A 55,373-nucleotide genomic window follows, 5' to 3' on the forward strand; every position below is an offset into this window, starting at 1 on the left:
TGCCCCTGGGAGACCCGGTACGCGCCGGCGGGCCGTGACGGCCGCCCTGGGCGGGCCTACGGCCGCCGGCACCGGTTCCCGGGGGGCTTCCGGCCGGACAGCGCGTATCGCCCCGCCGCGCGGGTGGCGCGACGGGGCGATACCTACCTCGGGGCTCAGCCCACCTTCGGGGTGAAGCCCTTCGCCGCCTCCGAGACCTCCGGCTGGCGGACCGTGCGCATACCGCCGGGGATCGTCTTGTCCGGCTGCAGGATGACCGACTCGCGGGAGGACGGGGCCTTCGGGTCGCTGAAGTCGTGCTTGCCGAAGCCCGCGTCGTAGCTGTTGAGCGTCAGCAGCGCCTTGTCGATGCCCTCACGGGTGAGGTCCTTGGAGGCGCAGGCCTTCTTCAGGGCCTCGCCGAAGACGCTGGCCGCCGTCCAGCCGGCCACGATGCCGTTGTCGAGGCTGTCGCTCGGGTACGCGGCCTTGTAGTCGGCGACGAGCTTCTTCGCCGCCGGGGTGTCCGCCCCGATGGGCAGGGCCGGGGAGGCGAACCAGTACATCTTCTCCAGCGCGGGACCGGCCTGGGTGCCGAGCAACTGCGGGGCGAAGGCCGAGTTGTTGCCGATGATCGGCACCAGCAGCTTGGTCGCCGCCGCGACGCCGACCAGCGAGGCGGCCTGGCGCGGGCCGGCGCTGATGACGATGCCCTTGACCCCGGCCTGCTTGAGCGCCGCGACCTGCGCCGACATGTCGTTGTCGGTGGGCTTGATCTTCTGCTCGACGACCGTGAGCCCCGCCTTCTCGGCCGCGTACTTCGAGCCGGCCAGCGCGTTCTCGCCGTAGTCGCCCTCGAAGTAGACGTGGCCGAGCTTGTCGCCCGACTTCAGCCCCTTCTCCTTGACCAGGAAGTCGACGGCGTTGATCGTCTCGACGTCGTACGTGGAGCCGAGGACACGGATGTACGGGGAGCCGAGCAGCGAGGCCGACCATGCCTGCGGCAGCACGAGCCCCTTGTCCTGGCCGTCGACGCGCTGTTTGACGGCGGCGACGAACGGGGAGCCGATGAACTGGGTGTAGCCGACCACCTTCGGTTCCAGCTCGGTGTAGGCCGACAGCGCCTTCTGCGGGTCGTAGCCGTGGTCACGGACCGTCAGCTCCAGCTGCCGGCCGCAGATGCCGCCGGCCGCGTTGACCTGCTTCACGTACAGCTGCTGGGCCTGCGTGACGCTCTTGCCGAGCGTGGCGTACACGCCGGTCATGTCGGTGAGCGCGCCGAGCGCGATGGTCTTGTCTGTGACGCCCTTGCCGGCCTTCACCCCGCCCGCGCCGGTGCCGTTGTCGTCGCCGCTCTTGGCCTTGGAGCTGCAGCCGGCGGCGGTCAGGGCGACGAGGGTGGCGAGCGCGGCGGCCGTGGTTCTGGTCGCCTGTCGTCGGTGGATCATCGTTCCTCCCCAGAGGAGTGCGAGGGTTTGGCGGTTCGCTTGGGTTTCCGGGCGGCCAGCCGGACCAGGCCACCGGGCAGGAAGAGCACCACCGCGACGACGGCGGCGCCGTAGAGATAGCGGGCAGCCTCCCCCGGTGCGATCCCGCCCGTCCCGGGGGCGGAGACCAGGGGAAGCGCGTCGCTGTACCGGTTGAGGAGCTGCGGGAGCAGGGAGACGAAGACGCCTCCGATCACCGCACCGGCGACCGAACCGAGACCGCCGATGACGATCATGGCCAGGTACTCGAGGGAGAGCATCATGCCGAAGTACTCCGGCACGGTCCGCTGGAAGACCAGCGCGAGCAGGACGCCGGCGAGGCCCGCGTACATGGACGACAGGACGAAGACGGCTGCCCGGTAGCGGGCCACGGGGATGCCCATGACCCCGGCGGCGATCCGGTGGTCCCGGATGGCGTTCATGGCGCGCCCGGGACGGCCGCGAAGGACTCCGCGGGCGAACAGGGCTCCCGCGAGGAGGAGCACGAGGCCGAGGTACCAGAGCTTCTCGGCCGAGCCGAAGGGCACCTGGGCGACGAGGAGCTCGCTGTCGTCGAAAGTGATCCCGAAGAGGCTGAGCGGGGGCACCGCGCGTCCGTTGAAGCCGCCGGTGAGATCGTGGGCGTTGAAGAGGACGTGCTGGCCGATGAAGATCAGCGCGAGGGTGGCGATACCGAGGTACGCGCCCCTCAGCCGGCCCGCGATGGGGCTGAACACGCCGCCCGCGAGACCCGCGAGGGCGACGGCCAGGACGGCGGCGAGCCAGCCCGGCAGTCCGAACCCGGTGAGGTCGTCCTTCCCGTCGCCGGCGAAGGCGCAGTAGCCGTAGGCGCCGACGGCGAGGAAGAAGGCGTGGCCCATGGAGAGCTGGCCGGTCGCGCCGGTCAGCAGGTTGATCCCGATGGCTCCGATCGCGGCGGCCATGGCGAAGAGCCCGGCCTGGAGCCAGAAGCGGTCCAGGTAGAACGGGAAGGCGGCGAGGACGAGGCCGGCGACGGCCCATCCGTAGACGCGGGGTCGGGCGAGCGTGGCGACTCCACGGCGGGGAAGCGCGTCAGACACGGGCCAACTCCTTCGTGCCGAAGAGTCCGGCGGGGCGGATCAGCAGCACGGCGACCATCACGAGGTACGGGGCGAGGTCGCCGATGCCCCGGCCGAGGAAGGTCAGATCGCCCTGGTAGCCGGTGGCGAGGGACTCGGTGACGCCGACCAGGAGTCCGCCGACGAGGGCGCCGGTGGTGGAGTCGAGGCCGCCGAGGATCGCGGCGGGGAAGGCCTTCATCGCGGCGAACGAGGTGGTGCGCTCCAGGCCGGGGGTCGGGAAGACGGTGAGGAAGAGGGCGGCGACGGCGGCGAGTCCGCCGGCCACCGCCCAGGCACCGAGCGAGACCCGGCCGAGCCGGATGCCCATCAGGGCCGCGGTCTCCTGGTTCTCGGCGGCGGCCCGCATGGCGACGCCCCAGGAGGTGTAGCGGAACGCGAGGAGGAAGGCGGTGATGAGGAGGGCCGCGGCGAGGAAGGCCGCGATCCGGGTCTGGGCGATCGTGACCGGTCCGAAGGTGACGACGGCGTCGCCCCAGGGATCGCCGAGCGAGAGTATGTCCGTGCCGATGCGGCGGGTCAGCTCGGTGGCCAGCAGGATGTCGACGCCGATGGTCACGATGGCGAGGACGCTGTGGTCGGAGCCGCGGTAGCGGCGCATGACGAGGAACTCGACGGCCGCGCCGACCAGGGCCGCGCCGCCGATGCCGACGAGCAGCGCCGGCCAGAAGCCGATGTCGTCATGGAGCACGGCGGTGAAGTAGCCGCCGGCCAGCAGCAGTGAGGCGTGGGCGAAGTTGACGACCTCGGTGGCGCGGAAGATCACCACGAAGCCGAGGGCTATGAGGGCGTAGATGGAGCCCAACGAGACGCCGTTGAGCAGGAGTTCGGCGAAGGTGGTCACTCGGCGGTCTCCTCTCCGAGATAGGCGCGGACGACCGCCGGGTCGTTCTGTACGTCGCCGGGGGCGCCGTCGGCGATGCGACGGCCGAAGTCGAGGACGGTGACGGCGTCGGCGAGCCGCATCACCACTCCCATGTCGTGCTCGACGAGGACGATGGAGATCCCGAGGCTGTCGCGGACGCCGGCGATGACGGCGGCGGTACGGCGGCGCTCGTCGGCGGTCATGCCGGCGACGGGCTCGTCGAGGAGCAGCAGCTTGGGCTCCATGCAGAGGGCGCGCGCCAGTTCGGCCAGCTTCTGCTGCCCGTACGGGAGCGATCCGGCGGGCTGGGCGAGTTGCTTCTCCAGACCGACGAAGGCGGCGATCTCGCGGACCCTCGCACGGTGGCGGGCGTCCTCGCGGGCGGCGGATGGCAGCCGGAGCCCGGCGGCGACGAAGCCGGTCCGGGTGAGCCGGTGGCGCCCGAGCATCAGGCTGTCCTCGACGGTGGCGCGGGGCGGCAGCGCGAGGTTCTGGAAGATGCGGGCGACGCCGAGGTCGGCGATCTTGTGCGGCGGCAGCGCGGTGAGCTCGTGCTCGCCGAAGCGGACGCTGCCCGACGTCGCCTTGTAGACCCCGGAGAGGACGTTGAAGCAGGTGGACTTGCCGGCGCCGTTGGGGCCGATGACGGCGTGGACGGTGCCGGGCCGGACGGTGAAGCCGACGGAGTCGAGGGCGGTGAGCCCGGCGAAGCGGACGGTCAGGTCACGGACTTCGAGGGCGGGTACGGACACGGCGGTGGCCCGGTCCGTCTCGGCGGCCGCCTCGCCGGGAGGCGGGAGCTGGCTCATCGGTTCTCCCCACGGGACGGCATCGGGCGAAAGGCGTCGGCGCGCGGTGTGCGGCCGGCCGCGGGCGGGGCGGCGGTCGTCGTCATCGGCCGCCCTCCCAGCGGGCCAGGACCGGGTGCGTGGTCGCGGCGCCCGCCGCGTCGGCGGCGGCGTCCTCGTCCACGACGCCCAGGTAGCGGCGGCGGACCTCGTCGGAGGCGGCGAGTTCGGCGGCCGGGCCGGAGAGGGTGACCTCGCCGACCTCCAGGACGTACGCCCGGGAGGCGAGCCGCAGCGCGAGCGCCGCGTTCTGCTCGACGAGCAGCACGGCCGTGCCCTGGGCGTTGATCTCGCGGATGGTGTCGGCGATCCGGGCGGCCATCAGCGGCGCGAGGCCGAGCGAGGGCTCGTCCAGGAGCAGCAGCTTCGGCGAGGCCATCAGGGCGCGACCGACGGCCAGCATCTGCTGTTCGCCGCCGCTGAGCAGCCCGGCGCGCTGGTGGGCGCGCTCGGCAAGGACGGGGAAGAGTTCGTGGACCCGTTTCAGGGCCGCCCCCCTGGCGGCGCGGTCTCCCGGCGCGCCGAGGGCTCCCGCCCGCAGGTTGTCCTCGACGGTCATCCGGGCGAAGACCTGACGGCCTTCCGGCACCTGGGAGACCCCTGCGGCCACGATCCGGTCGGGTGCGAGCCCGCCGATCGCCCGGCCGCCCAGGCTGACGGTGCCGGAGGTGACGGCTCCGCCGTGGAACGGCAGTGTGCGCGAGATGGCCCGCAGCAGCGTGGACTTGCCCGCGCCGTTGCCGCCGAGGACGGTGACGACGCTGCCCTCCGGCACGGCGAGTGACACCTGCCGCAGGGCGCGAACCGGTCCGTATCCCGCCGACAGGTCCGCCACCTCGAGGGCGAGTGCGGTACCTCCCATGGTTCCCCTTCCGTGGGCCCGTTCAGTGGCGCTCACCCCAACACCGCGTGGGGCCGTGCGTCCACGTGCGGCGGCCGAAACGCTGCCGGTGACCAGCGGGCGCGGCGGTGGGTTGTGCACGCGCACAACACCGCGTGTCAGGGGCCTGTCGGGAAGGGGTGCGGGGTGGCATCCTCCGGGCATGGGACGGCGCAGACCGCGGACCGGCGATGACTGGAAGCTGCTGGCGGAGGCGTGTACGGCGCTTCTGGAGCGGCTGCCCGAGCTGGTGGACGAGCATCTGAGGGAGTTGCATGCGTACGAGCCGGCGTACGGCCGGATCGTGCCGTACGACCAGCACTGGCAGGAGGCCCACGAGGCGATGCGGATCGGGATCGAGATGATCTCGGCGCCCCGGGACTCGCCGCGGCGGGATCTGGAACACGCGGACGAGATGGGGCGGCGGCGGGCCGAGCAGGGGATGCCCGTGGAGCTGGTGGTGCATGCGTACCGGCATGCCGGGCATCTGGTCTGGGACGCGCTGATCGAGGACGCGTCGGCGTTCCCGCCGAGACTGGCCGCGCTGACGCAGTCGGCGACGATCGTGTGGTCGGCGGTGGACGCGCAGGCGGACACGGCGTCGGAGGCGTACCGGTCGACGGAGCTGGAGCTGCGGCGCCGTACGGACGAGCAGCTCCAGGCCCTCCTGGACGCCCTGCTTCAGGGGCAGCGCTCGCCGGAGGTGACCTCACGCGCGGCGGCGGGCCTGGACCTGCCGGAGCACGGGCGGTACGCGGTGGTGGTGCTGCGCCACGACCGCCGGGAGGTGCCGGAGCCGTTCCACCGGCGGGTGCAGGGGGCCGGAGTGCGGTTCCTGTGGCGGATGGGGGCCGACTGCGAGTTCGGGGTGGTGTCGCTGGCGGAGGGCACGGGCCTGGACGCGCTGTCGGAGCTCCTGGAGGGCCGTTGCCCGGGTCCCGGCGGGATCAGCCCGGTGGTCACGGGTCTGTCGGAGCTGGGTCGTGCGCGGCGCCTCGCGGAGCTGGCGCTGCGGACGTGCCCGCCCGATACCCACCAGGTCGTGCGGCTGGACCGCCGGATGGGCGGGGCGTTGGTGGTGGGCCAGCCGGAGCTGGCCGGGCTGCTGGTCACAGACGTGCTGGGCGGGCTGCTGGAGCTGGATCCGGCGGACCGGGCGGTCCTGCTGGAGACCCTGGACGTCTGGCTGGACTGCGAGGGGTCGGCGGGGCGGGCGGCGGGGCGTCTGTACTGCCACCGCAACACGGTCTTCAACCGCCTCCGCCGCTTGGAGCAGCTGACGTCGAGGTCCTTGTCCCGACCGCGGGACCTCACGGAGATGACCTTGGCCCTGGACGCGTTCCGCCTGACGGCGGCGGGGTGAGGGGCGGGGTGGATTCCCCCACCCCGCCCGCGTCGGCGTTACGCCAGGAAGTCGCGCGCGATGTTCGCCGCGACCTGCTCCAGGAGCGGGCCCGCGTTCGCGATGCACTTCGCCGTGTCCGGCTCGAGGTCCGTGAGCGGGTAGGCGCGGCGGATGCCGGCCGTGCCCAGGGTCGCGGGGGCGAGGGCCAGGCGGCCGCAGACCGCGACGACCTCCTTGCCCGCCGCCCGGGCGGCCGCGGCGACGCCGGCCGGGGCCTTGCCGTGCAGGGTCTGCTCGTCGAGCGAGCCCTCGCCCGTGATGACGAGCGTGGCCCGCTCCAGGGCCGGGGCGAAGCCCAGGACGTCGAGCATGAGCTCGATGCCGGGGCGGAAGCTCGCGTCGAGGCCGACGAGAGCGCCGTATCCGATACCGCCGGCACCACCCGCGCCGGGCGCGACCGCGCACTCCGCCGCCTTGGGGCCGATGGCCTTCTCCAGGACGGTCACGAAGTGCGCGAGCGCCGCGTCCAGCGTCTCGACGTCCTCGGGGGACGCGCCCTTCTGCGGGCCGTACACGGCCGGGGCGCCCTTCGGGCCGGTCAGCGGGTTGTCGACGTCACTGGCCAGGATCAGGTCCACCGAGGCGAAGCGCGGGTCGAGACCGGACAGGTCGGCGGAGGCGAGCGACGCCAGCGCGGCTCCTCCCGGGCCCACCGGCTCGCCCTGCGCGTCCAGGAACACCGCGCCGAGCGCGGCGAGCATCCCCGCCCCGCCGTCCGTCGTCGCGCTGCCGCCGACGCCGAAGACGATCGTCGTCGCGCCCGCGTCCAGCGCGGCGCGCAGCAGCTCGCCGGAGCCGTACGTCGTCGACGTGAGGGCCGCGAAGACGCCCGTCGGAAGCAGCTGGAGGCCCGAGGCCTCCGCCATCTCCACGACGGCCGTGGTGCCGCGCAGCGCGAACGCCGCCGTCACGGGGTCGCCGACGGGCCCGGTGACCCGTACCTCACGGCGTTCGAAACCGGCCGCCACGGCGGCCGCGACCGTACCGTCGCCGCCGTCCGCAACCGGCAGGGTCTCCACTTCCAGCTCCGGGACGACCCGTCGCAGACCTGCTGTGACCCGCTCCGCGACCTGTACGGCCGTGAGCGAGCCCTTGAACTTGTCGGCCGCGACGAGTACGCGTGCGACCTCAGTTACTGCTCCGTCCGTCACCTTGCATCCCTTGCTTTCGAACGTGCAGTCGCGCCGAGCCGACCCTATCCGCACCCGCCGACACCATGCCACCCCCTGATAAGACGATATTCCGCACTATAAGGGGGCTATCCGAACGCCCGGACGCGTCGGCGCGCGCCGGGACGGGTGATTCGGTACACCGGACGTATGGCGCTCACGCACGACGAACTCGCCGATCGCATCCTCGGCGGCTGGACGGGACGGATCGCCGGGAACATGCTCGGCAAGCCGGTCGAGCGGGGCGATCACTGGACTCCCGAGCACATCGACCGGTACCTGCGGCTCACCGACGCGCTCCCGCTCGCCGACTACCTGCCGCCGCCGCCCGCGGACGCCCTGGCGGCGGGGTTCGAGCTGCGGCCCGAGTGGCCGCAGTGCGTGCGCGGGCGGATCGACGGGAGCTGCCGGGACGACGACGTCGACTACTCGGTGCTCGGTCTGCACCTCCTGGAGACCCATGGCTTCGCCTTCACCACGGAACAGGTCGGCGAGCTCTGGCTGCTGCGCCTGCCCTATCTGCAGACGTTCACCGCCGAGCGGACGGCGTACCGCAATCTCGCCAACGGTCTGAAGCCGCCGCTCACCGCGACGTACGACAATCCGCACCAGGAGTGGATCGGTGCGCTGATCAGGGCGGACGTCTACGGCTGGACCTCCCCAGGCGATCCGCGCCGGGCCGCGTCGCTGGCCCGGCGGGACGCGGTGCTGTCGCACACGGGCAACGGGGTGTACGGCGCGATGTGGGCGGCGGCGCTGATCTCCGCCGCGTTCACGGCGCCGGACGTGCGCACAGCTCTGGAGACGGCGCTGGAGCGGATCCCGGCGAGCAGCCGCCTGGCGCGGACGGTGCGGCACACGATCGCCCTGTACGAGTCGAAGGTGGAGTGGTCCGACACCCTCTCCGTGCTCGCCGAGGAGACGGCCGGCCTGGGCTGGATCCACACCGTTCCCAACGCGGCGGTGCTGACGGCCGGACTGCTGTACGGCGGCGGCGACTTCACCACGACGATCGCCCTGACGGTCCGCGGCGGCCTGGACACGGACTCGAACGGAGCGACGGCGGGCTCGGTGGCCGGGGTGATGTGCGGTGCGGCGGCGATCCCTCCGCAATGGTCGGAGCCCTTGCGGGACCGGGTGCGCAGCGCGGTGTTCGGCTTCGACGGGGTGCGGATCGGCGAGTTGGCGGAGCGGACGCTGCGGCTGGCTACGCTGACGGTATGACGACGACCGATTACGCCGCGTACATCGCCACCCTGCCGCGTGTCCTCGCCGGCGCCGCCGCTCTCTTCCGGGACGCGGCGGGCCGCGTCCTGATCGTCGAGCCGAACTACCGCGAGGGGTGGGCGCTGCCCGGCGGGACGATCGAGTCCGACGCGGGCGAGACGCCCCGTCAGGCGGCACGCCGCGAGACGGCCGAGGAGATCGGCCTGGACGTGGAGCTGGGACCGCTGCTCGCGGTCGACTGGGTGCACGGCGCGGAGCGGCCGCCCATCGTGGCGTACGTGTACGACGGCGGGGTGCTGTCGGACGAGCGGTTCGCCGAGATCCGGCTCGAGGAGGAGGAGCTGCTGTCCTGGAAGCTGATCACCCGCGACGAGGTCACCGCCCACCTCCCGGGAAGCCTGGCTCTGCGCGTCCTCGTCGCCCTGGACGTCCTCGCGACCGGCCGGGGCCCGGCGGAGCTGGAGAACGGTCGGGCACCGCGCTGAACGAGGCCGCGGGGTTCGGCGTCGAGTGCGAGGGGCGGCCCTGGCCTCGGCCTGCACGGCACACCCGTTAATCCGTTCGCGGGAGCCACGCGGACCTGCCTACGCTCCCGGTATGACCATGGTCGCGATCCTCAGCGGGGCAGGCATCTCCACGGACTCCGGCATCCCGGACTACCGGGGGCCCAACGGCGTGTGGACGCGTGACCCGGAGGCCGAGAAGCTCGCCACGTACGACCACTACATGGCCGATCCGGAGATCCGGCGCCGGGCGTGGCGGATGCGTCTCGACGGGCCGGTGCTGCGCGCCGAGCCGAACGCGGCGCACCGGGCCGTCGCCGCGTTCGAGCGGACCGGGAACGCGCTCCGGGTGATCACGCAGAACGTCGACGGGCTGCACCAGATCGCCGGGGTGCCGGACCGCAAGGTCCTCGAACTCCACGGTTCGGCCCGGTCGGTGGTCTGCACCGGCTGCCATGCCCGCTCGTCGATGGCCGAGGCACTGGAGCGGGTGAAGGCCGGCGAGGACGACCCGAAGTGCCTGAGCTGCGGCGGAATCCTGAAGTCGGCGACCGTGATGTTCGGCCAGCGGCTCGACCCGGTGGTGCTGGGCGAGGCGATGTCGATCGCGAAGGCCACCGAGGTGTTCGTCGCGGTCGGTACGAGCCTCCAGGTCCAGCCGGCGGCCTCCCTCGCGGGCATCGCCGCCGAGCACGGAGCCCGGCTGATCATCGTGAACGCCGAGCCCACTCCGTACGACGAGATCGCCGACGAGATCGTCCGGGAGCCGATCGGAACCTCGCTGCCGGCACTGCTGACACGCCTCGGGGCCTGAGGGCGGAGGCCGGGTCAGCCGTCGGAGCGGCGCAGCCCGGCCACCGCCCATTTCGCCCGTGCGGACAGCGGACCGAGCGCCTTGACCGACGGCTTGGCGATCCTGTCCAGCAGCACTGCCGCATGCGCCATCGTCGCCTTCGCGAGGTTCGTGTCGCCCGCCTCGACGGCGGCGAGCGTCAGCTCCAGGTGCTGTTCCGTGATGAGCCGGCCCACGCCCCGGCGGTGCCATTCGGTGGCGTCGGCGCCGACCGCGGCCCTGGCCCGCTCCAGTGCCCGCCCCGCCGCCGCGAGGTCGCCCTTGCGGCGCTCCAGGCGGGCGAGGACGTAGGCCTCCGTGGCCCGCCCCCGGACCGTGTCCTGGAGCGAGAGGAGGTCGAACTGGGCGCGCGCCGCCTGTGCGTGGTCGCCGAGGCGCTCCAGCGCACGGCTCAGCTCCCGGAGCCGGTCCGCGTCCGGGCCCGTGTCGTCCAGCATCCGGATCAGGGCGACCCGGGCGTGCTCGGTACGCCCCTGGCGGTGGGCCAGTTCGATCCAGGTGAACTCGCTGTCCTCGGCCACCCCGGCGCGGGCCCACTCCACGCCTCCGGCGCTGTCGGTGACCTCCCCGTGGGTGGCCGCCCGCAGGAGCGGGACGTCCTCGGCCCGGCCGTACGCCGCCACCAGGAGCGCGGCCAGTCGCCGTTCCCGGTACCAGTCGGTCCGTTCGGCGTTCTCGTGCTCCAGCAGGAACCGCAACAGCGGCAGGTCGCCGTCCCGTCGGTCGTACCACGCCGCTCGTACCGTCGCCGCGCGCAGCACCGCATCATCGGCGACCTCCCGGCGCGCGTCGACGTCGCCGGAGCGCAGCCGTTCCAGCGCCTCCCGGCCCGGGGCGAGGACGATCTCACGCAGGGGCTGCCGGTACGACTCGTGCAGCCGGTACGCGCACAGCTCGTCGGAGTTGAGCAGGAGGTGATCCGGCTCGGTGCGCCGGCCGGCCGACTCCGACAGGGCGACGAGCTCGACCAGCGGCCGCTCCGGCAGCCCGAGCCCGCTGATCAACGCCGCTCGCTGGGCGTCCAGTTCGGGAGCGAACTCCTCCCGCGCCTCTTCGTCCGCCGCCCCTGTCTCGGCGAGGAGCTCCTCCTCGCCGAGCTCGGAGGAGATGTTCTCGCACCACCAGGGCAGCCGGATCCGCATCTCGAGCGCCTCGCCGACGCTGTCGGCGAGCAGCACGGCGCTCCCCTCGGAGGATGCGTGGAGCACGGCCGTTCCGCCGCTCAGGAAGTACGTGCCGCCCGTGTCGTCACCGGCGATCGGCTCCAACGACGCGCCGGACGCCAGGTGCACCGGCTCGACGTGGTACGCCCGGCCCACATCGAAGTTGAACGGGAACGCGGCCAGTTCGGCCAGATCGGGGCGGCTGCGCAAGAGCTCCAGAACGCGGTCGGTCATACGGCCGAACCCTAGCGGGGCTCGCCATCACACCCGGTCCGGGTTCAGAACAGCGCGCCCGGCTCGGCGGAGCCCGACTCGAAGGCCAGGAGCCGCCGCTTGCGGCCGAGCCCGCCGCCGTACCCGGTCAGGGAGCCGCTCGCCCCGATCACCCGGTGGCAGGGCACGACGATGCTCACGGGGTTCTTGCCGTTGGCGAGGCCGACCGCGCGTGAGGCGCCGGGGCTGCCGAGGGCCTCCGCCAGTTCGCCGTAGGTGCGCGTCTCGCCGTACGGGATCTGCGTGAGCTGCTCCCACACCCGCCGCTGGAACGGAGTTCCGATCAGCTTCAACGGCAGGTCGAACTCGGTCAGTTCACCGGCGAAGTAGGCGTCGAGCTGGCGGATCGCCTCGCCGAAGGGGCGCTGGTCGGGCTCGCCGAAGGTCTCCTCGGCGGGGCGGTGGCGCTGGTCGGTCATGTGGATGCGGCTGAGGACGCCGTCGACGGCGACCAGGGTCAGCGCGTCGTAGGGGCTGTCGATGACGGTGTGCTGGACGGTGGGCATGGCGCGCGGCTCCTCAGGCGGGGAGGTGGTTGATCGGATGGCTCTCGGTGGCCCAGAGGTACTGGACGGCGTACGCCCGCCAGGGCCGCCACCGCGCGGCGCGGGCGGTCAGCGCGGCCGGGGTGGCGGGCAGCCCGAGGCCCTCGGCGGCGCGGCGGACGCCGAGGTCGCCGGGGAGGAAGGCGTCGGGGTCGCCGAGCGCCCGCATCGCGATGACCTCGGTGGTCCAGGGGCCGAAGCCGGGCAGCGCGAGCAGCCGCGTGCGGGCCTCGCCCCAGTCGGTGGCCGGGCCGAGGCTCAGGGAGCCGTCGGCGAGGGCCTCGACGAGGGTGAGGAGGGTGGTGCGGCGGCTGCGGGGCAGCGCGAGGGACTCGGGGTCGAGCCCGGCGAGCGCCTCGGGGGTCGGGAAGAGGTGGGTGAGGCCGCCCTCGGGGTCCTCGACGGGAACGCCGTGGGCGGTGACGAGCCGGGCCGCGTGGGTGCGGGCGGCGGCCGTGGAGACCTGCTGACCGAGCACGGCCCGTACGGCGAACTCGGCGGCGTCCACGGTCCGTGGCACGCGCCGGCCCGGCTCCCGCTCGACCAGCGGGGCCAGCAGCGGGTCCGTGCACAACTGCTCGTCGACGGCGACCGGGTCGGCGTCGAGGTCGAGCAGCCAGCGGCAACGGCTGATGGCGAGGGTGAGGTCGCGTGGGTCGGTGAGGAAGAGCCGGCAGGCGATGTGGTCGGGCCGGGGCGCGAGGGCGACGATGCCGTGGCCGTGCGGCAGCGTCAGGGTCCGCCGGTACGCGCCGTCCCGCCACTCCTCCACGCCGGGGACGGCGGTCGCCGCGAGATGGCCGAAGAGGTTGGAGGGGTTGAGGGGCGCGCGGTACGGCAGCCGAAGCGCGATCACGCCCGGGGTGCGCGGGGCGTCCGCGGCGCCCCGCGACCGCGCGGCGCGGGCACGCAGCTCCCCGGGCGCGAGCGCGAAGACCTCGCGGACGGTGTCGTTGAAGGTACGGATGGAGGAGAAGCCCGCGGCGAAGGCGATCTCGGCCATGGGCATCGGGGTCGTCTCGATGAGCAGCCGGGCGGTCTGGGCGCGCTGGGCGCGGGCCAGTGCGAGCGGTCCCGCGCCCAGCTCGGCGAGGAGCTGCCGCTCGATCTGGCGGGTGGACCAGCCGAGCCGGGCCGCGAGCCCCGGCACGCCCTCGCGGTCCACGACACCGTCCTGGATGAGCCGCATGGCCCGGGCGACGGCGTCGGCCCGCACGTTCCATTCGGGCGAACCGGGGCTGGTGTCGGGGCGGCAGCGCTTGCAGGCCCGGAAGCCGGCGCGCTGGCAGGAGGCCGCGCTCGGGTGGAAGACCATGTTCTCGGCCTTGGGCGGCACGACCGGGCAGCTGGGCCTGCAGTAGATCCGCGTGGTCAGGACGGCGGTGAAGAACACGCCGTCGAAGCGGGCGTCCTTCGACCGGACGGCCCGTACGCAGCGCTCGGTGTCGGTGTGCATGACTCCAGGATCGGGGATCCCCGGGCGGGCGGCTGGCGAGAAAACGACATGGACGTTCCCGCGCGCGGATCGGCCCCGACGGCCCCATCACGCCCCGCCTCGCCTCGATATCCCGCCCCGGCAGGAGCAGCATGGAAGGGAAACCGAGGAAGTGGACGGGTGACAGACGAACCAGTGACGACAGCCGAACCTCCGAGAAGCACCCCATGACCGGACGTCTTGGCCGCCGACCCAAGGGGCTGGGGCTGCGCAGCGTCGCCGGGCAGGTGTTCGCCCTGCAGGCGGTCATCGTCGTGCTGCTGGTGACCGCCGGGGCGCTGGCCCTGCTCTTCCAGGCCCGGTACGACACGGAGCGTGACGCGCGCAACCGTTCGCTCGCAGCGGCGGAGGCCTTCGCGCACGCGCCGGGGCTGGTGGACTCCTTGAAGGCGCCCGATCCCACCGTCCTGCTCCAGGCGCGGGCCGAGGCCGCCCGCATGGCCTCGGGGCTCGACTTCCTCGCCGTGATGACACCCGACGGTATCCGCTACACGGACTCCCGGCCCGAGCTGATCGGGCAGCGCGCCACCGGCGACATCGCACGGGCCAGGGCCGGTGAGTCGTTCACGGAGGTCTTCACCGGGGAGCCGACGGACGCCGTCCGGGCCATCGTCCCGGTACGGACCGAGGGCGGCGCCATCGTCGGCCTGGTGGGCGCGGGCGTCGAGATCCAGAACGTCGGCAACGTGGTCGAGGACCAGCTGCCGCTGCTGTTCGGCACGGCCGCGGGGGCGCTGCTGCTGGCGGTGGGCGGCGCCGCGCTGGTGAGCCGGCGGCTGCGCCGGCAGACCCATGGTCTGGGCCCGCTGGAGATGACCCGGATCAACGAGCACCACGAGGCCGTCCTGCACGCGGTGCGCGAGGGTGTGATGATCATCGACGCGGACCGCCGGCTGCTGCTCGCCAACGACGAGGCGCGCCGCCTGCTCGACCTGGCGCCCGACGCGGAGCGACGGCACGTCACCGAGCTGGGACTGGACCCCCGTACCGCCGCACTGCTCTCCTCCGGGCGGGTCGTGACCGACGAGGTGCATCTGGCGGGCGACCGGCTGCTGGCCGTCAACGTACGCCCCACGGAGCCGTACCGGGGCCGGCCGACCGGGACCGTGATGACCCTGCGGGACTCGACCGAGCTCTCCACGGTCTCGGGCCGGGCCGAGGTGGCCCGGGGCCGGCTGCAGCTGCTGTACGAGGCCGGGGTGCGGATCGGGACGACGCTGGACGTCGTGCGGACCGCGGAGGAGCTGACGGAGGTCGCGGTGCCGCGCTTCGCGGACTTCGTCACCGTGGAGCTGCTGGAGCCGGTGCTGCGCGGCGAGGAGCCGTCGGGGGCGTTCACCGAGATGCGTCGTACGGCGTTGAACGGCACCCAGACGGAGCATCCGTTCCAGCCGGTGGGCGACGTGATCAGGTTCGTCGTGCCGACGACGCCGATGGCGCGGGCGCTCGACGGCGGTCACGCGGTGCTGGTGGGGGACCTGATGACGGCCGACGGCTGGCAGGCCCAGGACCCCGAGGGGGCGACGGACGCCCTCGCGTTCGGGCTGCACTCGCTCGTCGCCGTGCCGCTGCTGGCCCGGGGTGTCGTCCTGGGGATGGCCAACTTCTGGCGGGCCGAGAGCGCCGACGCCTTCGGGGAGGAGGACCTGACGTTCGCGGAGGAGCTGACCGCGCGGGCCGCGGTCTCGATCGACAACGCCCGCCGGTTCACCCGTGAGCACGCGATGGCGGTGGCGCTGCAGCGCAGTCTGCTCCCCCGCGTCCTGCCCGAGCTGTCGGCGGTCGACGTGGCCTACCGCTACCTGCCGGCGAAGGCCGGGGTCGGCGGCGACTGGTTCGACGTGATCCCGCTGCCGGGTGCCCGGGTGGCGCTGGTCGTCGGCGATGTCGTCGGGCACGGTCTCCATGCCGCGGCGTCGATGGGCCGGCTGCGTACGGCGGTGCACAACTTCTCCACCCTCGACCTGCCGCCCGACGAGCTCCTGGGCCACCTCGACGAGTTGATCGACCGGATCGACCGGCCCGACACCGGAGGGGAGTACGGGGACGAGGCCGGTGCGGGCGACGCCGACGACAAGGAGGACGGGGGCAACGAGCGGATGACCGGTGCCACCTGCCTGTACGTCGTCTACGACCCCGCGAGCGGGCGCTGCACCATGGCCAGGGCCGGGCACCCCGGGCCCGCGCTGGTCCATCGCGACGGCCGGGTGGAGTTCCCCGAGGTGCCGGCCGGCCTGCCGCTCGGGGTGGGCGGGATGCCCTTCGAGGTGACCGAGCTGCAGCTGCCGGAAGGGAGCCGGCTGGTGCTGTTCACGGACGGTCTCCTGGAGGATCGTGACCGGGACTTCGACACGGGGCTCGGGCTGATGTGCGACGCGCTGGCCACGACGGGGCGCAGCCCGGAGCAGGCCTGCGCCGATGTCCTGGCCGCGCTGCTCGTACCCGCTCCGGACGACGACATCGTGCTGCTGGTCGCCGACACCCGGCGCCTGGAGGCCGACAGGATCGCGGAGTGGGACGTGCCCGCCGACCCGGCCGAGGTCTCCCGGATCCGCAACGCGGGCGCCGCGCAGCTGGCCGCCTGGGAGCTGGACTCCCTCTCGTTCACCGCCGAACTCATCCTCAGCGAGCTCGTCACCAACGCCATCCGGTACGGGGCCGAGCCCATCCGGGTCCGGCTGCTCCGGGACCGTCGGCTGATCTGCGAGATCTCCGACGGCAGCAGCACCGCCCCGCATCTGCGCTACGCGGCCACCACCGACGAGGGCGGCCGTGGTCTGTTCCTCGTCGCCCAGTTCGCCGAGCGGTGGGGCACCCGCTACACCCAGCGCGGCAAGGTCATCTGGGCCGAACTTCCCCTGACCACGCGTGACTCGGAGCTTCCGGGACTCCCGGTGCCGGACCTCGACGCGCTGGAGGACCTGGCCTGGTGAGGGGTGGCCCCGCCGTCACCGCAGGGGCGTACGGGCCAGGAGTACGGCCACGTCGTCCGGCGGCGCGCAGGGCAGCAGTCGCTCGAGGATGTCGTCGCACAGCTGGCTGAGCGGCTGCTCGATGTGCAGCAGCGCCTGGGCGAGCTGGTCCATGCCCTGGTCGAGGTCCCGGTCCCTGGCCTCGATGAGTCCGTCGGTGTACAGCACCAGCAGGCTGCCCGGCGGGAGCCGCAGCTCCTCGGTCCGGAAGTCCTGGGCTCCGGTGCCGAGCGGGGTGCCGGGAGGGCCCTCCAGAAAGGTGATCGTCCCGTCCGCCGTGGCCACGGCCGGTGGGGGGTGGCCGGCCCGGGCGATGACGACCCCTCCGGTGGCCGGGTCGTGGACGGCGTAGACACAGGTCGCCATCTCGTCCTCGCCCAGGTCGGCGACGGCCGCGTCGAGTGAGCGCAGCAGCCGGGCGGGCGGTACCCCGTGCCGGGCGAGGGTGCGTACGGCGGTACGGAGCTGGCCCATCACGGCCGCGGCGTGGATGCCGTGCCCCATGACGTCGCCGATGACGAGAGCCGTCCGGCCCTCGGGCAGGGCGATGACGTCGTACCAGTCGCCGCCCACGTCGTGGTCGCTCGCCGGGAGGTAGCGGCCGGTGAGTTCCAGGCCGTCGACCTTGGGCAGGGCGCTGTTGGTGAGGCTGCGTTGCAGGGTGAGGGCGGCCTCGCGCTGGGTGGTGTACATCCGGGCGTTGTCGATGTTCAGGGCCGCGCGGGCGACGAGTTCGTCGACGAGGACGCAGTCCTGCTCGTCGAAGGGTTCGCGCTCCTTGAGGCGGGTCATGCTGACGGCGCCGAGCACCTTGCCGCGGGCGACGAGGGGGACGATGCGCGCGGATCCGATGTTGGTCTGGAAGTAGGCCTTCAGGGGGTCGGTGCGCGGGTCGGGGAAGAGCGCCGGGAGGTCGGAGTGGTAGAGGTTCATCGGCCGGGCGTCGGTGATGACCTGCTCGTACACGGTGCCGAGCGGGATCTGGAAGGTCTGTCCCGGGACGAGCAGGGCGGTGGGCGCGGTCGGGTCGGGAAAGACGGCCGCGAGGCGGCGCAGCAGGCCATGGCTGGAGGCGCCCGCCTCGTCGGGTTCGATGACGCTCTCCAGCAGCTGCACATCGGCCGAGTCGGCGAGCTGCGGCACCAGGACCTGGACGATCTCCTCGGCGGTCTGGCTCAGGTCGAGGGTGGTACCGATCCGGGTGCCCGCCTCCGCGAGGAGGGCGAAGCGGCGCCGGGCCCGTTCGGCCTCGACGAGCGCCCGCTGGCCCTCGGTGATGTCGATGAGGGAGGCGATCAGGCCGAGCCGTCGGCCCGAGCCGTCGAGGAGCGGGGCGTAGGAGCAGGACCAGGTCCTGTCGTGGTCGGGGTCGGCCGAGGTCCGTCCGGTGCGTCGGACGTCGACGACGGCCTCGCCGCGTTCGAGGACCTGCCGCATGGTGGCTTCCAGGGCGACGGCGTTGACGCCGGGCACCACCTCGGTCAGCCGCTTGCCCAGGTGCTCCTCGGCGGAGGCTCCGTTCATCCGCGCGAGGGCGTCGTTGACCCGGAGGAACCGCAGGTCGGGGCCGAGGGTGGCGAGGCCGATGGGCGACTGGGTGAAGAGGCTCTGGAGGGCCGCGAGCGAGTCCCGCATCCGCAGGACCTCGGAGGTCTCGACCGCGATGAGCATCGCGCCGGGCCGTCCCTGGGGGTCGACCTCGGGGACGATCCACATCTCCATGGTGATCTGGTGACCGTCGCGGTGGCGTACGGGCAGGGTGCCGACGACGGTCTCTCCGGCCTGGACACGGAGGGTCAGCTGATCGGCGAGTTCCCGGTTGGCGTCGGGGACCAGAATGGGTGACGCGGGGCGGCCGAGGACGTCCTCGGGGCGGTGGCCGAGCAGGTCCTGGGCGGCCAGCGACCACTCCACGACACACCCGTCCGCGTCCTCCCTCCACAGAGCGATCGGCAGCAGCTCGCGCAGTACACCCGCGTATCCGATGGCCGCCGGTGGCCGTTCCGGCGTCTCGCTCGGCGACTGAAAAGTGTCCAACGCTTCGACCTAACCCCGGGGGGTGCCTTCCTTCCCATTCACCCTATCCGAGCCGTCGGAACGGGGCGCTGTGGCACCGCTCCGTTCCGTGTGGGTTCCACTCCTACCGACCCGCCGGTAACTTGGCGCGCGCCCACTCCCCGACCGTCATGGCAGGTACGAGATGCAGAGCGTGTTACGTGTGGTCCGAGGCGTCCTCCTGGTGGGCGCGTTGCTGGTGCCGACCATGCCGGGTGCCGCGGCGCAGGCCGGTCCTCTTCCGCCCGTACGGGCCGCGGCGGACCGGGCGGACGCCGCCGTCGACTGGACCCCGCCGCTGTCCACCCGCGGGCGCCATGTGGTCGATGCCCACGGCAACCGATTCCGGCTCCGGTCCGGCAACTGGGACGGCGCCCAAGGGTCCTGGAACGGCTCGGGCGACATCGCCGACCCGGGCAGCCATCATGCCGGGCAGCCCTCCCACGGCATCCCTCTCGGCCTCGACCGCACCCCGCTGCCCACCCTCCTCGCCGACTTCCGCGCCCTGGGGCTGAACAGCATCCGGCTCCCCTTCTCCAACGAGATGCGCGCGACGGCCCCCGTGCCGGACGGCGCCGTGGCGGCCAATCCGGCCCTGCGCGGCAAGACCCCGCTGCAGGTCTTCGACACCGTCGTCGCCGCCCTCACCGCCGACGGCTTCGCCGTCATCCTCAACAACCACACCGTGACGACACGTTGGTGCTGCGCGGTGGACGGCAACGAACGCTGGAACAGCAGCGGGCAGTCCACCGCCCGGTGGGCCGACGACTGGGTCTTCATGGCGAAGCGCTACCGCGCCAACCCGCGCGTGGTCGGCGCCGACCTGTACAACGAGGTCCGCCGCGACATCTGGGACGACCCCAACTGGGGCCTGGGCGACAACCACGACTGGCACGCGGCCGCGCAGGAGGCCGGCGACCGCATCCTGGCCGAGGCCAACCCGGATCTGCTCATCGTCGTCGAGGGCATCAACTGGCAGGGCATTCCGGTGGACGGCCTCCCGCACGGCCGCCCCACCCTCACCCCGGTCCGCACCCTCTCGCACACCCTGGTGGTGTCGGGCAAGCTCGTCTATTCGGCCCACTTCTACGGCTACACCGGCCCGAACCACAGCGGCGCCACGGGCATCGGCGAGACCAGCGACCTCCGCTACCAGGACCTCGGCCGCGAGCAGCTCCGTCAGGTCGTCCACGACCAGGCGCTCTACGTCTCCGCCGAGACGGGGAAGCACTTCACCGCCCCGGTCTGGATCAGCGAGTTCGGCATCGGCGCCGACGAGACGAACAGCCGCCCGCGTGACTGGTTCCGCAACCTGACCGAGCTGCTCACCGACGCCGACGTGGACTACGCGTACTGGCCGCTCGTCGGCTGGAGCGGTGGCGGCGGCGGGGACAGCTGGGCGCTGCTGCGGTACGACTCCGAGGGCCGGCGGACCGGGGTCCTGGACGCGGGTGACTGGCGCACCCCGTCGTGGACCGGGCTGTCCGGCACGCCCGGCCGCACCGGAGCCGTACCCGCCACGCCCGCCTGGTACCAGCTGACGACCGACCATCGCGACCACAACGCCTCGCTGCGCGTGCGGGCGGGCGGGGACTGGGACAGCGGCGCCCGCAAGGCCGTCTGTCCCGACGGCTCCCGGCTGGCCGGGCTCAGCCACACCGGGGGCCGCGGGCTGTGCGCGAGCTCGGCGCTGCGGGCCGGCACCGGCGGCCACACGGTCGTCCGCGACGAGTCGCACGTCCCGGCGGGCGGCGACTGGGCCACCGGATACACCAAGTTCCAGTGCCCGGCGGGGCTGTTCCTCATCGGCTACAGCCTGCGCGGCGAACGGGTCTCGGCCGCCCTGTGCGCCCCGGCCCGTACGGCGCTCCCGGTGAGCGGCGGCCGGACGGTGTGGTTCGACCGGGGTGACAACCGCCCGGCGGGCACGCCCGGCGGGGAGTACGCGAGCGGCCACTACAAGGGCCAGTGCCTGCCCGGCGAGTACGCGGCGGGCATCGCCTTCACCACCCGGTTCGGTGCCCGGACCTCCCCGGCCGCCCTGCTGTGCCGCCCCGCTCCCCCGGAGGCGTGACGGTCAGACCGACGACATGGCGCGGGGCGTCTCCAGCACGGCGGCGATGCCCTGCGCCAGGTACGGGATGCGGTGCGCGGAGACGCCCGCGATGTTGATGCGGCCCGTGGTCGTGCCGTAGATGCCGAACCGCTCGCGCAGCAGGGCCATCCGGTCGGGCGTGAGCGGCAGCATCGAGAACATGCCCTTCTGCCGCGCGAGCGACGTCGCCTGCTCGTCCTGGCCGAGCGCCCCGAGATGGGCGACGAGGTCGGCGCGGTTGGCCGTGATGCGGTGACGCATTCCGTCGAGTTCCGCCAGCCACGCGGCCCGCAGCCGCTCGTCCTCCAGGACGGTGGCGACGACGGCCGCGCCGTGCTCGGGCGGCATCGAGTACAGGGTGCGCGCGGCGTTCTGCAGCGCCGTCTCGACGTGCCTCAGCGCCTTGCCCGACGAGCCCACGACCATGGCGCACCCGGTGCGGTCGCTGTACAGGCCGAAGTTCTTGGAGCAGCTGACGGCGATCAGCACCTCGGGCAGCCGCTCGGCCAGCATCCGGGTGGCCCGCAGGTCGGCGGCGAGGCCGTCGCCGAGCCCGTGGTACGCGAGGTCGACGAACGGGATCCAGCCGTTGGTCGCGGCGAGTGCGGCCAGCTCCTCCCACGTGTCGAAGGAGGGGTCGACTCCGGTGGGGTTGTGGCAGCAGCCCTGGAGCAGGACGACGTCGTCCCGGCGGGCGGCGCTCAGGTCGTCGAGCACGGCCGCGGTGTCCGGCAGACCCGTGGAGTCGAGCCGGCCGTACGTCCGGACCCGGAGACCGGCGCCTTCCAGGATGGGGCGGTGGTTGACGTACGCGGGGTCGCTGATCCACACCGTGGTGCCGGGGCGCGTCCGGCTCACGAGATCGGCGAGCAGACGCAGGGCTCCGGTGCCCGCGACGGTCTGGACGGCCGTGGCCCGTGCGGTCAGGGCGTCGGTGCCGAGGACCATGGAGAGCATGGCGCGGTTGAACGCGGTGTTGCCGGAGAGCCCGCGGTACTCCTTGGAGGCGGAGCGTTCCGCCAGGCGTATCTCGGCCTCCCTGACCGCCGCCATGACGGGGGTGACCCCGGTGTGGTCGCGGTAGACGCCGAGCACGAGGTTCAGGCGCTCGGGGCGCGGATCGGCGGCGAACTCGGCGGCGAGGTCCCACAGCGGGTCCACGGGCGGGGCGGACAGAAGCTCAAGCATGGGCGGAGACCTTGGATCGGGGGCGCCGGTTGGCGAGCGCGACGCCGAGGGTGATGAGGGGCACGCCGACCAGGACGGAGAGGGTCGGCGACTCGTCGAGGAGAGGGACGGCCAGCAGCACGACGGCGACCGGGCTGAGGCTGCCGACGACCGAGCTGCGCTCCGGTCCCAGCCGGCGGATGGCGAACGCGTACAGCAGTCCGGCGCACAGGCCGACGCCCAGACCCTGGACGACGAGGAACAGCGCGATGTCGCCGCCGGCCGCGTGGGCGATTCCGGTGGGCAGGACCCCGGTCAGGGCCAGGAGCGCGATGACGGCGAAGGAGGGCAGGCAGAGCAGTCCGATGGACCCGACGGGGTCGAGGTCCACTTCGCGCAGCCCCACGGTGTAGAGGGCCCACAGCCCGCTGGCGACCAGCAGCGTGCCGACGCCGAGCAGGGCGTCCGCGTCCAGCGCCGCCGTGTGCCGCCACACCAGCGCCACGACGCCGGCCACGATCATCGCGAGACCGGCCGTCTGGGTACCGCGCGGGACGCTCTTCCCGCCCGCGACCATGAGGGCGGAGACGAACAGCGGGACCATCCCGGGGACGATCGCCCCGACGAACGCGGCCGAGGTGAGCGAACCGCCGTACATGGCGGCGAGGAAGAACGGGACCCCCGCACCACAGATGATCTTGAGGGCGGGGCCGGGCCGCACCGCGGCCAGCCGGCGCCTGCGCCGCCACAGGGCGGGCGCGAGGACCACGAGGGGCACGCCGAAGCGCAGCAGGGCCGCGTCGGCGGGCAGCAGCGTGGAGGCGCTCAGCGCACGGGCGCTGAGGGCGAACGCGGCCCAGATGGCCACGGTGAGCAGCAGGGCCACGAGGCCCACGGCCTGTGGCGAGAGCGACCCGGTCCGGCCGACGCCGCGCGTCTCCACGGGCGGTGCTGCCGCCGTTCGTATCCCACCCACCGAAGAGTCCTCCTGCTCGCACCACTGCTCCGGGCAACGGTAGAGCTTTCAGCGGGGCAGCCGATTGCCAGTTCTGCCCTCCAGCCCTAGCGTGGGGGCAGAATCTGCCAAGGAATGACGAAGGAGCGGCTTTGGACGCGGTGGACCTGCAGATCATCCACGAGTTGCAGCAGGACGGCCGGCTGTCCAACCAGGATCTCGCCGACCGGATCAGGCTGTCGCCCTCGCCGTGTCTGCGCCGGGTGCGCCGCCTGGAGGAGGCGGGCCTGATCCGCGGCTACACGGCCATGGTGGACCAGGTCGCGTTCGGCCTGCCGATCACCGTCTTCGTACGGATCCGGCTGGAACGCCACACCGCCGAGGCCGTCAACGTGTTCGAGGAGCACGTCGGCCTCATCGAGCACATCCAGGACTGCTATCTGATGGCCGGCAGCAGCGACTACCTGCTCAGGGTCGTGATCGAGAGCCTGGAGGCGTACGAGGCGCTGGTGCGCAACCGGATCCACGCCATCCCCGGTATCGCGTCCATCGAGTCCAGCTTCGCCTTCGGCAGCGTGAAGCAGTCCAGGATCTACCCGCGCCCGACGGCTCCGGGCGGCAGCGGCCGGGGCTGAATGCCAGGCGGCCTCCCGGGCCGCCGCCGTCGGCCGGCGGCCGGGGCGACCACCCCGGCGCCGGCCGGCCGCGTCAGAGGCCGAACTCCTGCGGGGAGACGCCGAGCGTCGCGCATGCGTCCCGGAGGACCTGCTCCTCGGCCGGGGCGATGTAGCCGTCCGCGCCGGCGACGACGAAGCCGGTCTGCACGACCGCCTTGGCCTCCACGGGCTTCTTCGCCGCCTTGGCGATCTCCTGCAGGGCCTCCGTCCTGCCCTGCTGGAAGTTGTACGTCAACTGGTCGACGTGCTTGTTGAACCGCTGCCGCAGCTGGTCCGGCGGGAAGTTCCGCAGGACGTCGTTCTGCAGGATGAGCGACTCCACGTGCTGCCGCTCCACCGGATCGACCGACCCGTCGGCGGCCGCGACCAGCGCGCACATGGCCATGCTCGCGTCCCGGTACGCGCCGCTCTTGAGCTCCGTCTTGAGGGAGGCGAGCTGGGTCTTGAGCACGCCGACGAGCTGGGCCTTCGATCCTCCGCGCGACCCCGTACCCGACCCCGCGCCCGGCTGCCCGTGACCGCCGGCGCTCCGTGCTCCCTGCGCCTGCTGCTGGAGCCCCTTGGCCTGGTCCTTGATCCGGTCCCACATCGCCATCCGTGCCACCTCGGCTAGCCGTCCGTCCACGCCGCGCGTGTGCCGCGCGTCCCCCTGGAAACGGCTGCCTGCCCTTCCGAGTTCCCCCGCCGGGGCTACGAGGCGCGGACCGCCAGGGCGAAGGCCCGGTACGCCTCCTCGTCGAAGAGGACGAACCTGACCTCCTCGACGGACGTCTCCGTGCTCCGCACGGTCTCGATCGCGATGCGGGCGCCGTCGTCCATGGGCCAGCCGTAGATCCCGGTGGAGATGGCGGGGAAGGCGACGGTACGGGCGCCCAGCTCGTCGGCCACCCGGAGAGACTCGCGGTAGCAGGAGGCCAGGGACTCCGACCGGTCCTCGTCCCGGGACCAGACCGGGCCGACGGTGTGGATCACCCAGCGCGCGTCGAGGCGCCCCGCCGTCGTGGCGACCGCCTTGCCGGTGGGAAGGCCCTTGCCGTAGTGGCCGGCCTTGAGCGCGCGGCACTCCGCCAGGATCTCGGGACCGCCCCTGCGGTGGATCGCACCGTCGACGCCGCCCCCGCCGAGCAGGGAGGAGTTCGCGGCGTTGACGACGGCGTCGACGTGCTGGTCCGTGATGTCGCCGGAGACGAGGACGAGGGACGGCTCTGTGCTCATGGAGCCATCATCGCGCCGTCCTCGCGCCGACGCCTCGGGAATTCGGACGGCGCGGACGGCCGCCGGGCGCCTCGGACACCGCGGAGGCCGTACGGACACCGGCCCTCGTACGGTCGTCAGTTCCGTGTCGCGCGCAGCCGGCGCCAGACCGCCTTGGCCGCGTTGTGACCGGACATGCCGTGTACACCCGGGCCCGGCGGGGTCGCGGCGGAGCAGAGGAAGACCGCCGGGTGCGGGGTGTCGTACGGACGCGCCGACAGCCTGGGGCGCAGCAGCAGTTGGAGTCCGCGGGCCGCGCCGCAGGCGATGTCCCCGCCCACGTAGTTGGCGTTGCGGGCGGCGAGTTCGGGCGGTCCGGCGGTGGCACGGGCCAGGACCAGGTCGCGGAAGCCGGGGGCGAAGCGTTCGATCTGACGCTCCACGGCATCGGTGAGGTCGCCCCGCCAGCCGTTCGGCACATGGCCGTACACCCAGAACGACTGCTTGCCCTCGGGGGCGCGGCCGGGGTCGACGAGGCTGGGCTGGGCGGTGATGAGGAAGGGCGTGCGGGGGGCCATGCCGGAGGACGCCTGGTTCAGGGCGGTGCCGATCTCGCCGCTGGTGGGCCCGATCTGGACGGTGCCCGCCCGGCGCGGTGCCTCCGCCGTCCACGGCACGGCGCCGTCCAGCGCGTAGTCCACCTTGAAGACGCTCGCGCCGTACCGGTAGTGGTCGTAGTAGCCGCCGAATCCGGCGATCCGTGCCAGGGCGGTGGGCGAGGTGTCGAAGACGTACGCGCGGGCCGGCGGCAGGTCGTCGAGCCGCTTGACCTCGTAGTCGGTGTGGACGGCGCCGCCCAGGTCCTTCAGATACGCGGTGAGGGCGTCCGAGATGGACTGGGAGCCGCCGCGCGGCATCGGCCAGCCGCCCTCGTGCGCGGCCAGCGCGAAGACGAGGCCGACCGCGGTGGTGGCGAACCCGCCCAGCGGGGCGATGACATGACCGACGAGCCCGGCGAACAGGGCACGCGCCTTCTCGTCCTTGAACCGGCGCAGGAGCCAGGTCGAGGGCCGCATTCCGTCGAGGCCGAACCGGGCGAGCGTGAGCGGGTCCCGGGGCAGCGCCGTGAGCGGCAGGGACATGAAGTCCCGTGCCAGGGTGTCCCACTTGCCGAGGTAGGGGGCGACGAGCCGGCGGTACGTCCCGGCGTCACGCGGCCCGAAGGAGGCCGCGGTCTCGGCGACGGACCGGGAGAGCACGGCGGCGGTGCCGTCGTCCCAGGGATGGGCCATGGGGAGTCGGGGGTGCAGCCACTCGAGGCCGTACCGGTCCAGCGGCATCGTCTTGAAGACGGGTGAGCCGAATCCCAGCGGGTGCACGGCCGCACAGGGGTCGTGCAGGAACCCGGGGAGGGTCAACTCCTCGGTCCTGGCACCCCCGCCCACGGTCGATCCGGCCTCGAACACGGCGACGGAGAAGCCCCGTCGGGCCAGCTCCACCGCGGCGGTCAGTCCGTTGGGTCCCGCCCCCACGACGACGGCATCGAGCATCGACGGCACCTTCGGACTCCTTCGTCAGCCGATGGCCAGGGCTCTCAGGATATTCCCGGGCCCCTTCGGACCTCACCGCCCCCGGAGCAGCGTCCGGATCCGGTCCGCGGTCGCCTGGTCCCGTGCCGCGGTGAACGGCAGCGCGTTGCCACCGGTGATGCGGAACGGTTCGCCGGCGATGGTCGTGTGGGCGCCGCCCGCCTCCGTCACCAGGAGCAGTCCGGCGGCGTGGTCCCAGGCATACTCCCAACTGAAGGCGGTTGCGTCGAGGACGCCCCGGGCCACGTCCAGATACTCCAGTCCGGCCGAACCGCAGGGGCGCGGGCGGACGCCCTCGGTGTCCAGGCCGAGCAGGGCGCGCTTCTGGTCCTCGGTGGTGTAGTCGGGGTGGGAGGTGGCGACCTCCAGAACGGCCCCGGGCGCCGGTGAGCCGGACCGTATCGGCGCTCCGTTGAGCGTCGCCCCGCGTCCGCGTACCGCGACCGCCATCTCGTCCAGGGCGGGCGCGAAGGTCCAGGAGGCGAGCAGCTCGCCGCGCCGGGCGAGCGCCACCAGGCTGCAGAAGCCGGGCTCGCCACGCACGAACTGGCGCGTGCCGTCGACGGGGTCGACGATCCAGACCGGGGCGTCTCCCTGCAGCGCCTCGTAGACCGCGGGGTCGGCGTGGACGGCCTCCTCGCCGACGACCACGGAGCCGGGCAGGAGCGCCGTCAGGGACGCGGTCAGATGCTCCTCCGCGGCCCGGTCGGCGACCGTCACCAGGTCGTGCGGTCCGTTCTTCTCGACGATCTCGTGCGCGGCGAGCTGGCGGAAGCGCGGTGTGATCTCGGCCGCGGCCGCCTTGCGGACCGCCTCCTCCACCTCGGTCGTACCACCGGCGAGGATGCGGTCAAGGAAGTCATCGGTCATGCGTCCAGCTAAGCACGCCGGTCTGACATGCCGGCCGTCCGTCCCTTAACCCTCCGTTTCCCCGCGGAGTACGCTTTGGACCGGTTCACCCCTTACGGGGAACCGGGGAGAGGGAGGGTCCGTGCACGGCGAGTACAAGGTTCCCGGCGGCAAGCTGGTGGTCGTCGATCTGGAGACGCGGGACGGCGCCCTCGCGGACGTCCGGGTCGCGGGCGACTTCTTCCTCGAGCCGGACGAGGCGATCCTCGCCATCGACCGCGCCCTGGAGGGCGCCCCGGTCGACACCGACGCGTCGGGGCTCGCGGCCCGGATCGACGCGGCGCTGCCGCCCGGCACGGAGATGTACGGGCTGACCACGGAAGGCATCGGCGTCGCGGTCCGCCGGGCACTGGCGCATGCGACGGACTGGACCGACTACGACTGGCAGCTGATCCACGAGCCGCCGCAGCCCCCCGCGCTGCACATGGCCCTGGACGAGGTCCTCACCGCCGAGGTCGCGGCGGGCCGCCGCCCCCCGACCCTGCGGGTCTGGGAGTGGGGCGCGCCGGCCGTCGTCATCGGAAGCTTCCAGTCGCTGCGCAACGAGGTGGACCCGGAGGCGGCCGAGCGGCACGGTTTCCAGGTGGTGCGCCGTATCAGCGGCGGTGGCGCGATGTTCATCGAACCGGGCAACACCATCACGTACTCCCTGTCGGTCCCCGACGCCCTGGTCCAGGGCCTCTCCTTCACCGACAGCTACGCCTACCTCGACGACTGGGTGCTCGGCGCGCTCGGCGACATGGGGGTCAAGGCCTGGTACCAGCCGCTGAACGACATCGCCACGGACGCCGGCAAGATCGCGGGCGCGGCGCAGAAGCGGATCGTGACGGGCGAGGGCGCGGTCCTGCACCACGTGACGATGGCGTACGACATCGACGCCGACAAGATGACGGACGTGCTGCGCATCGGCCGCGAGAAGCTCTCCGACAAGGGGACGAAGAGCGCGAAGAAGCGGGTGGATCCGCTGCGCCGTCAGACGGGTCTGCCGCGCGAGGCGGTGATCGAGCGGATGATCGACTCCTTCCGTGACCGGTACGGCCTGTCGGACGGCCGGGTGACGGAGGAGGAGATGGGACGGGCGAAGGAGCTGGCCGCCGCCAAGTTCGGCACCAGGGAGTGGACGGCGCGGGTTCCCTAGCGGACGTGCCCTCTCCCGGCCGGGGAGGGGCGCCGGCCGGGAGAGGGCGTTCAGATTCGTTCGGTCCGACGCGCGGCCGTCTCCGGCGGTTGGTGGGCGAACCACTTGCGGTCGTCCTCCAGTTGGGCCGCGAGCGAGATCAGCAGCGGTTCGCCGCCCGCCGGGCCGAGGAGCTGCGCGCCGACAGGGAGGCCGTCGGGGGTGAATCCGGCGGGGACGTTCACGCCGGGCCAGCCGAGGACGTTCCACGGCCAGGCGTACGGACAGGCCGACGCCATCGTCAGATCCGTGCGCCAGGCCGGCATCGAGTCGAAGGCGCCGATCCGGGGCGGCGGCACGGCCGTCGTCGGGGTGAGCAGGACGTCGTAGGTGTCGAAGAGCGCGCCGATCCTGCGCTGTTGATGCGCCTCGCGGGCGCGGGCGGCGCGCAGGAGGCGGCCGCCGAGGCGGCGACCGGTGCGGGCCGCGCCGCGGGTGCGCGGATCGAGCAGCGCGGGCTCGGGGTGCCGGTCGGCGTACTCGGCGATTCCGGCGGTCGCGCGGGGCAGGAAGCTCAGCCCGATCCGGCCGTAGTCCGGGCGCGCCTCCTCCACGGTGTGGCCGAGTCCGGCGAGCGCTTCGGCGAGGTCGGCGACGGACCGGCGTATCCCGGCGTCGAGAGGGTTGTACGTGGCGGTGAAGGGCGCCCGCCAGGCGAGCGCGATACGCAGCCGCCCGGGCTCGCGGCGCGCTGCGCCCGAGGCGTCGACGGCGGTCGGCCGGAACCGGTCCCCCGTGTGCGGTCCGGCGACCGCGTCGAGGAGCAGCGCGGCGTCGCGGACGGTCCGGGCGAGCGGGCCGTTGACGGTCAGGCCCTGGAAGCAGTCGTCGTACGGATGGACGGAGACCCGGCCGCGCTGCGGCTTGATGCCGACGAGATGGGTCCAGGCCGCCGGGATCCGGATGGAGCCGGCACCGTCGGAGCCGAGCGCGGCGGGCACGATCCCGGCCGCGACGGCCGCCGCGGAGCCCCCGGAGGATCCTCCGGGAGTGTGGTCGGTGTTCCAGGGGTTGCGGGTCGCGCCGAAGGCGGGGCCTTCGGTGAACGGCCACTGCCCCAGTTCGCAGGCGTTGGTCTTGCCGACGATCACCGCTCCGGCGGCCCGCAGCCGCCGTACCGCCTCGCCGTCCTCGGCCGCGTCGGGGATGTCCCCGGCGCAGCCGAAGCGGGTGGGCAGTCCGGCGACGTCGGTGTCGTCCTTGACGGCGATCGGCACGCCGAGCAGCGGAAGCACCTCCCCCGCGGCGAGCCTGCGGTCGGCCTCCGCCGCCTCGGCGAGGGCGGCCTCCGGCCGGGTGCAGCGGAAGGCGTTGAGGGTGGGCTGCGTGGCCTCGATCCGGTCGAGCACGGCCTGGACGACGGCGGTCGAGGTGACCGTTCCCTCCCTCAACCGCCGCGCCTGTTCGGCCAGTCCGGTGTAGTCGGCCGTGGTCACGGCAGCCCCCTCGTCTCGTCGGCTGCCGGAACCCTACTGGAGCGTAACTTCCCTGTCATCACTCTTCCGCCGCCCTGCCATGAGGCCGGTGTAGAGCAGCAGCGCGGCGGCGAGGCCCACGGCCCAGCCGTAGTCGGCCAGCGGTTTCAGGAAGGGGATGAGCCCATCCTCGGGGAAGGGCCCCTTGCCCGGGGCCGAGTGCGAGCCGCCGACCGCCAGGACACCGCCCACGACGAAGGCGAGCACGGCGGCGGGGTTCCAGCCGCCCGCGTACCAGTACGGGCCGTCCTGCCGGTACAAGCCGGCCAGGTCCAGGACGGCCCGGCGGACGATCCAGTAGTCGGCGATGAGGATGCCCGCCACCGTACCGAGCAGCCCGCCGACCAGGCCGAGCCAGGTGAAGATGTACAGCTCGGGCGTCTCGGTCAGCTTCCACGGCATGATCAGAACGCCCACGACACCCGTGATCAGGGCGCCCGTACGGAAGTCGACCACCTTCGGCGCGAGGTTGGCGAGGTCGTACGCCGGCGAGACGACGTTCGCCGCGATGTTCACCGAGATCGTGGCGACCAGCACGGTCACCAGGGCGAAGAGCAGGCCGAAGACGTTGTCCGTCTTCGCGGCGAGCGCGACCGGGTCCCAGACGGGCGCGCCGTACACCGCCTGCGAGCCGGAGGTGACGAGGACCGAGAGCAGCGCGAAGAGCGTCATGGTCGTCGGGAGGCCCAGCGTCTGCCCCCAGATCTGCGCCCGCTGGCCGGCCCCGAATCGGGTGAAGTCCGGGATGTTCAGGGACAGTGTCGACCAGAAGGCGATCATCCCCATGAGCGAGGGGAAGAAGACGGGCCAGAAGTCGGCTCCCCAGCCCAGCTTCGAGGGCTGGTCGAGCAGCGGCCCCAGCCCGCCCGCCTTGGCGGCGATCCAGACCAGCAGCACGAGCGCGCCGACGATGACGAACGGCGCGGCCCAGTTCTCGAAGCGGCGCAGCGCCTCCATCCCCCGGTAGATGATGGCGAGTTCGAGGATCCAGAAGAGGACGAAGCAGAGCCACAGTGTCCACGGCTGGCCGCCGACCCGTGCCGCGTCGGACCAGCCACCGAAGATCTTGTCGAGCAGGATGAATATCCCCTGTCCGCCGATCCAGGTCTGGATGCCGAACCAGGCGCAGGCCACGCCCGCACGGATGAGAGCGGGCAGGTTGGCCCCGCGCAGCCCGAAGGACGCACGGGCGAGGACCGGGAAGGGGATGCCGTACTTGGGTCCCGCGTGCCCGGTCAGAAGCATCGGCAGGAGGACGATCACATTGGCCAACGCGATGGTGAGGACGGCCTGCTTCCAGTCCATGCCGAGCGCGACGAGCCCCGAGGCGAGCAACCAGGAGGGGATGTTGTGGGCCATGCCGACCCACAGGGCGGCGAAGTTGTACGTGGTCCATCGGCGCCGCTCGACGGGAACGGGCAGCAGATCGTCGTTGACGAACCGGGGATCCGAGGGAGCCGTACCGGGCGAAAGCTCGACGCGGCCGTCGAGGAGCGGGGGTGTTCCGGGTCTTCCGGCGGGCGTGGTTGCGGTCATGAGCGGCGGAACCCTTCGTTCGGGGGACGGAACGAGGCCGTGCGGGGCGTGGGGGGTTCGGCGGGCGCGGGGTCCAGCGGGCTTTGCGACGATAACAGCGATGCCACCGGCGGCCCTATGGGCCGGACGAGGGCAATGGCGGCCCGGCAGGACGTTTGCGGAGGACCGTGCGGGTCAGACGCGGAAGGTACGCATTTCCCGATACACGGAAGTGGTCATTGTGTCCGGTGAGCAGAAAGCAAAGGCAAAGGTCGAGCAGGCCAAGGGCAAGGCCCAGGAGGCCGTCGGTCGGACCGTGGGCAACGAGCGCATGACCGCCAAGGGGCGCGCCGAGCAGGCCAAGGGACATGCCCGCGAGGCCAAGGAAAAGATGAAGGACACGACCGAGGACTGACCGTCCGCGCGCACGACGTCAGGGCACCGGGAGGCCCCTCCGGCCTCCTCGGTGCCCGTCGCGTCCTGGTGCCGGCCGGCGATGGCCGGCGCGGTCACCTATGCCCGCGCGCTCCGAACTCGAGCCGTTGCGGCGCGGAGGCCGGCAGGGGCCCGGTGACAGCGGCGCCCGGCCCGGTCACGTCGCAGGGGATGCCGACGCTCTGGCACATGCGATGGGTCCGGGCCACGGCACTGAGCGACGCGGCCGAGGGGTTGGCGACGGGGAGTTCGACGGTGAGACGGGAAGGCCGGAGCGCGTAGACCAGAGCCTGGATCTGCAGGGCCGCCGCCGCCCGGTTCGTGATGTCCAGGTCCCGAAGGACCCGCACGTTCAGGACTCCGTCCTCGACGACATGGCTGATCAGCACGATCTACCTCCAGGGGCTCGGCTCGGGGCTTGCAGCAGTCTGCACGTCCCCGAAGGGCGATCACCGCCAACGCCCTTCGCCGCCCTCCCGTGTGTCACCCGAACCGCCCAAGCGCCACGGCGCCGGCGATCACCCGAGGGCCGGGATGATCTCGGAGCCGTACGCGTCGATCGTCGTCTCCTTCGCGTCGTGCATGGCGTACACGGCGAACTGATCCACACCCATGTCCCGCAGCCGCCGCAGCTTCTCGATGTGCGCCTCGGCCGGGCCGAGGAGGCAGAATCGATCGACGATCTCGTCGGGGACGAAGTCCGTGGACGGGTTGCCGGCGCGGCCGTGGTGGCTGTAGTCGTAGCCGTGCCGGTTCTTGATGTACGCGGTGAGTTCCTCCGGGACCATGTCGGAGTGCTCGCCGTACTTGGCGACCAGGTCCGCGACATGGTTGCCGACCATCCCGCCGAACCAGCGGCACTGCTCGCGGGCGTGCGCCAGATCGTCGCCGACGTACGCGGGCGCGGCGACGCAGACGGTGAGGGCGTCGGGGTCGCGTCCGGCGTCGGTGGCCGCCTGGCGGACCGCCTTGACCATCCATTCGGTGAGGAACGGATCGGCGAGCTGGAGGATGAAACCGTCGGCCTTCTGTCCGGCGAGGGCGAGCGCCTTGGGGCCGTACGCCGCCATCCAGACCGGCAGCTTCCCCTCCCGTACCCAGGGGATCCGGATCGGGTTGTCGTCCACGAGCGCCTCGCGGCCCTCGGCGAGGTCGCGGATGACGTCGATGGCCTCCCCCAGCCGGGCGAGGGTGTTGGGCTTGCGGCCGGCGACGCGCATCGCGGAGTCCCCGCGGCCGATGCCGCAGACGGTCCGGTTGCCGTACATCTCGTTGAGGGTGGCGAAGGTGGAGGCGGTCACCTCCCAGGTCCTCGTGCCCGGGTTGGTGACCATGGGGCCGACGTGCAGTTTGGTGGTGTGCTCGAGGATCCGGCTGTAGATGACGAAGGGCTCCTGCCAGAGCACGGCGGAGTCGAAGGTCCAGCCATAGCGGAAGCCGTTGCGCTCCGCCCGGCGCATGAGGCCGACGACCGCAGAGGCGGGCGGGTCGGTCTGCAGGACGAGTCCGAAGTCCACGTCGTTCTCCTAGTTCAGGTACTGGCAGGTGGATCGCGGGGTGAAGACGCCGTGCCCGGCGCGGCCGGTGAACTTCCGCTGGTCGATGACGAGTTCGCCGCGCGAGAGCACGGTCTCGACCTGGCCGGTGACGGTCTTCCCCTCGTACGCCGAGTAGTCGACGTTCATGTGGTGGGTCTCCGCGGACAGGGTCTGGACCGCATGCGGGTCGTAGATCACCACGTCGGCGTCCGCGCCCGGGGCGATCGTGCCCTTCTGCGGGTAGAGGCCGAACATCCGCGCCGGGGTGGCGCAGGCGATCTCGATCCAGCGGCGGCGGCTGATGTGCCCGTCGACGACGGCCTGGTGGAGCAGGTCCATACGGTTCTCCACGCCCGGCAGGCCGTTGGGGATCTTCGAGAAGTCCCCGCGTCCCAGATCCTTCTGGCCGGTGAAGCAGAACGGGCAGTGGTCGGTGGAGACGACCTGGAGGTCGTTGGTCCGCAGGCCGCGCCAGAGCGCCGCCTGGTGCTCCTTCGGCCGCAGCGGCGTCGAGCAGACGTACTTCGCGCCCTCGAAGTCGGGCTCGGCCAGGTTGTCCGTGGAGAGGAACAGGTACTGGGGACAGGTCTCGCCGAAGACCGGCAGGCCCATGTCCCGGGCCGCCGCCAGCTCCCGTACCGCCTCGTCGGCGGAGACGTGGACGACGTACAGCGGCGCCCCGGCGACCCGGGCGAGCTGGATGGCGCGATGGGTGGCCTCGGCCTCCAGGAGGACCTTGCGGACCTCGCCGTGGTAGCGGGGGTCCGTCTCGCCGCGGGCCAGGGCCTGTTCGACCAGGACGTCGATCGCGATGCCGTTCTCGGCATGCATCATGATCAGCCCGCCGTCGACGGCGGCCCGCTGCATCGCCCGCAGGATCTGTCCGTCGTCGGAGTAGAAGACCCCCGGGTAGGCCATGAACAGCTTGAACGAGCTGACGCCTTCCTGGACGAGCCGGTCCATCTCCTTGAGCGTCGTCTCGTTCACGTCCGACATGATCATGTGGAAGCCGTAGTCGATGGCGCACTTGCCGTCGGCCTTGGCGTACCAGGTGTCGAGTCCTTCGCGCAGGGTGTGCCCGACGCTCTGCACGGCGAAGTCGACGATGGTGGTGGTGCCGCCCCAGGCGGCGGCCTGGGTCCCGGTCTCGAAGGTGTCGGAGGCGAAGGTGCCGCCGAACGGCAGCTCCATGTGGGTGTGCGCGTCGACACCGCCCGGGATGACATAGCGGTCGGTGGCGTCGATGACGCGGTCGGCGGTCCAGCCGGCGGCCGCGTCGGAGCCGTGCGCGGCGAGCGCGGCGATCCGGCCGTCCTCGATCAGGACGTCTGCGTGGATCTCGTCGGCGGCGGTGACGACGAGGCCGCCGCGGATGAGGGTGCGGGTGCTCACGGGTTGTCCCCCTCGGTAGGGATGAACTAGAGGACTCGGAGGGCCTGTTCGAGGATGGCCGCGCCCTCTTCGGCCTCGGCGACGGTGAGCGAGAGCGGCGGGGCGATCCGCAGGGAACTGGTGTTGTGGCCGCCGCCCTTGCCGATGAGCAGTCCGTTCTCGCGGGCGGCCTCCAGGACGGCCGTCGCAGCCGCCGGGTCGGCCTCGTCGGTGCCGGGCCGGGTCAGTTCGATGCCGATCATCAGGCCGCGGCCGCGCACCTCGCGGACCGCCTCGACGCCCGCGCCGACCGCCCTCAGCCGCTCGATCAGCAGGCCGCCGACGCGGCGCGCGTTGCCCTGGAGGTCGTGTTCGAGCAGATGGCCGAGGTTGGCGAGGCCGGCGGCCATGGTGATCGGCGAACCGCCGAAGGTGGAGATCGAGTTGGCGTCGAGGCAGTTCATGATCTCGGCGCGCGCGACGACTCCCCCCACGGACATGCCGTTGCCGATGCCCTTGGCGAAGGTGAGGATGTCGGGCGGGCCCGCCTGGTCGTGCGCCTGCCAGCCCCAGAAGTGGTCGCCGGTACGCCCCCAGCCGGTCTGCACCTCGTCGGAGATCCACAGGATGCCGTGGCGTTCCAGGACGCGGCGGAATGCGGCGTAGAGACCGTCGGGCGGGGAGGTGAAGCCGCCGACGCCCTGGATGGGTTCGGCGATGAGGGCGGCGACGTCCCGGGTGTGGCCGAGGAGGTCTTCGAGGTCGGCGACGCAGGCTTCGACGAACCGCTCGTCGCTGTACTGCGCGTACGGTCCACGGGTGCGGACGCCGCCGTGCACGTACAGGGTCTGGAGCGGGGAGAGGCCCGTGGGGGACCAGGCGCGGTTGCCGGTGATGCCGACGGTGGAGAAGGAACGGCCGTGGTAGCTGTTGCGCATCGCCAGGATCTGGTTGGAGCGGCGGTACGCGGTGGCGAGCAGCAGGGCCGTGTCATTGGCCTCGGTGCCCGAGGTGGTGAAGAAGACCCGGGCGTCGGGGATGCCGGAGAGGGTGGCGATCCGCTCGGCGAGCTCGACCATCGGCCGGTTCAGATAGAGCGTCGAGGAGTGGATGATCCGGCCGGCCTGCTCGGTGACGGCCTTGGTGACCTCGGGCAGGGCGTGCGCGGTCATGGTGGTGAGGATGCCGCCGAAGAAGTCGAGGTACCGGTTTCCTTCGACGTCCCAGACGTGGCGGCCCTCGCCGTGGGTGATCTCGATGGGGTCCTGGTAGTAGAGGGCGACCCAGTCGGGGATGACGGCGCGATGGCGGTCGTAGAGGTCGTTCACGGCTGCACCAGCCCGTCGTAGGCGTCGGGGCGGCGGTCGCGGTAGAAGGCCCATTGCTGCCGGACCTCCTCGATGACACGGAAGTCCAGGTCGCGTACGACGAGTTCCTCGGCCTTGTCGGAGGCGACGTCGCCGACGAACCGGCCGCGGGGGTCGACGAAGTAGCTGGTCCCGTAGAAGTCGTTGTCGCCGTACTCCTCCTGCCCGACCCGGTTGATGGCGGCGACGAAGTACTCGTTGGCGACGGCGGCCGCGGGCTGCTCCAGCTGCCAGAGGTAGGAGGAGAGGCCGCGCGAGGTGGCGGACGGGTTGTACACCAACTGTGCGCCGTTGAGGCCGAGTTGACGCCAGCCCTCGGGGAAGTGGCGGTCGTAGCAGATGTAGACGCCGACCTTGCCGACGGCGGTGTCGAACACCGGCCAGCCCGCGTTGCCCGGGCGGAAGTAGTACTTCTCCCAGAATCCCTTGACCTGCGGGATGTGGTGCTTGCGGTACTTGCCGAGGTAGGAGCCGTCGGCGTCGATGACCGCGGCGGTGTTGTAGTAGAAGCCGGAGTCCTCGACCTCGAAGACGGGGACGACGATCACCATGCCGGTCTCGCGGGCCAGCTCCTTCATCCGCGTGACGGTCGGCCCGTCCGGGACGGGCTCGGCCCAGCGGTAGTGCTCGGGCTCCTGCACCTGGCAGAAGTAGGGGGCGTTGAACACCTCCTGGAATCCGATGACCTTGGCACCCTGCCGGGCCGCCTCGCGGGCGTGCTCCTCATGCTTGGCGATCATGGATTCGGTGTCGCCGGTCCAGGTCGCCTGGACGAGTGCGGCGCGTACGACGTCGGTCATGAGCTGCTCCTTCGGCGCGGCGTCAGAGAGCCTCTACGCACGTAGACACGGTGCGTAGGAGGAGAACGTAAGCCCCGTCCCATCCCGGAGCAAGACCACCGCCGGGAACCGCCGGAGTCGATCATGATTCGTACCCGAGTGGTCCACGTCGGACACGCACCGACACGTCCCGTTCCCCAACGGTACGTGCCGGTACGCGTCGGCGGTCGCGGTACGCGCCGGTGACGACCGCCTTTCGATGGTTTCCGGCGCCCTCCGGCGCCGCTTCCCGTACGTCAGGCTCCGGCGAGTCCCGCGACGCGCAGCGCGTGCACCAGGTCCCGTTCGCGGGCCGGGGACACCGCACGGGCGGCTTCAAGGAGTTGCGGTACGAGACCGTGCGGGTCGGCGGCGGCGAGCCGGGCGGCGTCCTCGGGGGCGCGGACCCGCACGAACGCGGCGAGCAACGCATGCGCCTCGCGGGAATGGCCCTCGGCACGCAGGGCGGCGCAGGCGCCGGCGAGCTCCTCCACGGGACGGGCGACGCCCTGGCGCAGCAGATGGTCGCAGTCCTGGCCCCGGCCGGCGTCGGCGAGCGCGCCCGCGACGGCCGCGAGCCGGCCGGGCGGCAGCGAGGCCGCCTCCCAGAGCAGGGTGGCCCAGTCGGCGTCGAGGCCGGCACGGTGGAGTTCCGCCGCGAGCGCGGGCAGCCAGGCGGGCGGCCCGGCGGCGGCCTCGCAGAGCAGTGCATGCGCCTCGCCGCCGCGGCCCTGGGAGCGCAGCCGCTGAAGGGCGTAGACCGCGTTACCGGCGGCGCGTGCCGCGTCCTCGGCGAGCTCGGGCGAGGTGGCACGGGGAGCAGGGGCGGGGGGCGCCTCGGCCCCGCCGAAACGGGCGCCGCGCGGAGCCGCCCCGGCCACGGGCAGTTCGGGCACGGGCACCGGCTCCTGGGCTTCCTCGACCTCGTCCATCCACGCGTACCGGGCGCCCCGGGGGCGCCGCTTGGCGGCGGCGGCCTTCCGTGAGGTCGGGGGCTGCGAGGCGACGGGTGCGGGCTCGGGGTCCGTGCGGAGCGGTGGGCCGGCGGCGGCCCACACCGGGCCGCGCCCGCCCTCCACCGCTCCCGTCAACCGGGCCAGGCGGCCGGTCAGTTCGGCGATGCGGGCCGTCGCGCGGGAATGGTCGTCCTGCGCCCAGGCCAGGTCGCCGCTCAGTACGGGCGCGTCCGGGGAGGCCGGGTCGGCGCGCAGCCGGGCGTCGAGGTCGCGGGACCGGCTCTCGGCGAACTGCCGCTCCCTCGCCATCAGCGTCAACCGCTCACGCAGGGCCTCCGCACCGCCGGGCAGCCGGTCGTGGGCGGTCGCCGCCGCCGCGTGCAGCGCCCTCGCTCGGGCGGCCCCGGGGCCGGCTCCCGCCTCGCCCAGGTCCTGGAGCAGGGACTCGACGACGTCCCAGGGCAGGATCTCCGCGCCGTCGAAGCAGGAGCGCAGCCCCTCGGGGTCCCGGCTCGCGAAGACTCCGTACCAGCCCTCGCCCGGCCGCAGACGGGCCACCATGTCTCGCAGGTGGTGCGCGAACGCACTGACCTCTGCCGGAAGTTGATACACCGTCATATCGCCCGCACCGCCCGCGCACTCGACTGGAAGCCTCCGGTCCGCGGCTATTCGACCCCAGTCGTGTTACGGCACGGCTACAGACTGTTTTCGCGCAGGGCCCGGCTCTCGCGCGATCGGGTCAGAAACGCACGGCGATCCCGGTGTGCGGCCGCTTGCCGAGCCGCGCGATCGTGGCGGGCCAGTCGACGAGCCAGTACTGCCACGTGTACTTGCGGGAGAGCAGCTTGCGTACCCGGCGCAGCTCGTCCCCCTCCAGCAGCCGGGCGGTCCCCTCGGTCCGCACGGCCTCCTCCGCGACGTTCCCGCGCAGGTCGCAGGCGGCGACCACGACCCGGGGGTCGTTCCGCAGCCGCTTGACCTTCCAGGAGTCGGTGCGCGTCCACGCGTAGAGCTCGTCGCCCTCCACGGCGTACCAGACCGGCGTCGCCACCCCCGTGCCGTTCTTACGGAAGGTGGTGAGACTGACGTAGCGGCCGTGCCGCAGCTCCTCGGGCATCATGCGGCCGAGCCTACGCAGACAGCGGGTACGCCACCGCGCCAGGGCGCCCTCGGGGCCGTACGACCACGCCTCTAGACCGGCACCAGCGCGCAGCGCGTGACGATCTCGTCCATCGAGAGGCCGAGGACGCCCGCGAGGGCCGCGACCGTGAAGAAGGCGGGCGTCGGGGCCCGCCCGGTCTCGATCTTGCGGAGCGTCTCGGCGGAGAGTCCGGCGGCCGCGGCGATCTCGACCATGGAACGGCCGCCGCGCGCCTCGCGCAGCAGAACGCCGAGCCGCTCGCCGCGCTCGCGCTCTTCGGGGGTCAGGGGTGTGCGCACCATGGCCACCATTGTAATACCGGTATAGTAATTGGCATGGTCGAGATCAAGACGGACGAATCGGTGCGCGCCATGCGCGAGGCGGGACGGGTGGTGGCCGAGGCCCTGGCGGCCGCACGGAAGAAGGCGGCGCCCGGCGTGAGCCCGCGGGAGCTGGACCGGGCGGCCCGGGAGGTCCTCGCGGCGGCCGGCGCCGGCTCGCCGTTCCTGGACTACCACCCCGACTGGGCCCCTGTGCCCTTCCCCGCGGTCGTGTGCGTCTCCGTGAACGACGCGATCGTGCACGGCATCCCGGGCGACCGCCGCCTCGTCGACGGGGACCTCGTGTCCGTCGACTGCGGTGCGGTCCTCGGTGGCTGGGCGGGCGACTCCGCGATCAGCTTCACCGTCGGCCGGGCCCGCCCCGCGGACACCCGGCTGATCGACACGGCGTACGCCGCCCTGGAGGCGGGTATCGGCGCGGCCGTCGTCGGCAACCGCATCGGCGACATCGCGCACGCGATCGGCCGGGTGTGCCGGGACGCGGGCTACGGCATCCCGGACGGCTTCGGCGGTCACGGGATCGGCCGCACGATGCACGAGGACCCGGGCGTCCCCAACGAAGGACGCCCGGGCCGGGGGATGCCGCTGCGCCACGGAATGGTCATCGCGATCGAGCCGATGCTGATCGGCGGGGGCGGGGACGACCACTACACGGCGCGGGACGGCTGGACGGTCCACACCATGGACGGCTCCCGCGCGGCCCACGCCGAGCACACGGTCGCGATCACCGACGACGGCCCGAGGATCCTCACGGCGCCGTAGGCACGGGCATGTGGGCGGGGTCTACGGGCGGGTCCGTGGGCGGCCGGCCCCGGGCACATGGGAGGCCCGCTTCGGTGGGCGAGCCGTCACCACAGCCCGCCCCCTGTCGCGGCCCGTCGCCGCCCGGAGCCCCGGCGAGGTCTCGCCGCGTGCTCGCTACCGTGCCGGCCGCACCACCATCGCCGAACCGCCGCCCCTGCGCACCGTCTCCGCCGCGGCCACCCAGCGGCCGTCCGGCAGTCGCTGTACGCCGGTCGCCGCCCCGATCTCGGGGTTCTGCCGGAAGCCGTGGCCGATCGCCTCGAGTTCGCCCCTCAGCGGGCTGTTCCACAGCCCCGGCTCCAGCTCCGTCGTCGCCTGGTTCCGCTGACTGGCGCGCGGGGCCGCGATCGCGTCGACGAGCGGCAGACCCCGGTCCACCACGCCGGTCAGCGTCTGGAGCACGGTGGTGATGATGGTGGCGCCGCCCGGGGAGCCGAGGGCGAGCACCGGCCGTCCGTGTCCGTCGAGCACGATCGTCGGGGACATAGAGGAGCGGGGACGCTTCCCCGGGCCCGGCAGGTTCGGGTCGTGGACGGCCGGGTTCGCCGGGGCGAAGGAGAAGTCCGTCAGCTCGTTGTTGAGCAGGAAGCCGCGGCCGGGAACGGTGATGCCGCTGCCGCCCGTCGACTCGATCGTCAGGGTGTACGCGACGACGTTGCCCCACTTGTCGGCGACCGTCAGATGGGTGGTGTTCTCACCCTCGTACGTGGTCGGCGCCGCCGTACCCCCGCTCGCGCAGGCCGCCGGATCGCGCGGGTCGCCCGGCGCGAGCGGGCTGGTCAGCACGGCGTCGTCGCGGATCAGGCAGGCGCGGGAGTCGGCGTAGCGCTGCGAGAGCAGTTCGCGGGTCGGCACGTCCTCGAAGGCCGGGTCGCCGACCCAGCGCCCCCGGTCGGCGAAGGCGATCCGGCTCGCCTCGATGAAACGGTGCAGATAGGCGGTCTGCGAGGAGGCGGAGAGGTCGGTGCGCTCCAGGATGTTGAGCGCCTCGCCGACGCTCGTACCGCCGGAGGACGACGGGGCCATGCCGTAGACGTCGAGGCCCCGGTAGGAGATCCGTGTCGGGCGGCGCCGCTCGGTCTCGTACGCCTTGAGGTCACGCTCCGTCAGGTCGCCGGAGCGCACCACCCGGGTGGCCCCGTCCCGCACCGGAGGCTTGCGGACGGTGTCGACGATGTCCCGGGCCAGCGGGCCCCGGTAGAGCGCGCCGACGCCCTCGCGGCCCAGCTTGTCGTATGTACGGGCCAGGTCGGGGTTCTTGAAGACGGAGCCCACGACGGGCAGTCGGCCGTCGGGCAGGAAGAGTTCGGAGGAGGCAGGGAAGTCCCGGAAGCGGGCCTCGTTGGCGGCCGTCTGGGCACGGAAGGTGGCGTCGACGGTGAAGCCGTCGCGGGCGAGCCGCTCGGCCGGTTCGAGGAGGGAGCGCAGCGGCTTGCTGCCCCAGGCGTCGAGAGCGGTCTTCCAGGTCGCCGGGGTGCCGGGGGTGCCGACGCCCCGGCCGCTGGTCATGCCCTCCTCGAACGGGATGGGCTTGCCGTTCTCCATGAAGAGCTGGGTGTCCGCCGACGCGGGGGCGGTCTCGCGGCCGTCGATCGTGTGGACCGTACGGGTCCTGGCGTCGTAGTGGACGAGGTAGCCGCCTCCGCCGATGCCCGCGGAGTACGGCTCGGTGACGCCGAGCGCCGCGGCCACGGCGACGGCCGCGTCGACGGCGTTGCCGCCCTTGCGGAGCACCTCGATACCCGCGGCGGAGGCGTCGGCGTCCACGCTGGCGACGGCTCCGCCGTATCCGACGGCGACGGGTTCCTTCACCGGGGACGGGGGCGGGGTCGGCGTCGGAGGAGCCGCGGCCCCCACCGAGAGCCATGTCGCGGCGACGACGAGAACCGACCCATTCCGCAGCACGGAACGACGCATCCCTACCTCCAGTCAACGACCGTCCGCGCAGCGTAACTTCCTCCCGCCCGTCCCGTCAGGACCGCCTCGAACTGAGGACCGCTCCCCCGCTACCATGCGCGCCCATGAATGAAGACCTGCGCAATGTCGTGCTGGGAGTCCTCGCCACGGGGGTCAGCGCCTCGCTCGGCTGGCTGGCCAGGACCTACCTCTGGCGCCGCAAGCTCCGGCGCAAGCAGGCGTTCTTCGGCCTCACGGGGGGCTCCGAATGCCTGCTGGTGGTGAACCGCAAGGCGGGGAGCGAGCGGGCGGTGCACAACGTCGACGTGTCCGCGCTGCTCGAGCTCTCCGCGCTGATCAAGGACTGCGGGGCGCGGCCGGAGATAGTCCAGCACGACATGGCGCGCCAGGGCCTCGGGGACCGCGCAGAGTTCTGCGTCGGCGGGCCGTACTCCAACCGCCGGATGGCGGCGCATCTCTCCTCGCTGCTGCCGGGTCTGACGATGAACGTGGAGTCGGAACCGGTCGCGGACCGGGGCATGTTCACGATCGTCGACGGCGAGGTGTACCGGGGCGTTCCCGGGGAGGCGGAGTTCGTCGTCCTCGCCCGGCTCACCGGCGGCGAGGGCGGCCTGCCGGTGTTCCTCTTCTGCGGTCAGTCCGCGATCAGCAACCAGGCCGCGGCCCGCCATCTGGCCCGGCACCACGAGAAGTTGGCGCGGAAGTACGGCTCCGGCCCCTTCGTGCTCCTCCTCAAGGTGGTCAACTCCGATGCGTACGGCCCCGATGTGGTGGAACTGGTCGCCGATGTCACGCGGGCCGCGCGGACTGTTCCCGCACCTGAACCGGCAGGGACTTGACGCCGTTGATGAAGTTGGAGACGAGGCGGCGGGGCGGGCCGGTGAGCGTGAGGTCGCCGAGGACGTCCCGGACCTCCTCGTGCAGGACGCGCAGCTGCAGCCGGGCGAAGTGGGCGCCGAGGCAGACGTGCGGCCCCTCGCCGAACGAGACGTGCGGGTTCGGAGTCCGGTCCAGGTCCAGGCGGTACGGGTTGGTGAAGACGCGTTCGTCGTGGTTGGCGGAGGCGTGGAAGACGACGACCTTGTCGCCGGCGGCGATGGGCCGGCCGGCGAGTTCGGTGTCGCGGGCGGCGGTGCGCCGGAAGGAGAGCACGGGCGGGTGCCACCGCAGGAGCTCCTCGACGGCGCGGTCCGTCGTGACGGTCCCGCTCCAGAGCCGTCGGCGCTCGTCGGGGTGTTCGGCGAGGGCGAGCAGGCCGCCCGGGGCGGCGCTGCGGACGGTGTCGTTGCCGGCGACGGTGAGCAGGAAGAAGAACATCTCCAGCTCGGCGGGGAGGAGTTCGGAGGTGGCGAGCGCGGTCATGATGTCGTCGGCGGGGTGCTTCCGCTTGTACGCGGCGAGTTCGCGGGCGTAGTCGAACATCTCGGCGAGCATGGCGGGCGAGCGGGGGTTGACCGGTCGGCCCCGCTCGTCGAGGACGGGCGGCTCGTCCGGGTCCTGGTAGGCGATGACCCGCTCGGTCCAGGCGAGCAGCAGGCCGCGGTCGCCCGCGGGGACGCCGAGCAGGTCGGTGAGGTTGAGCAGCGCGTAGTCGTCGGTCACGGCCCTCACGAGGTCGACCTCGGGGCCCGCGTCGACAGCCGCCTTCAGCAGCTCGCGAGCCCGTGCCCGCGCGATCCCGGCGAACCGTCCGACGCGGCCGGGCGTGAACGCCCGGCTGACGAGCCGGCGCAGGCGCCCGTGCTCGGGCGGGTCCTGGTTGAGCATCATCCGCCGGATGAAGGGCAGATCGGCCGGGTCCGGGTCACGGATCTGGGTGGCGCCGAGGCATGAGGAGTAGTCCGCGGAGTCCTTGAGCACCCGCACGACGTCGGCGTGGCGCGTGACGGCCCAGAACCCGGGCCCGGGGGGCCAGCCGAGAACTCCGTACTCCTCCTGCCAGGCGACGGGCCGACGGTCGCGCAGGACCCTGAACGCCTCGTGCGGCAGCCCTTCGGCGTAGATCCGTGGGTCGAAGACGTCCGGTACGTCGCTGGTGTTCTCCACGCCCCCAGCTTGGGGCGACCGCCGCCGGAACGCCAGATCCGGGGATCACGCCTCCGGCGCGGCTCCAGAGGGTCAGATCGCTGCTGGTGGCGACGGCGAGCGTCCGTATCGCCCATCTCACATCCGACATCGGCGAAATAGTCCACATATTCGGAACCGATTCCGGCCGACGACCCTCTCTCCCCGCGTAAGAGATCACCACCGGAGGTCGTCCTCGTGAAGCGCATACCCGTGCCCGCCCTGCTCGTCACCACCGCACTGGCCCTCGCCGTCAGTGCGTGTTCCGGTGGATCGGATGGGGCGGGCGACGCCAAAGGTGGCGGGCGGGAGGCGCCGAAGACGCGGATCTCGGTGAACACGACCGGGGCGACGGCCGAGGCCGGCAAGCCCGTCGTCGTCACGCTCGCCGAGGGGGAGCGGCTTCAGCAGGTGAGCGTGACCGACTCCAAGGGCGGGCGGCTCGACGGGAAGGTGGCCGCCGACGGGAAGAGCTGGACCTCCTCCCGTAAGGCCACGCCCGGGACCGCGTACGCGGTCGAGGCGCGTGACACGGCCGGCGGGAGCGCGAAGGCCGAGTTCTCCACCGCCGCTCCCGAGAAGGTCAACAAGCTGACGCTCGCGCCGGGGAAGAACACCACGGTCGGCATCGCCCAGCCGCTGTCGATCGTGTTCGACCACCCGGTGAAGAACAAGGCCGAGGTCGAGAAGCACCTCAAGGTCACGACCTCGAACGACACCGAGGGCTCCTGGGGCTGGATGCAGGACTGGTCGGGCAAGGACCGGGTCGACTGGCGGCCGAAGGAGTACTGGAAGTCCGGCACGAAGGTCACCCTGGACGCCGCCCTGAGCGGTACCGACTCCGGCACGGGCGGCTGGTTCGTCCGGGACTACACCACGACCTTCTCGATCGGCAGGAACCAGCTGGTCAAGGTCGACCTCGACACGCACCGGCTGAGGCTGCTCCGCGACGGCCAGGTGGTCCAGGACGTGCCGATGTCGGCGGGGACGCCCGGCGGCGAGAAGGCGTCCTGGCGCGGGAAGACCGTCCTGATGTCCAAGGAGGGCACCATCAACATGCGCTCCGAGACCGTCGGACTCGGCGACGCCTACGACAAGATGGTCGACTACTCGATGCGGCTGACCTGGTCGGGCATGTACGCCCACGCGGCGCCCTGGAACGCCGCGTACTTCGGCAGCGCCAACAAGAGTTCGGGCTGCATCGGAATGAGCGACGCGAACGCGCGGAGCGTGTACGACGCGGTTCAGGTCGGCGATCCCTTCGAGATCACCGGCTCCGACGCCAAGGGGACGCAGGCCCTGAACAACGGCTACGGCGAGTGGAACCTCTCGTGGTCCGAGTGGCAGGCGAGGAGCGCCCTGCGCTGATCACGCGTTCAACAATCGTTACCCTCGCGTAACTTACCGACCAGTTACCTCGGGTAAGCCCCTGCGGTTACCGTCGGGTCACTTTCACTGTCCCCACCAGTGACACGAGTAGGAGTGACCCGTGCGCACACCTCTGGTCTTCGCCGTCTCGGCCGCCCTGGTGGCCGGGACGGCCCTCGGGCTCGCCCCCGCCGCCCACGCCGCCGGGCCCGGCATCCGCTTCGTCGACATCGCCGGAGACGGCGGCACGATCCTCAAGGCCAACGTCGTCACCCCCGCCGGCGCCGACGGCTCGACCCGCTACCCCGTGATCGTGCTCCCGACCAGCTGGGCGATGCCGCAGATCGAGTACCTCGCCCAGGCCGTGAAGCTCGCCGACTCCGGCTATGTCGTGGTCGGTTACAACTCGCGCGGCTTCTGGCAGTCCGGCGGCGAGATCGAGACCGCCGGACCGAAGGACGTCGCCGACGCCTCCAAGGTCATCGACTGGGCCCTCGCCAACACCCCGGCCGACCCCGCCAAGGTCGGTATGGCCGGGGTCAGCTACGGAGCCGGGATCAGCCTCCTCGCCTCCGCGCACGACAAGCGGATCAAGGCAGTCGCGGCGCTGAGCGGCTGGGCCGATCTCATCGAGTCCATCTACAGCGGCCGCACCCAGCACTTCCAGGCCGCGGCCCTGCTCGGCGGAGCCGGCTACATCACCGGCCGCCCCGGACCCGAACTCCGGCGCATCCTGGGCGACTTCCTCTCCTCCGACCTGGCCAAGGAGGAGGAGATGATCGCCTGGGGCAAGGAGCGCTCCGCCGCGACCCATCTGGACCGGATCAACGCCAACGGCGCCGCGATCATGCTCGGCAACGCCTGGGGCGACACCATCTTCCCGCCCAACCAGTACGCCTCCTTCTACGAAAAGCTCCAGGGCCCCAAGCGCCTGGAGTTCCGCCCCGGCGACCACGCCACCGCCGAGGCCACCGGTCTGTTCGGGCTGCCCAACGACACCTGGACCAGCACCCGGCGCTGGTTCGACCACTACCTCAAGGGCGTCGACAACGGCATCGACCGTGAGCAGCCCGTCCAGCTCAAGTCCCGGTCCACCGCCGGCTACGAGGGCTATCCGGACTGGAAGTCGGTGGGCGCGAACGAGCGGAAGATCGCCCTCGCCGGCACCCAGAGGATCTGGGCGAACGTCGACTCCGGCGCCAACGGCGGCATCGTGCTGCTCTCCAACGCCCTGGACCAGTTCCTGAAGACCCCGCCCGTCGCCTCGATCCCGCTCCTCCCCCGCCCCTTCGCCGGCGTCTGGCAGTCCGAGCGGTACGACACGGCCCAGCGGGTGCGCGGCACGGCGAAGCTGCACACCACGGTCACCTCCACCAAGGAGAGCGGCACCCTCGTCGCCTACCTCTACGACGTGGGCCCGCTCGGCCTCGGCAAGCTGGTCAGCAATGCCCCGTACACCTTCCACGGCAAGACACCCGGCAAGCCGTTCGCCGTCGACCTGGAGCTGTTCTCCACCGCCTACGACGTGCCGGCGGGCCACCGTCTCGCCCTGGTCGTCGACACCGTCGACCCGCTCTACATCGAGCACAACCCGACCGGCGCACAGCTGACCTTCTCCTCCCCGTCGGCCGACCCCTCGTACGTGTCGGTCCCGCTGCGGGAGAAGTGATCACCGGCTGCTGCCGGACGGGTTCGGCTCCATGCCGGCTGCTGCGGGGCTCCTAGGGCCTCGTGGGAGGCCCCCCGCCCGGCAGCAGCGTCTCTGGTTCGGCCGGGCGGACCTCCGCGGCCTTGGTCTTGGGACTGCGACGCTCCATCCGGGCCACCCAGGTGGCGAACCAGGAGAGCAGCATGCACATCCCGATGTAGATCGGCGAGATCACCATCACGACGGGGATGAACGGCAGATCGTAGTCCAGGTTCGACGCGATCAGCTTGCCCGCGTGCAGGAACTCCTCGTAGGTGATGAGGAAGCCGAGCGAGGTGTCCTTCAGGGCCACCACCAACTGGCTGATGATGGTCGGCAGCATCGCCCGGACGGCCTGCGGCACGAGGACGTAGGTCATGGCCTGGGTCTTGCGCATACCGAGCGCGTACGCCGCCTCGCGCTGGCCGCGGTCGACGGAGTTGACCCCGGTGCGGAACACCTCGGCGAGCACCGAGCCGTTGTAGAGGGTCAGTCCGGCGACCAGCGCCGGCAGCGGCTGGACCTTCAGCGCCACGAAGATGAAGAAGATCATCACAAGCACGGGCATGGCGCGGAAGAACTCGACGAGCAGTGTCGAGACCCAGCGGAACACCGCGCGTTCCGAGAGGCGTCCGGTGGCGAGGACGGCGCCGAGCGCCAGCGAGAGCACCGAGGCGTACGCGAAGGCCGTGAGGGTGTTGCGCAGGCCGCGCAGCAACAGCTCCTGGATCCCGATGTATTCGAAGGGCGACCACTTCGTGGCGGTGAACTGCTCGGTGTCGAAGAGGAGATAGAGGATCCAGCCGGCCAGGGCCAGGATCGCGACGGTGGAGACGACGCCGTAGAGCCGGTGCCGCTTGCGGGTCTGTGGGCCGGGGATGTCGTACAGGGCGGTGGACTCGGTCATCGGGTGACTCCCCAGCGCTTCTCCAGGACGTTGAAGATCGCGCTGATGGTGAGGGTGATGATCAGGTATCCGACGGCGATCCAGACGAAGGTCCAGATGATGTTGTAGCCGAGCTCGCTCAACGTCTTGTAGGTGCCGAGGAGTTCGGTGACGCTGAAGGCTCCGGCGATCGCGGAGTTCTTGGCGAGTGCGATGAGCGTGGAGCCGATGGGCGGGATGACGGAACGGAACGCCTGGGGCAGGACGACGGTGTTGAGGGTCTGCCCGAAGGTCATGCCGAGGCTGCGGGCGGCCTCGCCCTGCCCGCGCGGAACGGTGTTGATGCCGGAGCGCAGCGCCTCGCAGATGAAGGCCGAGGTGTAACAGCCCAGGGCGAGGGCCGCGAACAGCTCGAAGGGGAGGACGAGTCCGAAGCGGGGCAGGCCGAGCATCACGGCGAAGAAGAGCAGGGTGAGCGGGGTGTTGCGCAGCACGGTGACCCAGACCGTGCCGAAGACCCGGAAGGAGCCGACGGGCGCGACGCGGAAGGAGGCCATCACGAAGCCGAGCACGAGGGCGAGGAGCGAGGAGTAGACGGTGAGTTCGACGGTGCCGAGGAAGCCTTCCCAGTAGAGCGAGAAGTTCTGTGTCAGGACGTCCATGCGGGCCTGCCTCCTCAGCTCGCCGGGTAGCGGTCGATGGGGGGCGGCTGCGGGGCGGGGACCCCGGAGAGGCCGACGGTCGCGTCGTACGCCTTCTTCCAGTCACCGTTCTTCTCGTGGACGGAGAGGGCGTCGTCGAGGGCGAAGCGCAGGGCGTTGTCGCTGCGCGGCACGCCGATGCCGTACGGCTCCTTCGAGAACGGCCGGCCCACGACCTTGAGTTCGTCGGGGACCTTGGCCGCGTAGCCCATGAGGATCGTGTCGTCGGTGGTGACCGCGTCGACCTGGTAGGTGAGGAGGTTGTCGACGCAGACGGAGTAGGTGTCGTAGGCGACGAGGTCCGCCTTCGGGTAGTCCTTCTCGATGCGCTGGTACGGGGTGGATCCGGCGGCCGAGCAGACGCGCTTGCCGTCGAGGTCCTGCGGTCCGTCGATGTCGTTCTCGTCGGTGCGGACGAGCAGCGACTGGCCGGCCATGTAGTAGGGGCCCGCGAAGCCGACGAGCTTTTTTCGGTTGTCGTTGATGGTGTAGGTGCCGACGTAGTAGTCGATCTGACCGTTCTGCAGGGCCGTTTCGCGGTTGGCCGAGGCGATGGTCCGGAACTCGATCGAGGCGGGGTCGAAGCCGAGCGAGGCCGACATCATCTTCGCGATCTCGATGTCGAAGCCCGAGTACCGTCCGGTGGCCGGGTCCTTCTCCCCCATGTAGGGCTGGTCCTCCTTGGCGCCGACGATCAGATGGCCACGCTCCTTCGCCTTCCGCCAGGTCGGGGATTCGGGCAGCTGGAACCCCGAATCGACCTGGTAGACAGGGAGTTCGTCGGGCTGCGGGCCCTTGACGGGCGGACTGCCCTCCTTGCCGCAGGAGACCAGCGTCGTCACGGCGGAGGCGAGCAGCGCGAGGGCGGTGAGAGTGCGTCGCGCACGGTGCATGGCGCCCCGCCCGTTCAGTGCTTGAGGATCTTGGACAGGAAGTCCTTGGCGCGCTCGCTGCGCGGACTGGTGAAGAACTCCTCGGGGGCGCGGTCCTCGACGATGCGGCCGTCGGCCATGAAGACGACGCGGTTGGCGGCGGAGCGGGCGAAGCCCATCTCGTGGGTGACGACGACCATGGTCATGCCCTCCTGGGCGAGCTGCTGCATCACCTCCAGGACCTCGTTGATCATCTCGGGGTCGAGGGCGGAGGTCGGCTCGTCGAAGAGGAGCGCCTTGGGGTCCATGGCGAGTGCGCGGGCGATCGCGACGCGCTGCTGCTGGCCGCCCGAGAGCTGGGCGGGAAACTTGTCGGCGTGGGCGGCGAGCCCGACCCGGTCGAGGAGTTCGCGCGAACGCCGGTCGGCTTCCTCCTTCCTGCGCCTGCGGACCTTGATCTGCGCCAGGGAGACGTTGGCGAGGACGGTCTTGTGCGCGAAGAGGTTGAAGGACTGGAAGACCATGCCGACCTCGGCCCGCAGCCGGGCCAGCGCCTTCCCCTCGGAGGGGATGGGCTGTCCGTCGATGAGGATCTCGCCCGCCTCGACCGACTCCAGCCGGTTGATGGCCCGGCAGAGCGTCGACTTGCCCGAACCGGACGGTCCGATGACCACCACCACCTCTCCGCGGCCGACGGTGAGGTGGATGTCCTGCAGAACGTGCAAGGTGCCGTAGTGCTTGTTGACGTCACGCAGCTCGATCAACGGATCGACGACGGCCATACGCTGCCCTGCCCCATTCTCAGCGGTGTCGAGGTCAGCGCAAACTATCCACTACAAAAAGGGACTTCACGCCTGACACGCATGAAAGCGACATTAGCCGTATTTACTGCGAAGAGGTGACCCGAGGCCCGTTCGGGGCGGCTCAGAACTCGGCGGCCTCCGCGTACACCTGGGACAGTTCGGGCGATCCGCCGACGGCCCAGTCGAGCCCCGCCGTCACCACGTCGATCTCCCGGCCCGAGGCCAGCCGGACCACCGGCCGGCCCCCCGGCCACACCTGCCAGGCCGCGCCGGGCACCGTCCGCACGATGACCGTCCCCAGGTACAGCCCGGCGTCATTGCCGATCCAGGGCAGTTCCTCCGGATCGTCCCGCCAACGCGGCGTGAGCTGGTCGATCGCCACCAGCGAGCGCGGTGTGTCGTCCAGCCTCACCCCCGCGGCCTGGGCCCTGGCGCGCAGCAGCTCGCACTCGGCGAGCAACTCACCCACCCCCTCCGGATCACGGTCGAAGGCCGCGGCCAAGGGGGATCGATCGGCCGCGGGCCGCTTGCGCCAGATGTCCAGGAACGGGATGTTCATCCGACCAGCGTCGCACCGCACCCTCCCGTGGCACCACCCGGCACGCGGAGATCGTCCGCGGCCCGGGCGGGCCGCCGCCTCCCCGGTGTGGGCCCGCCTCTAAGGTGATGCCCATGCCAGAGCCCCAGACTCCGCCGGCCGGCCCGCGACGCGGCCGGCGCATCGCCGCCGTCTCGCTCGGGATCGCCCTCGTATGCGCCTCGACCGCCGCGTTCCTGACGGTGCGGGACGCGCCGTCCGCTCCCACCCCCGACGCGGCCAAGGCCGCGGGCGGCGCCGAGCGGCGGGCCGCGAACACCTTCCTGCGGGCGCCAGGCTCGCCGATGACGGTGATCGCCCACCGGGGCGCCTCCTCGGCCGCGCCCGAGAACACGCTCGTCTCCGACGAGGTCGCCCGCAGGGGCGGCGCCCGGTGGATCGAGAACGACGTCCAGCCGAGCCGGGACGGCGTGCCGTACGTCCTCCACGACACCACGGTCGACCGCACCACCGACGGGACCGGGCCGATCCGGGGACTGACCGCCAGGCAGCTGGACCGGCTCGACGCGGGCTCCTGGTTCGCCCCCGTGTTCACCGGCGTACGGGTCCCCACGCTCGCCGCCCAGCTGGACGATCTGCGCCTGCGCGGCGGGAACCTGGTCCTCGAGATCAAGGGCCCGCACAGCCGCGACGAGGTGGCGCGAATCGTCAAGGAGGTACGCGACCACGGCATGGCCGGCCGGGTGCTCGTGCAGAGCTTCGACCCCGAGGCGCTGCGGCACACCCGCGCGCTGGCACCCGAGCTCCCCCTCGGCCTGCTGCGCGACACGCTGGACCCCGACCCGGTCGCGGTCGCCGCGGAGCTCGGGCTGAGCGCCTACAACCCGGCCGTCGGCCAGCTCAACGCCCACCCCGAGGCGGTGGGGAAGCTCCACGCCGCCGGGGTGGCCGTGATGGCCTGGACGGTCGACACCGCGGACCGCTGGAAGACCCTCGACTCGCTCGGCACCGACGCGATCATCACCAACCGCCCGGCCGAACTGGCCGGCTGGAACGCCGCCTGGGCCCAGGGCCGTCAGTCAGGGTCCTAGACGTCCAGGTCGACGACGACCGGTGCGTGGTCGGAGGCGCCCTTGCCCTTGCGCTCCTCGCGGTCGACGTAGCTGTCCTTGACCGCCTCGGCGAAGGGCTTGTTGCCGTACACCAGGTCGATGCGCATCCCGCGGTTCTTCGGGAAGCAGAGCTGGCGGTAGTCCCAGTACGTGAAGGGGTGGTCGTACTTCAGCGGCCGCGGGACCACGTCCGCGAGGCCGACCTCGCGGAGTCCGGCCAGCGCGGCCCGCTCCGGGTCGGTGACGTGTGTGAGGCCCTCGAAGGCCGCCCGGTCCCAGACGTCGTCGTCGGTCGGCGCGATGTTGTAGTCGCCCAGGACGGCGAACGGCCGCTCCCCCGCGGCGTCCTCGGCGACGGCCGCCTGGAGCGCCTCCAGCCAGCGCAGCTTGTACGCGTAGTGCTCGTGGGCGACCTCGCGGCCGTTGGGCACGTAGACCGACCAGACACGGACCGGGCCGCAGGTCGCGGAGATCGCCCGGGGCTCCTGGACGGTCTCGTAGCCGGGCCCGCCGGGCAGGCCGGTGACGACGTCCTCCAGGCCGACCTTGGAGAGCAGGGCCACGCCGTTCCACCGCCCGGTGGCGTTCACCACCGACTCGTACCCCAGCTCACGCAGCTCGTCGGCGGGGAACTGCTCGACGGTGCACTTGGTCTCCTGGATGCACAGCACGTCCGTGCCGGTGCTCTCCAGCCAGGCCAGGAGTCGAGGCAGGCGGGCGGTGATCGAATTGACGTTCCAGGTCGCGATGCGCATGAGCGCAAGCCTAACGAAGGGGTGTGACAGTCACCGGCCTCGCGGCCCGGTGGATCACAGCTCGGTCGAGTCGCCCGGGGTCAGCCGGCCGTGGTCCGTGCCGCCGAGTGCGCCGATCTGCCGGTCGTAGATGGGCCGGGCGAGGTCGGTGAGCAGGGCGTCGTGGATGTCGAACGCCCGGCGCGGCTTGACCTCGCGTACGTAGTCGATCACTTCGGAGATCTTGTTCCAGGGGGCCATCACCGGCAGCATCAGCGTGTCCACCGGGTGGCCGGGGACGGTCAGCGCGTCGCCCGGGTGGAAGACGGAGCCGTCCACGAGGAAGCCGACGTTGGTGACCCGGGGGATGTCCGGGTGGATCACGGCATGCAGCTCGCCGTGGACCTGGACGTCGAAGCCGGCGGCGGTGAAGGCGTCGCCGTGGCCGACGGTGTGGACGCGGCCCGGGAAGGCGGCCGAGAGCTTCTCCGCGACGCTGCGCAGGGTCCAGATCTCGGCCGCCGGGTTGGATTCCAGACCGGCCCGCAGCCGGTCCTCGTCGAAATGGTCGGCGTGCTCGTGGGTGACGAGCAGGACGTCGGCGCCGAGCGCGGCGTCCTCCTCGCTGAAGCCGCCGGGGTCGATGACGAGCGTCCGTCCGTCCTTCTCCAGACGAACGCAGGCATGCGACTTCTTCGTCAGCTTCACGGGACTTCACCTCACGACGGGCCGGACGGGGCCCGTTCAGCCTACGCCTGCGGGGTGGTCTCTTCCTTGATCACCCGTGCCACCACCCGGAGGGCACGCTCGGCCGCCGGCAGCCCGCAGTAGACCGCGGTCTGCAGCACGACCTCCCTGATCTCGTCCGGGGTCAGGCCGTTGCGCAGGGCGGCCCTGGTGTGGTCGCCGAGCGCGTCCTGGTGGCCGCCTGCGATCAGCGCCGTCAGCGTCACGCAGCTGCGGGTACGGCGGTCCAGGCCCTCGCGGCTCCAGACCTCGCCCCAGGCGTAGCGGGTGACGAGTGACTGGAGGTCGGCGCCGAACTCGTCGGCCAGGGCCTCGTCCACATGGGCGTCGCCGAGGATCTCGCGGCGCAGCTTGACGCCCGCGTCGTACGGATCGGGCCGCACCGCCCCGGCGTCCTCGCCCGCCGGCTCGGCGGGCGCGATCTCGGCGACGGGCACGACCGGGGCGGAGACCGGCGGCACCGCCAGGGCGGGCATGGCGCTCTGCGTGTCGTGCACGACCCCGGCGAAGTGGCTCGTGAGCAGCTCGGTGACGGCGGCGGGCTGCTCGACCGGGGCGAGGTGCGAGGCGCCGGGGACGACGGCGAGCCGGGCGTCGGCTATCCCCGCCACCAGGGTGCGGGCCTCGGCGGGGCCGGTGACCTGGTCCTCGGAGCCGACGAGCACGAGGGCGGGGATGCCGATGCGGCCGAGCGCTTCGCGTACGTCGAAGACGGCGAGCGCCTCGCAGGCGCCGATGTAGCAGCCGGGGTCGGTGGTGCGGACCATCTGCACGGCCCATTCGACGATGGCGGGCTGCGCGGCGCGGAAGGCGGGGGTGAACCACTGCTCGGGGGCGGTGCGGGCCATGGGTTCGAGGCCGTTGGTACGGACGATCACTCCGCGCTGGCGGAACTCGTCGGCGCTGCCGAACCGGGGCGAGGCGGCGACCAGGGCGAGCGAGGCCACCCGGTGGGGCGCCCGCAGGGCGAGGTCGAGGCCGACCGCGCCGCCGATGGAACAGCCCGCGTAGCCGAAGCGCTGGACGCCCAGCTCGTCGAGGGTGGCGAGCAGCCGGTCGCCGAGCTCGGCGACGGAGGTGAAGGGCTGGGCGGGTGCCCCGCCGTGCCCCGGCAGATCGAAGCGGACGACGCGCCACTGGCGGGTGAGTTCGGGTATCTGGCGGTCCCACATGTGCCAGGTGGTTCCGAGGGAGGGGCCGATCACCAGGACGGGGGCGTCGTCGGGGCCGTCGAGGCGGTATTGCAGGGTGGTCGGGGTCGGCTGCGGCGGGGGTGTCTGGCTCTGGCTCACTCGCTCCAGGGTAATGAGCGGGCACCCCGCCTCCGGTCAGGGGGTGGAGGTCGGTCCCGTCACGGCGTGGTGGTGGACACCACGAACACCTTCGGGGCGGCGGGGTCGGTGAGGTCGACGGTGATGTCCTGGCTGGGCCGCGGCTTGTCCTTGCGGACGGTGGTGCCGGACCAGTCCTGGTCCGTCGTGAAGTCCCAGCCCGCGATGACGGCGTCGCGGTCGTCGATGGTGATCTTTCCGGGGACCAGCTCGGAGCGGCTGGAGCCGACCTCGTCCAGGAACGTGTCGAGCCGGCCGGCGTTCGTCGTG

The 55,373-nt window shown here is 72.2% G+C and carries 51 protein-coding genes (1 of these 51 running past the window's edge); 14 read left to right on the plus strand and 37 right to left on the minus strand.

The genetic code is table 11. The features are described from left to right. Positions 1-155: 155 nt before the first annotated feature. From ACFQ7Q_RS03285 to ACFQ7Q_RS03305, 5 genes are all read right to left on the minus strand, one after another. A complete protein-coding gene (locus ACFQ7Q_RS03285) occupies positions 156-1,427 on the minus strand; it encodes an ABC transporter substrate-binding protein (protein ID WP_383549143.1) in 1,272 nt (423 codons plus the stop codon). Further along, positions 1,424-2,527 carry a branched-chain amino acid ABC transporter permease gene (locus ACFQ7Q_RS03290; RefSeq protein WP_383549146.1) on the minus strand — a complete coding sequence of 368 codons (1,104 nt, stop codon included), beginning with the start codon at positions 2,525-2,527 and terminating at the stop codon, positions 1,424-1,426. Before ACFQ7Q_RS03290 ends, ACFQ7Q_RS03285 begins: the two co-directional genes overlap by 4 nt. After that, positions 2,520-3,410 carry a branched-chain amino acid ABC transporter permease gene (locus ACFQ7Q_RS03295; RefSeq protein ID WP_329114013.1) on the minus strand — a complete coding sequence of 297 codons (891 nt, stop codon included), beginning with the start codon at positions 3,408-3,410 and terminating at the stop codon, positions 2,520-2,522. Before ACFQ7Q_RS03295 ends, ACFQ7Q_RS03290 begins: the two co-directional genes overlap by 8 nt. Further along, on the minus strand, positions 3,407-4,240 hold the full coding sequence (locus ACFQ7Q_RS03300; protein ID WP_383549148.1) for an ABC transporter ATP-binding protein: 834 nt from the start codon (positions 4,238-4,240) through the stop codon (positions 3,407-3,409). Before ACFQ7Q_RS03300 ends, ACFQ7Q_RS03295 begins: the two co-directional genes overlap by 4 nt. 82 nt (positions 4,241-4,322) lie before the next feature. Further along, positions 4,323-5,141: an ABC transporter ATP-binding protein gene (locus tag ACFQ7Q_RS03305; protein WP_383549150.1), complete on the minus strand. Its 819-nt coding sequence runs from the start codon at positions 5,139-5,141 to the stop codon at positions 4,323-4,325. Between the two features lie 181 nt (positions 5,142-5,322). On the opposite strand from ACFQ7Q_RS03305, the gene ACFQ7Q_RS03310 reads away from it, so the two are divergent. Continuing rightward, on the plus strand, positions 5,323-6,522 hold the full coding sequence (locus ACFQ7Q_RS03310) for a PucR family transcriptional regulator (protein ID WP_383549153.1): 1,200 nt from the start codon (positions 5,323-5,325) through the stop codon (positions 6,520-6,522). Between the two features lie 38 nt (positions 6,523-6,560). Here ACFQ7Q_RS03310 and ACFQ7Q_RS03315 read toward each other — a convergent pair whose 3' ends face one another. Then, a complete protein-coding gene (locus ACFQ7Q_RS03315; protein WP_383549156.1) occupies positions 6,561-7,715 on the minus strand; it encodes a glycerate kinase in 1,155 nt (384 codons plus the stop codon). 168 nt (positions 7,716-7,883) lie between these two features. Here ACFQ7Q_RS03315 and ACFQ7Q_RS03320 point away from each other — a divergent pair, with 168 nt between their 5' ends. From ACFQ7Q_RS03320 to ACFQ7Q_RS03330, 3 genes are all read left to right on the plus strand, one after another. Next, positions 7,884-8,957: an ADP-ribosylglycohydrolase family protein gene (locus tag ACFQ7Q_RS03320; protein ID WP_383549158.1), complete on the plus strand. Its 1,074-nt coding sequence runs from the start codon at positions 7,884-7,886 to the stop codon at positions 8,955-8,957. Then, positions 8,954-9,445 carry an NUDIX domain-containing protein gene (locus tag ACFQ7Q_RS03325; RefSeq protein ID WP_383549161.1) on the plus strand — a complete coding sequence of 164 codons (492 nt, stop codon included), beginning with the start codon at positions 8,954-8,956 and terminating at the stop codon, positions 9,443-9,445. Before ACFQ7Q_RS03320 ends, ACFQ7Q_RS03325 begins: the two co-directional genes overlap by 4 nt. A gap of 112 nt (positions 9,446-9,557) precedes the next feature. Beyond that, entirely contained in the window at positions 9,558-10,277 is a 720-nt protein-coding gene (locus ACFQ7Q_RS03330; RefSeq protein ID WP_383549163.1) for an NAD-dependent deacetylase, read from the plus strand. A 14-nt stretch (positions 10,278-10,291) separates the two neighbouring features. On the opposite strand, the gene ACFQ7Q_RS03335 is transcribed toward ACFQ7Q_RS03330, so the two are convergent. Genes ACFQ7Q_RS03335 through ACFQ7Q_RS03345 form a run of 3 tightly spaced genes read right to left on the minus strand, consistent with a single transcriptional unit; the run spans position 10,292 to position 13,753 of the window. Continuing rightward, positions 10,292-11,713, minus strand: a complete 1,422-nt coding sequence (locus tag ACFQ7Q_RS03335) for a hypothetical protein (RefSeq protein ID WP_383549165.1) — start codon at positions 11,711-11,713, stop codon at positions 10,292-10,294. 44 nt (positions 11,714-11,757) lie between these two features. Next, positions 11,758-12,258: a methylated-DNA--[protein]-cysteine S-methyltransferase gene (locus tag ACFQ7Q_RS03340; RefSeq protein WP_383549168.1), complete on the minus strand. Its 501-nt coding sequence runs from the start codon at positions 12,256-12,258 to the stop codon at positions 11,758-11,760. Positions 12,259-12,271: 13 nt separating this feature from the next. Next, on the minus strand, positions 12,272-13,753 hold the full coding sequence (locus tag ACFQ7Q_RS03345) for an AlkA N-terminal domain-containing protein (RefSeq protein ID WP_383549170.1): 1,482 nt from the start codon (positions 13,751-13,753) through the stop codon (positions 12,272-12,274). 206 nt (positions 13,754-13,959) lie between these two features. Here ACFQ7Q_RS03345 and ACFQ7Q_RS03350 point away from each other — a divergent pair, with 206 nt between their 5' ends. Continuing rightward, positions 13,960-16,725: a SpoIIE family protein phosphatase gene (locus tag ACFQ7Q_RS03350; RefSeq protein ID WP_383549173.1), complete on the plus strand. Its 2,766-nt coding sequence runs from the start codon at positions 13,960-13,962 to the stop codon at positions 16,723-16,725. 15 nt (positions 16,726-16,740) lie between these two features. Here ACFQ7Q_RS03350 and ACFQ7Q_RS03355 read toward each other — a convergent pair whose 3' ends face one another. Next, the gene (locus ACFQ7Q_RS03355) at positions 16,741-18,801 is read right to left on the minus strand and encodes a SpoIIE family protein phosphatase (protein ID WP_383549176.1); all 2,061 of its coding nucleotides are present in this window, start codon (positions 18,799-18,801) and stop codon (positions 16,741-16,743) included. Between the two features lie 163 nt (positions 18,802-18,964). Here ACFQ7Q_RS03355 and ACFQ7Q_RS03360 point away from each other — a divergent pair, with 163 nt between their 5' ends. Next, entirely contained in the window at positions 18,965-20,893 is a 1,929-nt protein-coding gene (locus tag ACFQ7Q_RS03360; RefSeq protein WP_383549178.1) for a cellulase family glycosylhydrolase, read from the plus strand. Between the two features lie 3 nt (positions 20,894-20,896). Here ACFQ7Q_RS03360 and ACFQ7Q_RS03365 read toward each other — a convergent pair whose 3' ends face one another. Next, entirely contained in the window at positions 20,897-22,102 is a 1,206-nt protein-coding gene (locus ACFQ7Q_RS03365; RefSeq protein WP_383549181.1) for an aromatic amino acid transaminase, read from the minus strand. Next, complete coding sequence (locus ACFQ7Q_RS03370; RefSeq protein ID WP_383549184.1) at positions 22,095-23,057, minus strand: DMT family transporter; 963 nt, start codon at positions 23,055-23,057, stop codon at positions 22,095-22,097. The genes ACFQ7Q_RS03365 and ACFQ7Q_RS03370 overlap by 8 nt, the downstream gene beginning before the upstream one ends. 140 nt (positions 23,058-23,197) lie before the next feature. On the opposite strand from ACFQ7Q_RS03370, the gene ACFQ7Q_RS03375 reads away from it, so the two are divergent. Further along, positions 23,198-23,671 carry an Lrp/AsnC family transcriptional regulator gene (locus tag ACFQ7Q_RS03375; protein WP_383549543.1) on the plus strand — a complete coding sequence of 158 codons (474 nt, stop codon included), beginning with the start codon at positions 23,198-23,200 and terminating at the stop codon, positions 23,669-23,671. 73 nt (positions 23,672-23,744) lie between these two features. Here ACFQ7Q_RS03375 and ACFQ7Q_RS03380 read toward each other — a convergent pair whose 3' ends face one another. The 4 genes from ACFQ7Q_RS03380 to ACFQ7Q_RS03395 all read right to left on the minus strand — a co-directional run bounded on the left by ACFQ7Q_RS03380 (position 23,745) and on the right by ACFQ7Q_RS03395 (position 27,366). Beyond that, positions 23,745-24,308, minus strand: a complete 564-nt coding sequence (locus ACFQ7Q_RS03380) for a tellurite resistance TerB family protein (RefSeq protein ID WP_383549546.1) — start codon at positions 24,306-24,308, stop codon at positions 23,745-23,747. 95 nt (positions 24,309-24,403) lie between these two features. Next, positions 24,404-24,928: an O-acetyl-ADP-ribose deacetylase gene (locus ACFQ7Q_RS03385; protein ID WP_383549187.1), complete on the minus strand. Its 525-nt coding sequence runs from the start codon at positions 24,926-24,928 to the stop codon at positions 24,404-24,406. Between the two features lie 116 nt (positions 24,929-25,044). Further along, positions 25,045-26,466 (minus strand): phytoene desaturase family protein, encoded by a 1,422-nt coding sequence (locus ACFQ7Q_RS03390; RefSeq protein ID WP_383549189.1) that lies wholly within the window; start codon positions 26,464-26,466, stop codon positions 25,045-25,047. 63 nt (positions 26,467-26,529) lie between these two features. Beyond that, complete coding sequence (locus tag ACFQ7Q_RS03395) at positions 26,530-27,366, minus strand: inositol monophosphatase family protein (RefSeq protein ID WP_383549192.1); 837 nt, start codon at positions 27,364-27,366, stop codon at positions 26,530-26,532. A 121-nt stretch (positions 27,367-27,487) separates the two neighbouring features. Between ACFQ7Q_RS03395 and ACFQ7Q_RS03400 the strand changes: the two genes are divergently transcribed. Then, positions 27,488-28,543 (plus strand): biotin/lipoate A/B protein ligase family protein, encoded by a 1,056-nt coding sequence (locus ACFQ7Q_RS03400; RefSeq protein WP_383549195.1) that lies wholly within the window; start codon positions 27,488-27,490, stop codon positions 28,541-28,543. Between the two features lie 50 nt (positions 28,544-28,593). On the opposite strand, the gene ACFQ7Q_RS03405 is transcribed toward ACFQ7Q_RS03400, so the two are convergent. Together ACFQ7Q_RS03405 and ACFQ7Q_RS03410 are read right to left on the minus strand one after the other, a co-directional pair. Continuing rightward, entirely contained in the window at positions 28,594-30,018 is a 1,425-nt protein-coding gene (locus ACFQ7Q_RS03405; RefSeq protein ID WP_383549199.1) for an amidase, read from the minus strand. A 33-nt stretch (positions 30,019-30,051) separates the two neighbouring features. Then, positions 30,052-31,593, minus strand: a complete 1,542-nt coding sequence (locus tag ACFQ7Q_RS03410) for an NCS1 family nucleobase:cation symporter-1 (protein ID WP_383549202.1) — start codon at positions 31,591-31,593, stop codon at positions 30,052-30,054. A 220-nt stretch (positions 31,594-31,813) separates the two neighbouring features. Between ACFQ7Q_RS03410 and ACFQ7Q_RS03415 the strand changes: the two genes are divergently transcribed. Further along, a complete protein-coding gene (locus ACFQ7Q_RS03415) occupies positions 31,814-31,987 on the plus strand; it encodes a CsbD family protein (protein WP_383549205.1) in 174 nt (57 codons plus the stop codon). Between the two features lie 94 nt (positions 31,988-32,081). Here the strand turns inward: ACFQ7Q_RS03415 and ACFQ7Q_RS03420 are convergent, their stop codons facing one another. The 8 genes from ACFQ7Q_RS03420 to ACFQ7Q_RS03455 form a co-directional block, all read right to left on the minus strand. After that, positions 32,082-32,396, minus strand: coding sequence for a hypothetical protein (locus tag ACFQ7Q_RS03420; RefSeq protein ID WP_383549208.1), 315 nt, complete (start codon positions 32,394-32,396; stop codon positions 32,082-32,084). Positions 32,397-32,525: 129 nt separating this feature from the next. Then, positions 32,526-33,524, minus strand: coding sequence for a TIGR03842 family LLM class F420-dependent oxidoreductase (locus ACFQ7Q_RS03425; RefSeq protein WP_383549211.1), 999 nt, complete (start codon positions 33,522-33,524; stop codon positions 32,526-32,528). 9 nt (positions 33,525-33,533) lie between these two features. Further along, the gene (hydA, locus tag ACFQ7Q_RS03430) at positions 33,534-34,937 is read right to left on the minus strand and encodes a dihydropyrimidinase (RefSeq protein ID WP_383549213.1); all 1,404 of its coding nucleotides are present in this window, start codon (positions 34,935-34,937) and stop codon (positions 33,534-33,536) included. Positions 34,938-34,963: 26 nt separating this feature from the next. Further along, entirely contained in the window at positions 34,964-36,244 is a 1,281-nt protein-coding gene (locus tag ACFQ7Q_RS03435) for an aspartate aminotransferase family protein (protein WP_383549216.1), read from the minus strand. After that, complete coding sequence (locus ACFQ7Q_RS03440; RefSeq protein ID WP_383549218.1) at positions 36,241-37,083, minus strand: nitrilase-related carbon-nitrogen hydrolase; 843 nt, start codon at positions 37,081-37,083, stop codon at positions 36,241-36,243. Before ACFQ7Q_RS03440 ends, ACFQ7Q_RS03435 begins: the two co-directional genes overlap by 4 nt. A 275-nt stretch (positions 37,084-37,358) precedes the next feature. Then, positions 37,359-38,618, minus strand: coding sequence for a UL36 very large tegument protein (locus ACFQ7Q_RS03445; protein ID WP_383549221.1), 1,260 nt, complete (start codon positions 38,616-38,618; stop codon positions 37,359-37,361). A gap of 178 nt (positions 38,619-38,796) precedes the next feature. Then, positions 38,797-39,177, minus strand: coding sequence for a PPOX class F420-dependent oxidoreductase (locus ACFQ7Q_RS03450; RefSeq protein WP_383549224.1), 381 nt, complete (start codon positions 39,175-39,177; stop codon positions 38,797-38,799). A gap of 71 nt (positions 39,178-39,248) precedes the next feature. After that, complete coding sequence (locus tag ACFQ7Q_RS03455; protein WP_362358844.1) at positions 39,249-39,500, minus strand: helix-turn-helix transcriptional regulator; 252 nt, start codon at positions 39,498-39,500, stop codon at positions 39,249-39,251. Positions 39,501-39,533: 33 nt separating this feature from the next. Between ACFQ7Q_RS03455 and map the strand changes: the two genes are divergently transcribed. Next, positions 39,534-40,301, plus strand: coding sequence for a type I methionyl aminopeptidase (gene map / locus ACFQ7Q_RS03460; protein ID WP_383549227.1), 768 nt, complete (start codon positions 39,534-39,536; stop codon positions 40,299-40,301). 156 nt (positions 40,302-40,457) lie between these two features. On the opposite strand, the gene ggt is transcribed toward map, so the two are convergent. Beyond that, positions 40,458-42,260, minus strand: coding sequence for a gamma-glutamyltransferase (gene ggt, locus ACFQ7Q_RS03465; protein ID WP_383549229.1), 1,803 nt, complete (start codon positions 42,258-42,260; stop codon positions 40,458-40,460). 104 nt (positions 42,261-42,364) lie between these two features. Between ggt and ACFQ7Q_RS03470 the strand changes: the two genes are divergently transcribed. Then, the gene (locus tag ACFQ7Q_RS03470) at positions 42,365-43,099 is read left to right on the plus strand and encodes a hypothetical protein (protein WP_383549232.1); all 735 of its coding nucleotides are present in this window, start codon (positions 42,365-42,367) and stop codon (positions 43,097-43,099) included. On the opposite strand, the gene ACFQ7Q_RS03475 is transcribed toward ACFQ7Q_RS03470, so the two are convergent. Continuing rightward, a complete protein-coding gene (locus tag ACFQ7Q_RS03475; protein ID WP_383549235.1) occupies positions 43,050-44,306 on the minus strand; it encodes a cytochrome P450 in 1,257 nt (418 codons plus the stop codon). The two genes, ACFQ7Q_RS03470 and ACFQ7Q_RS03475, sit on opposite strands and share 50 nt — an antisense overlap. 216 nt (positions 44,307-44,522) lie before the next feature. Here ACFQ7Q_RS03475 and ACFQ7Q_RS03480 point away from each other — a divergent pair, with 216 nt between their 5' ends. Together ACFQ7Q_RS03480 and ACFQ7Q_RS03485 are read left to right on the plus strand one after the other, a co-directional pair. After that, positions 44,523-45,692: an Ig-like domain-containing protein gene (locus tag ACFQ7Q_RS03480; RefSeq protein WP_383549239.1), complete on the plus strand. Its 1,170-nt coding sequence runs from the start codon at positions 44,523-44,525 to the stop codon at positions 45,690-45,692. A 121-nt stretch (positions 45,693-45,813) separates the two neighbouring features. After that, positions 45,814-47,361, plus strand: a complete 1,548-nt coding sequence (locus tag ACFQ7Q_RS03485) for an alpha/beta fold hydrolase (protein ID WP_383549242.1) — start codon at positions 45,814-45,816, stop codon at positions 47,359-47,361. Positions 47,362-47,413: 52 nt separating this feature from the next. Here ACFQ7Q_RS03485 and ACFQ7Q_RS03490 read toward each other — a convergent pair whose 3' ends face one another. From ACFQ7Q_RS03490 to ACFQ7Q_RS03510, 5 genes are all read right to left on the minus strand, one after another. Beyond that, positions 47,414-48,286, minus strand: coding sequence for an amino acid ABC transporter permease (locus ACFQ7Q_RS03490; protein ID WP_383549244.1), 873 nt, complete (start codon positions 48,284-48,286; stop codon positions 47,414-47,416). Then, a complete protein-coding gene (locus ACFQ7Q_RS03495) occupies positions 48,283-48,927 on the minus strand; it encodes an amino acid ABC transporter permease (protein ID WP_383549247.1) in 645 nt (214 codons plus the stop codon). Before ACFQ7Q_RS03495 ends, ACFQ7Q_RS03490 begins: the two co-directional genes overlap by 4 nt. Positions 48,928-48,941: 14 nt before the next feature. Then, positions 48,942-49,859 (minus strand): glutamate ABC transporter substrate-binding protein, encoded by a 918-nt coding sequence (locus ACFQ7Q_RS03500; RefSeq protein ID WP_383549250.1) that lies wholly within the window; start codon positions 49,857-49,859, stop codon positions 48,942-48,944. Between the two features lie 14 nt (positions 49,860-49,873). Continuing rightward, positions 49,874-50,620, minus strand: a complete 747-nt coding sequence (locus ACFQ7Q_RS03505) for an amino acid ABC transporter ATP-binding protein (protein ID WP_383549253.1) — start codon at positions 50,618-50,620, stop codon at positions 49,874-49,876. A 142-nt stretch (positions 50,621-50,762) separates the two neighbouring features. Further along, positions 50,763-51,200: a DUF6278 family protein gene (locus ACFQ7Q_RS03510; RefSeq protein ID WP_383549256.1), complete on the minus strand. Its 438-nt coding sequence runs from the start codon at positions 51,198-51,200 to the stop codon at positions 50,763-50,765. Between the two features lie 113 nt (positions 51,201-51,313). On the opposite strand from ACFQ7Q_RS03510, the gene ACFQ7Q_RS03515 reads away from it, so the two are divergent. Next, positions 51,314-52,270 (plus strand): glycerophosphodiester phosphodiesterase, encoded by a 957-nt coding sequence (locus ACFQ7Q_RS03515; protein WP_383549259.1) that lies wholly within the window; start codon positions 51,314-51,316, stop codon positions 52,268-52,270. Here the strand turns inward: ACFQ7Q_RS03515 and ACFQ7Q_RS03520 are convergent. The 4 genes in view from ACFQ7Q_RS03520 to ACFQ7Q_RS03535 are tightly spaced (at most 54 nt apart) and all read right to left on the minus strand, a layout consistent with a single transcriptional unit that may run on beyond the window. Continuing rightward, positions 52,267-53,046 (minus strand): exodeoxyribonuclease III, encoded by a 780-nt coding sequence (locus tag ACFQ7Q_RS03520; protein WP_383549261.1) that lies wholly within the window; start codon positions 53,044-53,046, stop codon positions 52,267-52,269. The genes ACFQ7Q_RS03515 and ACFQ7Q_RS03520 overlap by 4 nt on opposite strands. 54 nt (positions 53,047-53,100) lie before the next feature. Beyond that, complete coding sequence (locus ACFQ7Q_RS03525) at positions 53,101-53,733, minus strand: MBL fold metallo-hydrolase (RefSeq protein WP_383549264.1); 633 nt, start codon at positions 53,731-53,733, stop codon at positions 53,101-53,103. 41 nt (positions 53,734-53,774) lie between these two features. Beyond that, entirely contained in the window at positions 53,775-55,073 is a 1,299-nt protein-coding gene (locus ACFQ7Q_RS03530) for an alpha/beta fold hydrolase (protein ID WP_383549549.1), read from the minus strand. A 50-nt stretch (positions 55,074-55,123) separates the two neighbouring features. Continuing rightward, positions 55,124-55,373 carry the 3' end of a hypothetical protein gene (locus ACFQ7Q_RS03535; protein WP_383549267.1) on the minus strand. 326 nt of this gene lie beyond the right edge of the window, so 250 of the gene's 576 nt are visible here — the last part of the coding sequence; the start codon falls outside the window, past its right edge; its stop codon occupies positions 55,124-55,126.

Origin of the sequence: Streptomyces sp. NPDC056527 (assembly GCF_042794475.1) — a bacterium.
GTDB lineage: Bacteria > Actinomycetota > Actinomycetes > Streptomycetales > Streptomycetaceae > Streptomyces.

Bases quoted from the DNA above. Each gene is read 5' to 3' on its own strand.
- ACFQ7Q_RS03285 (WP_383549143.1), bottom strand. From the start codon at position 1,427: ATGATCCACCGACGACAGGCGACCAGAACCACGGCCGCCGCGCTCGCC.
- ACFQ7Q_RS03300 (WP_383549148.1), bottom strand. From the start codon at position 4,240: ATGAGCCAGCTCCCGCCTCCCGGCGAGGCGGCCGCCGAGACGGACCGG.
- ACFQ7Q_RS03305 (WP_383549150.1), bottom strand. From the start codon at position 5,141: ATGGGAGGTACCGCACTCGCCCTCGAGGTGGCGGACCTGTCGGCGGGA.
- ACFQ7Q_RS03310 (WP_383549153.1), top strand. From the start codon at position 5,323: ATGGGACGGCGCAGACCGCGGACCGGCGATGACTGGAAGCTGCTGGCG.
- ACFQ7Q_RS03320 (WP_383549158.1), top strand. From the start codon at position 7,884: ATGGCGCTCACGCACGACGAACTCGCCGATCGCATCCTCGGCGGCTGG.
- ACFQ7Q_RS03325 (WP_383549161.1), top strand. From the start codon at position 8,954: ATGACGACGACCGATTACGCCGCGTACATCGCCACCCTGCCGCGTGTC.
- ACFQ7Q_RS03330 (WP_383549163.1), top strand. From the start codon at position 9,558: ATGACCATGGTCGCGATCCTCAGCGGGGCAGGCATCTCCACGGACTCC.
- ACFQ7Q_RS03335 (WP_383549165.1), bottom strand. From the start codon at position 11,713: ATGACCGACCGCGTTCTGGAGCTCTTGCGCAGCCGCCCCGATCTGGCC.
- ACFQ7Q_RS03340 (WP_383549168.1), bottom strand. From the start codon at position 12,258: ATGCCCACCGTCCAGCACACCGTCATCGACAGCCCCTACGACGCGCTG.
- ACFQ7Q_RS03345 (WP_383549170.1), bottom strand. From the start codon at position 13,753: ATGCACACCGACACCGAGCGCTGCGTACGGGCCGTCCGGTCGAAGGAC.
- ACFQ7Q_RS03350 (WP_383549173.1), top strand. From the start codon at position 13,960: ATGACCGGACGTCTTGGCCGCCGACCCAAGGGGCTGGGGCTGCGCAGC.
- ACFQ7Q_RS03360 (WP_383549178.1), top strand. From the start codon at position 18,965: ATGCAGAGCGTGTTACGTGTGGTCCGAGGCGTCCTCCTGGTGGGCGCG.
- ACFQ7Q_RS03365 (WP_383549181.1), bottom strand. From the start codon at position 22,102: ATGCTTGAGCTTCTGTCCGCCCCGCCCGTGGACCCGCTGTGGGACCTC.
- ACFQ7Q_RS03380 (WP_383549546.1), bottom strand. From the start codon at position 24,308: ATGGCGATGTGGGACCGGATCAAGGACCAGGCCAAGGGGCTCCAGCAG.
- ACFQ7Q_RS03385 (WP_383549187.1), bottom strand. From the start codon at position 24,928: ATGAGCACAGAGCCGTCCCTCGTCCTCGTCTCCGGCGACATCACGGAC.
- ACFQ7Q_RS03395 (WP_383549192.1), bottom strand. From the start codon at position 27,366: ATGACCGATGACTTCCTTGACCGCATCCTCGCCGGTGGTACGACCGAG.
- ACFQ7Q_RS03410 (WP_383549202.1), bottom strand. From the start codon at position 31,593: ATGACCGCAACCACGCCCGCCGGAAGACCCGGAACACCCCCGCTCCTC.
- ACFQ7Q_RS03440 (WP_383549218.1), bottom strand. From the start codon at position 37,083: ATGACCGACGTCGTACGCGCCGCACTCGTCCAGGCGACCTGGACCGGC.
- ACFQ7Q_RS03445 (WP_383549221.1), bottom strand. From the start codon at position 38,618: ATGGTGGCCCGTCTGCGGCCGGGCGAGGGCTGGTACGGAGTCTTCGCG.
- ACFQ7Q_RS03450 (WP_383549224.1), bottom strand. From the start codon at position 39,177: ATGATGCCCGAGGAGCTGCGGCACGGCCGCTACGTCAGTCTCACCACC.
- ACFQ7Q_RS03455 (WP_362358844.1), bottom strand. From the start codon at position 39,500: ATGGTGCGCACACCCCTGACCCCCGAAGAGCGCGAGCGCGGCGAGCGG.
- map (WP_383549227.1), top strand. From the start codon at position 39,534: ATGGTCGAGATCAAGACGGACGAATCGGTGCGCGCCATGCGCGAGGCG.
- ggt (WP_383549229.1), bottom strand. From the start codon at position 42,260: ATGCGTCGTTCCGTGCTGCGGAATGGGTCGGTTCTCGTCGTCGCCGCG.
- ACFQ7Q_RS03470 (WP_383549232.1), top strand. From the start codon at position 42,365: ATGAATGAAGACCTGCGCAATGTCGTGCTGGGAGTCCTCGCCACGGGG.
- ACFQ7Q_RS03490 (WP_383549244.1), bottom strand. From the start codon at position 48,286: ATGACCGAGTCCACCGCCCTGTACGACATCCCCGGCCCACAGACCCGC.
- ACFQ7Q_RS03495 (WP_383549247.1), bottom strand. From the start codon at position 48,927: ATGGACGTCCTGACACAGAACTTCTCGCTCTACTGGGAAGGCTTCCTC.
- ACFQ7Q_RS03500 (WP_383549250.1), bottom strand. From the start codon at position 49,859: ATGCACCGTGCGCGACGCACTCTCACCGCCCTCGCGCTGCTCGCCTCC.
- ACFQ7Q_RS03505 (WP_383549253.1), bottom strand. From the start codon at position 50,620: ATGGCCGTCGTCGATCCGTTGATCGAGCTGCGTGACGTCAACAAGCAC.
- ACFQ7Q_RS03510 (WP_383549256.1), bottom strand. From the start codon at position 51,200: ATGAACATCCCGTTCCTGGACATCTGGCGCAAGCGGCCCGCGGCCGAT.
- ACFQ7Q_RS03515 (WP_383549259.1), top strand. From the start codon at position 51,314: ATGCCAGAGCCCCAGACTCCGCCGGCCGGCCCGCGACGCGGCCGGCGC.
- ACFQ7Q_RS03520 (WP_383549261.1), bottom strand. From the start codon at position 53,046: ATGCGCATCGCGACCTGGAACGTCAATTCGATCACCGCCCGCCTGCCT.